This is a genomic window from Candidatus Synechococcus calcipolaris G9, from assembly GCF_029582805.1.
Classification (GTDB): Bacteria; Cyanobacteriota; Cyanobacteriia; order Thermosynechococcales; family Thermosynechococcaceae; genus Synechococcus_F; species Synechococcus_F calcipolaris.
Genome location: NZ_JAKKUT010000002.1, coordinates 748050 through 803713 on the forward strand (window position 1 = coordinate 748050; position 55664 = coordinate 803713).

General features: G+C 49.1%; 62 protein-coding genes, 1 tRNA gene and 2 pseudogenes (2 of these 65 cut by a window edge). 30 read left to right on the forward strand and 35 right to left on the reverse strand.

The features are described 5' to 3' along the window. The 3 genes from L3556_RS06335 to L3556_RS06345 all read right to left on the reverse strand — a co-directional run. A protein-coding gene (locus L3556_RS06335) for a virulence-associated E family protein (RefSeq protein WP_277866460.1) crosses the window boundary here: on the reverse strand, nt 1-28 show its 5' portion. The gene continues 2774 nt to the left of window position 1, outside the view; 28 of the gene's 2802 nt are visible here — the first part of the coding sequence; it begins with the start codon at nt 26-28; its stop codon lies off the left edge, out of view. Between the two features lie 151 nt (nt 29-179). Further along, a complete protein-coding gene (locus L3556_RS06340) occupies nt 180-386 on the reverse strand; it encodes a hypothetical protein (protein ID WP_277866461.1) in 207 nt (68 codons plus the stop codon). Further along, nucleotides 373-591 carry a hypothetical protein gene (locus tag L3556_RS06345; protein ID WP_277866462.1) on the reverse strand — a complete coding sequence of 73 codons (219 nt, stop codon included), beginning with the start codon at nt 589-591 and terminating at the stop codon, nt 373-375. Before L3556_RS06345 ends, L3556_RS06340 begins: the two co-directional genes overlap by 14 nt. A 373-nt stretch (nt 592-964) precedes the next feature. Here L3556_RS06345 and L3556_RS06350 point away from each other — a divergent pair, with 373 nt between their 5' ends. Together L3556_RS06350 and L3556_RS06355 are read left to right on the forward strand one after the other, a co-directional pair. Beyond that, on the forward strand, nt 965-1306 hold the full coding sequence (locus tag L3556_RS06350) for a helix-turn-helix transcriptional regulator (RefSeq protein ID WP_277866463.1): 342 nt from the start codon (nt 965-967) through the stop codon (nt 1304-1306). Between the two features lie 2 nt (nt 1307-1308). Continuing rightward, a complete protein-coding gene (locus tag L3556_RS06355) occupies nt 1309-1557 on the forward strand; it encodes a KGK domain-containing protein (protein WP_277866464.1) in 249 nt (82 codons plus the stop codon). Nucleotides 1558-1564: 7 nt separating this feature from the next. Here L3556_RS06355 and L3556_RS06360 read toward each other — a convergent pair whose 3' ends face one another. The 6 genes from L3556_RS06360 to L3556_RS06385 all read right to left on the reverse strand — a co-directional run bounded on the left by L3556_RS06360 (nt 1565) and on the right by L3556_RS06385 (nt 6499). Continuing rightward, nucleotides 1565-2491, reverse strand: a complete 927-nt coding sequence (locus tag L3556_RS06360; protein ID WP_277866465.1) for a glycoside hydrolase family protein — start codon at nt 2489-2491, stop codon at nt 1565-1567. Between the two features lie 236 nt (nt 2492-2727). Continuing rightward, nucleotides 2728-3048, reverse strand: a complete 321-nt coding sequence (locus L3556_RS06365) for a hypothetical protein (protein ID WP_277866466.1) — start codon at nt 3046-3048, stop codon at nt 2728-2730. 306 nt (nt 3049-3354) lie between these two features. Then, nucleotides 3355-3972 (reverse strand): hypothetical protein, encoded by a 618-nt coding sequence (locus tag L3556_RS06370; protein ID WP_277866467.1) that lies wholly within the window; start codon nt 3970-3972, stop codon nt 3355-3357. Between the two features lie 32 nt (nt 3973-4004). Next, entirely contained in the window at nt 4005-4235 is a 231-nt protein-coding gene (locus L3556_RS06375) for a hypothetical protein (RefSeq protein ID WP_277866468.1), read from the reverse strand. Between the two features lie 342 nt (nt 4236-4577). Beyond that, complete coding sequence (locus tag L3556_RS06380) at nt 4578-5225, reverse strand: hypothetical protein (RefSeq protein ID WP_277866469.1); 648 nt, start codon at nt 5223-5225, stop codon at nt 4578-4580. A 2-nt stretch (nt 5226-5227) separates the two neighbouring features. Further along, entirely contained in the window at nt 5228-6499 is a 1272-nt protein-coding gene (locus L3556_RS06385) for a hypothetical protein (protein ID WP_277866470.1), read from the reverse strand. Nucleotides 6500-6641: 142 nt separating this feature from the next. On the opposite strand from L3556_RS06385, the gene L3556_RS06390 reads away from it, so the two are divergent. Further along, entirely contained in the window at nt 6642-6794 is a 153-nt protein-coding gene (locus L3556_RS06390; RefSeq protein WP_277866471.1) for a hypothetical protein, read from the forward strand. 195 nt (nt 6795-6989) lie between these two features. On the opposite strand, the gene L3556_RS06395 is transcribed toward L3556_RS06390, so the two are convergent. Together L3556_RS06395 and L3556_RS06400 are read right to left on the reverse strand one after the other, a co-directional pair. Further along, nucleotides 6990-7898: a hypothetical protein gene (locus L3556_RS06395; protein WP_277866472.1), complete on the reverse strand. Its 909-nt coding sequence runs from the start codon at nt 7896-7898 to the stop codon at nt 6990-6992. Between the two features lie 10 nt (nt 7899-7908). Continuing rightward, entirely contained in the window at nt 7909-8217 is a 309-nt protein-coding gene (locus L3556_RS06400) for a hypothetical protein (RefSeq protein ID WP_277866473.1), read from the reverse strand. Nucleotides 8218-8480: 263 nt separating this feature from the next. Here L3556_RS06400 and L3556_RS06405 point away from each other — a divergent pair, with 263 nt between their 5' ends. Further along, the gene (locus L3556_RS06405) at nt 8481-10130 is read left to right on the forward strand and encodes a peptide chain release factor 3 (RefSeq protein WP_422110774.1); all 1650 of its coding nucleotides are present in this window, start codon (nt 8481-8483) and stop codon (nt 10128-10130) included. Here the strand turns inward: L3556_RS06405 and L3556_RS16295 are convergent. The 4 genes and pseudogenes from L3556_RS16295 to L3556_RS06425 all read right to left on the reverse strand — a co-directional run bounded on the left by L3556_RS16295 (nt 10123) and on the right by L3556_RS06425 (nt 12598). Next, nucleotides 10123-10798, reverse strand: a pseudogene (locus L3556_RS16295) (carbonic anhydrase). The gene L3556_RS06405 and the pseudogene L3556_RS16295 overlap by 8 nt on opposite strands. Before the next feature lie 119 nt (nt 10799-10917). Next, nucleotides 10918-10991, reverse strand: a tRNA-Met gene (locus L3556_RS06415). A 190-nt stretch (nt 10992-11181) separates the two neighbouring features. Continuing rightward, nucleotides 11182-11319, reverse strand: coding sequence for a photosystem II reaction center protein K (locus tag L3556_RS06420; RefSeq protein WP_277866476.1), 138 nt, complete (start codon nt 11317-11319; stop codon nt 11182-11184). Nucleotides 11320-11410: 91 nt separating this feature from the next. Beyond that, the gene (locus L3556_RS06425) at nt 11411-12598 is read right to left on the reverse strand and encodes an aldo/keto reductase (protein WP_277866477.1); all 1188 of its coding nucleotides are present in this window, start codon (nt 12596-12598) and stop codon (nt 11411-11413) included. Nucleotides 12599-12742: 144 nt separating this feature from the next. Between L3556_RS06425 and L3556_RS06430 the strand changes: the two genes are divergently transcribed. The 7 genes from L3556_RS06430 to L3556_RS06460 all read left to right on the forward strand — a co-directional run bounded on the left by L3556_RS06430 (nt 12743) and on the right by L3556_RS06460 (nt 18865). After that, nucleotides 12743-13675 (forward strand): polysaccharide deacetylase family protein, encoded by a 933-nt coding sequence (locus L3556_RS06430; RefSeq protein WP_277866478.1) that lies wholly within the window; start codon nt 12743-12745, stop codon nt 13673-13675. Nucleotides 13676-13727: 52 nt separating this feature from the next. Next, complete coding sequence (gene pyrE / locus L3556_RS06435) at nt 13728-14315, forward strand: orotate phosphoribosyltransferase (RefSeq protein WP_277866479.1); 588 nt, start codon at nt 13728-13730, stop codon at nt 14313-14315. Nucleotides 14316-14503: 188 nt separating this feature from the next. Further along, nucleotides 14504-15184 carry an FHA domain-containing protein gene (locus tag L3556_RS06440; protein WP_277866480.1) on the forward strand — a complete coding sequence of 227 codons (681 nt, stop codon included), beginning with the start codon at nt 14504-14506 and terminating at the stop codon, nt 15182-15184. A gap of 242 nt (nt 15185-15426) precedes the next feature. Beyond that, complete coding sequence (locus L3556_RS06445) at nt 15427-16173, forward strand: FHA domain-containing protein (protein ID WP_277866481.1); 747 nt, start codon at nt 15427-15429, stop codon at nt 16171-16173. Between the two features lie 169 nt (nt 16174-16342). Then, nucleotides 16343-17212 carry a serine/threonine protein kinase gene (locus tag L3556_RS06450; protein WP_277866482.1) on the forward strand — a complete coding sequence of 290 codons (870 nt, stop codon included), beginning with the start codon at nt 16343-16345 and terminating at the stop codon, nt 17210-17212. A 98-nt stretch (nt 17213-17310) separates the two neighbouring features. After that, entirely contained in the window at nt 17311-18186 is an 876-nt protein-coding gene (fabD, locus tag L3556_RS06455) for an ACP S-malonyltransferase (RefSeq protein WP_277866483.1), read from the forward strand. A gap of 43 nt (nt 18187-18229) precedes the next feature. Continuing rightward, nucleotides 18230-18865 (forward strand): lysophospholipid acyltransferase family protein, encoded by a 636-nt coding sequence (locus tag L3556_RS06460; protein WP_277866484.1) that lies wholly within the window; start codon nt 18230-18232, stop codon nt 18863-18865. Between the two features lie 9 nt (nt 18866-18874). Here L3556_RS06460 and gap read toward each other — a convergent pair whose 3' ends face one another. From gap to L3556_RS06485, 5 genes are all read right to left on the reverse strand, one after another. Beyond that, nucleotides 18875-19900: a type I glyceraldehyde-3-phosphate dehydrogenase gene (gap, locus tag L3556_RS06465; protein ID WP_277866485.1), complete on the reverse strand. Its 1026-nt coding sequence runs from the start codon at nt 19898-19900 to the stop codon at nt 18875-18877. Nucleotides 19901-19980: 80 nt separating this feature from the next. Beyond that, the gene (locus L3556_RS06470) at nt 19981-22503 is read right to left on the reverse strand and encodes a glycogen/starch/alpha-glucan phosphorylase (RefSeq protein ID WP_277866486.1); all 2523 of its coding nucleotides are present in this window, start codon (nt 22501-22503) and stop codon (nt 19981-19983) included. Between the two features lie 189 nt (nt 22504-22692). Further along, nucleotides 22693-22995 (reverse strand): hypothetical protein, encoded by a 303-nt coding sequence (locus L3556_RS06475; protein ID WP_277866487.1) that lies wholly within the window; start codon nt 22993-22995, stop codon nt 22693-22695. A gap of 75 nt (nt 22996-23070) precedes the next feature. Beyond that, a complete protein-coding gene (locus tag L3556_RS06480; RefSeq protein WP_277866488.1) occupies nt 23071-23853 on the reverse strand; it encodes a fimbria/pilus periplasmic chaperone in 783 nt (260 codons plus the stop codon). 135 nt (nt 23854-23988) lie between these two features. Continuing rightward, nucleotides 23989-24534 (reverse strand): hypothetical protein, encoded by a 546-nt coding sequence (locus tag L3556_RS06485; protein WP_277866489.1) that lies wholly within the window; start codon nt 24532-24534, stop codon nt 23989-23991. A gap of 350 nt (nt 24535-24884) precedes the next feature. Here L3556_RS06485 and L3556_RS06490 point away from each other — a divergent pair, with 350 nt between their 5' ends. Then, a complete protein-coding gene (locus L3556_RS06490; protein WP_277866490.1) occupies nt 24885-26246 on the forward strand; it encodes a TrkH family potassium uptake protein in 1362 nt (453 codons plus the stop codon). A gap of 68 nt (nt 26247-26314) precedes the next feature. Here L3556_RS06490 and L3556_RS06495 read toward each other — a convergent pair whose 3' ends face one another. Genes L3556_RS06495 through L3556_RS06510 form a run of 4 tightly spaced genes read right to left on the reverse strand, consistent with a single transcriptional unit; the run spans nt 26315 to nt 29163 of the window. Then, nucleotides 26315-26542: a hypothetical protein gene (locus L3556_RS06495; RefSeq protein ID WP_277866491.1), complete on the reverse strand. Its 228-nt coding sequence runs from the start codon at nt 26540-26542 to the stop codon at nt 26315-26317. Between the two features lie 3 nt (nt 26543-26545). Further along, on the reverse strand, nt 26546-27019 hold the full coding sequence (locus L3556_RS06500; protein WP_277866492.1) for a type II toxin-antitoxin system VapC family toxin: 474 nt from the start codon (nt 27017-27019) through the stop codon (nt 26546-26548). Nucleotides 27020-27049: 30 nt separating this feature from the next. Beyond that, nucleotides 27050-28336 carry an adenosylmethionine--8-amino-7-oxononanoate transaminase gene (bioA, locus tag L3556_RS06505; RefSeq protein WP_277866493.1) on the reverse strand — a complete coding sequence of 429 codons (1287 nt, stop codon included), beginning with the start codon at nt 28334-28336 and terminating at the stop codon, nt 27050-27052. A 14-nt stretch (nt 28337-28350) separates the two neighbouring features. Then, nucleotides 28351-29163 (reverse strand): fumarylacetoacetate hydrolase family protein, encoded by an 813-nt coding sequence (locus L3556_RS06510; protein WP_277866494.1) that lies wholly within the window; start codon nt 29161-29163, stop codon nt 28351-28353. Nucleotides 29164-29265: 102 nt separating this feature from the next. Between L3556_RS06510 and rpsF the strand changes: the two genes are divergently transcribed. The 3 genes from rpsF to L3556_RS06525 are packed head-to-tail and all read left to right on the forward strand — an operon-like array spanning nt 29266 to nt 32036. Further along, entirely contained in the window at nt 29266-29598 is a 333-nt protein-coding gene (gene rpsF, locus L3556_RS06515) for a 30S ribosomal protein S6 (protein ID WP_277866495.1), read from the forward strand. Between the two features lie 35 nt (nt 29599-29633). Further along, on the forward strand, nt 29634-31262 hold the full coding sequence (locus L3556_RS06520) for an ABC transporter substrate-binding protein (protein WP_277866496.1): 1629 nt from the start codon (nt 29634-29636) through the stop codon (nt 31260-31262). A 39-nt stretch (nt 31263-31301) separates the two neighbouring features. After that, nucleotides 31302-32036 (forward strand): HAD-IA family hydrolase, encoded by a 735-nt coding sequence (locus L3556_RS06525; protein WP_277866497.1) that lies wholly within the window; start codon nt 31302-31304, stop codon nt 32034-32036. Nucleotides 32037-32396: 360 nt separating this feature from the next. On the opposite strand, the gene L3556_RS06530 is transcribed toward L3556_RS06525, so the two are convergent. After that, the gene (locus L3556_RS06530) at nt 32397-34373 is read right to left on the reverse strand and encodes a protein kinase domain-containing protein (RefSeq protein ID WP_338405714.1); all 1977 of its coding nucleotides are present in this window, start codon (nt 34371-34373) and stop codon (nt 32397-32399) included. Nucleotides 34374-34539: 166 nt separating this feature from the next. Then, complete coding sequence (locus L3556_RS06535) at nt 34540-35625, reverse strand: hemolysin family protein (protein WP_277866499.1); 1086 nt, start codon at nt 35623-35625, stop codon at nt 34540-34542. A 116-nt stretch (nt 35626-35741) separates the two neighbouring features. Between L3556_RS06535 and L3556_RS06540 the strand changes: the two genes are divergently transcribed. From L3556_RS06540 to rpiA, 4 genes are all read left to right on the forward strand, one after another. Beyond that, nucleotides 35742-35996 (forward strand): hypothetical protein, encoded by a 255-nt coding sequence (locus L3556_RS06540; RefSeq protein ID WP_277866500.1) that lies wholly within the window; start codon nt 35742-35744, stop codon nt 35994-35996. 29 nt (nt 35997-36025) lie between these two features. Beyond that, nucleotides 36026-37204, forward strand: a complete 1179-nt coding sequence (gene mltA / locus L3556_RS06545) for a murein transglycosylase A (protein ID WP_277866501.1) — start codon at nt 36026-36028, stop codon at nt 37202-37204. Nucleotides 37205-37216: 12 nt separating this feature from the next. Next, complete coding sequence (scpB, locus tag L3556_RS06550; RefSeq protein WP_277866502.1) at nt 37217-37753, forward strand: SMC-Scp complex subunit ScpB; 537 nt, start codon at nt 37217-37219, stop codon at nt 37751-37753. 175 nt (nt 37754-37928) lie between these two features. Beyond that, entirely contained in the window at nt 37929-38639 is a 711-nt protein-coding gene (gene rpiA, locus L3556_RS06555) for a ribose-5-phosphate isomerase RpiA (RefSeq protein ID WP_277867606.1), read from the forward strand. Between the two features lie 21 nt (nt 38640-38660). Here the strand turns inward: rpiA and L3556_RS06560 are convergent, their stop codons facing one another. Together L3556_RS06560 and L3556_RS06565 are read right to left on the reverse strand one after the other, a co-directional pair. Then, complete coding sequence (locus L3556_RS06560; protein WP_277866503.1) at nt 38661-38990, reverse strand: STAS domain-containing protein; 330 nt, start codon at nt 38988-38990, stop codon at nt 38661-38663. A gap of 158 nt (nt 38991-39148) precedes the next feature. Continuing rightward, a pseudogene (locus L3556_RS06565) lies at nt 39149-39327 on the reverse strand (transposase family protein); the annotation flags it as partial. A 227-nt stretch (nt 39328-39554) separates the two neighbouring features. Here L3556_RS06565 and L3556_RS06570 point away from each other — a divergent pair. The 3 genes from L3556_RS06570 to L3556_RS06580 are packed head-to-tail and all read left to right on the forward strand — an operon-like array spanning nt 39555 to nt 43614. Continuing rightward, nucleotides 39555-41552, forward strand: coding sequence for a type I restriction-modification system subunit M (locus L3556_RS06570; protein ID WP_277866504.1), 1998 nt, complete (start codon nt 39555-39557; stop codon nt 41550-41552). After that, entirely contained in the window at nt 41546-43192 is a 1647-nt protein-coding gene (locus tag L3556_RS06575; RefSeq protein ID WP_277866505.1) for a restriction endonuclease subunit S, read from the forward strand. Before L3556_RS06570 ends, L3556_RS06575 begins: the two co-directional genes overlap by 7 nt. Then, the gene (locus L3556_RS06580; RefSeq protein WP_277866506.1) at nt 43192-43614 is read left to right on the forward strand and encodes a type II toxin-antitoxin system VapC family toxin; all 423 of its coding nucleotides are present in this window, start codon (nt 43192-43194) and stop codon (nt 43612-43614) included. Before L3556_RS06575 ends, L3556_RS06580 begins: the two co-directional genes overlap by 1 nt. Nucleotides 43615-43869: 255 nt before the next feature. Here the strand turns inward: L3556_RS06580 and L3556_RS06585 are convergent, their stop codons facing one another. The 5 genes from L3556_RS06585 to psb32 form a co-directional block, all read right to left on the reverse strand. Then, the gene (locus tag L3556_RS06585) at nt 43870-44307 is read right to left on the reverse strand and encodes a peroxiredoxin (protein ID WP_277866507.1); all 438 of its coding nucleotides are present in this window, start codon (nt 44305-44307) and stop codon (nt 43870-43872) included. 45 nt (nt 44308-44352) lie between these two features. Beyond that, the gene (locus tag L3556_RS06590; protein WP_277866508.1) at nt 44353-45348 is read right to left on the reverse strand and encodes a glycosyltransferase family 4 protein; all 996 of its coding nucleotides are present in this window, start codon (nt 45346-45348) and stop codon (nt 44353-44355) included. Nucleotides 45349-45441: 93 nt separating this feature from the next. Next, nucleotides 45442-46389, reverse strand: coding sequence for a F0F1 ATP synthase subunit gamma (locus L3556_RS06595; protein ID WP_277866509.1), 948 nt, complete (start codon nt 46387-46389; stop codon nt 45442-45444). A gap of 114 nt (nt 46390-46503) precedes the next feature. Next, a complete protein-coding gene (locus L3556_RS06600) occupies nt 46504-47247 on the reverse strand; it encodes a 2-phosphosulfolactate phosphatase family protein (protein WP_277866510.1) in 744 nt (247 codons plus the stop codon). Between the two features lie 32 nt (nt 47248-47279). Then, nucleotides 47280-47915, reverse strand: coding sequence for a photosystem II repair protein Psb32 (psb32, locus tag L3556_RS06605; protein ID WP_277866511.1), 636 nt, complete (start codon nt 47913-47915; stop codon nt 47280-47282). Nucleotides 47916-48283: 368 nt separating this feature from the next. Between psb32 and L3556_RS06610 the strand changes: the two genes are divergently transcribed. After that, nucleotides 48284-48778 carry a hypothetical protein gene (locus L3556_RS06610; RefSeq protein WP_277866512.1) on the forward strand — a complete coding sequence of 165 codons (495 nt, stop codon included), beginning with the start codon at nt 48284-48286 and terminating at the stop codon, nt 48776-48778. A 43-nt stretch (nt 48779-48821) separates the two neighbouring features. Here the strand turns inward: L3556_RS06610 and L3556_RS06615 are convergent, their stop codons facing one another. After that, entirely contained in the window at nt 48822-49640 is an 819-nt protein-coding gene (locus tag L3556_RS06615; protein ID WP_277866513.1) for a DNA-methyltransferase, read from the reverse strand. A 43-nt stretch (nt 49641-49683) separates the two neighbouring features. Then, nucleotides 49684-51246, reverse strand: a complete 1563-nt coding sequence (locus tag L3556_RS06620; protein ID WP_277866514.1) for an ATP-dependent DNA helicase — start codon at nt 51244-51246, stop codon at nt 49684-49686. Between the two features lie 178 nt (nt 51247-51424). On the opposite strand from L3556_RS06620, the gene L3556_RS06625 reads away from it, so the two are divergent. The 7 genes from L3556_RS06625 to L3556_RS06655 form a co-directional block, all read left to right on the forward strand. Further along, a complete protein-coding gene (locus L3556_RS06625; protein WP_277866515.1) occupies nt 51425-51835 on the forward strand; it encodes a DUF3119 family protein in 411 nt (136 codons plus the stop codon). Further along, the gene (locus L3556_RS06630; RefSeq protein WP_277866516.1) at nt 51828-52865 is read left to right on the forward strand and encodes a DUF3086 domain-containing protein; all 1038 of its coding nucleotides are present in this window, start codon (nt 51828-51830) and stop codon (nt 52863-52865) included. Before L3556_RS06625 ends, L3556_RS06630 begins: the two co-directional genes overlap by 8 nt. A 22-nt stretch (nt 52866-52887) precedes the next feature. Continuing rightward, a complete protein-coding gene (plsY, locus tag L3556_RS06635; RefSeq protein WP_277866517.1) occupies nt 52888-53520 on the forward strand; it encodes a glycerol-3-phosphate 1-O-acyltransferase PlsY in 633 nt (210 codons plus the stop codon). Next, the gene (locus L3556_RS06640) at nt 53517-53774 is read left to right on the forward strand and encodes a hypothetical protein (RefSeq protein ID WP_277866518.1); all 258 of its coding nucleotides are present in this window, start codon (nt 53517-53519) and stop codon (nt 53772-53774) included. Before plsY ends, L3556_RS06640 begins: the two co-directional genes overlap by 4 nt. A 63-nt stretch (nt 53775-53837) precedes the next feature. Next, nucleotides 53838-54644 carry a PspA/IM30 family protein gene (locus L3556_RS06645; protein ID WP_277866519.1) on the forward strand — a complete coding sequence of 269 codons (807 nt, stop codon included), beginning with the start codon at nt 53838-53840 and terminating at the stop codon, nt 54642-54644. Nucleotides 54645-54660: 16 nt separating this feature from the next. Then, entirely contained in the window at nt 54661-55116 is a 456-nt protein-coding gene (locus L3556_RS06650) for an NUDIX hydrolase (protein ID WP_277866520.1), read from the forward strand. A 52-nt stretch (nt 55117-55168) separates the two neighbouring features. Then, nucleotides 55169-55664, forward strand: the beginning of a protein-coding gene (locus tag L3556_RS06655) for a serine protease (protein ID WP_277866521.1). It continues 1127 nt past the right edge of the window; the window shows 496 of its 1623 coding nt (coding positions 1-496); it begins with the start codon at nt 55169-55171; its stop codon lies off the right edge, out of view.

Below are 55664 nucleotides of genomic sequence, written 5' to 3' on the forward strand. Positions count from 1 at the left end.
GTAAGGCTTTTGATACTTGAGTCCCCATTTGTTAACTCCAATAAACCATTCTTTAACTCCAATAAATAAAAGGGGGATTCGCACCCCCCAAGTTCCCTAGAGCGCAGCGCAATAGGCGCAATTGTCTAGGGGATATGCCTAGAGCCTTAGCAGTGTCTCTAGTCTGTTTCCACATTGCTCTAAAAATCTTGCTCTAGAAAGTCAAACAAATCATCAACTTGTCTGGCAATTGCCTTTAATGCTTCTAAGCGGAATCGGCCCACTTTAGTTTCTCTGATTAGATAAGCCGCTAAAAATAGAATTAAGGCAAATTCACGCTTGCTTAACCCTTCATAACGATCTTCAAGCCTTGCTTCACATGGAAAAGCTGGTTCATGTCTGGTCATTTTTGATAACCTCCAGGGCTTGGGGGAGCATCATGGCAATTTCGGGGCGGCGGCGGCGTGAATATCGCTGTAGAAAGGCGTTACGGTATGTTTGACTATCCCGCAGTCGTTTACAAAATCGGGGATAATCAATGCCATCGGTATCAGCTACTTTCTTGATGTTTCTGACAAGAAGTAAAACCTCTTTGTCTAGTATTTCTTCCATTGGGTACTCCAAATTTAGGTACAAAAAAACAAGCCCCTCAAGGGAGAAGCCTGCTTGATCACGTCATGCAGGCTTGCCACTAGCGAGGGTCTCAGACTCCTTTAGATAAGCTTCTAGTGCTTCTGTAAATATTTGCCAGTTCGGTTTTCCGGTTTCAATGCTGAGAATCCGCACCCTATTGGCCAGGCCGCGATCCAGGTTTACAACCATTCGGGAAGTGTTTTGCATGTTGGACATATGTAATAAACGCTGAACATCACTTTAATGCAAGCCGTACAAAAGTGCAAGCAGTACAACAGTGCAAGCCATACAACAGTACAGCCTATACAGGTGTACTTGCCGTACATTGGTATATATGTGTTGGGATATTTCTATGAACCTCGAAGCTAAGCAGCGGCTTGGGATTTTAGTTAGAAAAACACGATCTGACAGGAGTTTGCGGGAATTCGCCCGCTTGGTTGGAGTTGCTCCTACCACTATCCAAGGCTGGGAAAATGGGGACTATATTCCTGAGATTGATAATCTGGCCAAGATTGCTGCGTTGGCTGGGTTAACCCTAGAAGAATTGATCGCTTACGTGGAAAACAGGGAAGTTATAGAGCCAAAAGCAGTAGATCGTATTGTTCATCAGATTCGCAAGTTACCCATCTCTGAAGTGGCAATTATTGTTAAAGTTGGTGCTGACCGTTTAGCTTCTGTGGCATTAGGGAGTTAATTATGGAACCTGAAAAAATAGCTGATGATGCCGTTCTGAAATTTGATTACAACAGCGATTGGATCCCCTCCTCTCTGTTTACCTTTAAGGATTGGGAAGATTTCTTATCTGAAGAAAAAGGTGCAAGACATTTTTATGATCAGGGTGGAGCAAGATGCCAGATACTCACCCCAGGAAATAAGTGGCGACGTGGCCGAGTCAAACTGACATTTGAATTTATCCCAGATGAACCGGACGATGGGCTAAATTAGCTTCTTTTTAACGGGCCAGGTTAGACATTAGCCGATCTCTGACTTGTTTTAACGACTTAATCGGCTGCCCATATCGCCCCCTACCACTGGCCGCCGGTAATGATGCCCATTCATAGGAAAGCCGATCTAATGCCGGCCCTATCATTAATTGATCGCAAAATTCCAGGGCTTTACGTTTCTTGTCAATGAGCCATAGGGCCGCTTGTGTTTGACTTGCCGGGGAAAAATCGGGGAGATTAAGGGCGTGTTTGCATTCATCCCATGTAGTGCTAAGAAATTGGTAACGCCCGGCCGCATCGCTGGCTAGATCGCCCGATCGTTGGATCTGCCGGGGATGATCTGAGAAATCAGAAAACAGCCTATAAGTGAACATCGTTCTATAGCCGTCTGGCCCGTCTGTGCCTTCACACCATGCAATTAGATCCAACCAGGCCCGGCGGTTGCAAGTAATGGTGTAGGTAGCCTGACCCTTGGGGATAGGCTGATCATGGGAACACAGCAAAAATTCAGGCCGGGCCTGGGCCCGTAGCCAACCTAAGACGCGCTCTAAGTCCTTGGAAACCGGGGTAACAATGCAACCGGCCGAACCCCTACCCCTTGGGGCGTGATAGTTGGCATCAAGATGTATTCCAAAGGCTGATCGCCCGTGGGTTTGCGTGCCCGGCATGGGCAGTAAGTCTATCCAGTACCGCCCGATCGCCGGCCCCCAACTGCTACCAGCATCTTCAATCGGGCCAATTTTCCACTTACCCGGCGGTAGGGGCCGCAAGCTACCAGGAAAATCTCCAGCCCCTGTATTTAGTGCCTGTGCCCCAACCGCTCCACTATATGCATTGATTTGATCCACTGGGCGATCGCCGTTCATCAGGGATAGATGCCAGCGGATCAGGCCGTTGTCAGTGATCGCTGTGGGTTGAAAACGTAGGCTAATCATAGTTCTCGTTTCTGACGTGGCAAGCGGTAGATGTTGAATTAGTAGGCTCTAGGTGTGACTGAACCAGAGACTTAGTTAGGGGATTGTTGATCCCTAGGGAAACAGCCATTAGGAGCATGATTAGGTGGTAATGCTGCCTATCGGTATGTTCAAGATGGGTTATTTTGCTTTGTAGTGAGAGGATCAAGGAATTTAGCTCATTAATTTTCACCGTGAGCATTTCACAAAATCCGGGTTTACTCTCCATAATCGGCTATCTCCAATTCGCTATCCCTTAGAATTTCCTCATAAAGCTCTTTATCTTCATCCGGTGTATCAGGATCATCAATCAGGGAACTGGCTAAAACTAGCTCATTGTCAAAGTAGAGAATCTCGCCTTGGTTATTCCTATCTTTGATTAGGTCATCATCAGTATTTTCTACAAAATCGAATAAATAGGCATTGTGATCTATTTCTTGGGCCTCTACCACAATGTCAGCAAACTTGGTTTGGCGATTCAGGATTTTAGACGGATCACCCTTTGCCAACCAATCAAACAATCTACTGGTAAATTCCATTGCTGATCCTAAGTAGTGATTAAATCCAGCCTTACGTTAGCCGTTTGGGTAGCCAGCTTAAAGGCACTCCGAGCATAGATACTGAGTCGCAGCTTTAGTATGCCGGGTGACTCAGGCCGTTTAATGAGGATCGGGTTAGCGGTAAACCAGAAACGCCTAAATAGAACTGCATCAAGAGATAGATACTCAATCGACATTAATAAATGCCTTGGAGTGGCTGAGAACTTGATAAAGCTAGAAGGGCCCGGATCAACTATTACGGGTGAACCGGGCGATCTAACTGTCCTAAATAGGACGGCCATCCATCTAAATCTCGTTAACTGGCTTGGCCGTATCGGCGTTATCGTTGACGGGTGCGGCCGCGCCGATTTTAACCGATTGAGCCTTGCTTGCAAACGCTGTTCTAGTGGCCCGGGCCAGAATGAATGTTTTGCCAAACGCTCTAAAGGCTCCAGTTTCAGAGAATCGGCATAGATTCATCACATGACGGGCGACCGATAGCTGACGGGGCACTCCAATCCTTGACCATCGGGCATCGCGGGGCGATAGCTTGGCCTCTAGCAGGTTGGCATAATCCCGCGTACCCACTGTCCGAACCCACTTACTAAAATGGGTTTGCGGCTTTGGAACCCAGAGATAGGGATAGGGATCGGGAAGTTTGCGGCCGGTGTTGGGGTTGATCAGTGGTTCTGCTGATCGCTTGCCTCTGGTAGTCTTCCGGGATGCCAGCGATCGCATGATGATCGCCCGGGCCGGCCGCAGTTGTTGTTTCCGCAGCTTGATCCGATCAGCGGTTCCCTTGAGCATCTGCCCATATACCCCAACAGTGGTTAACTGCCGGGATGTTCCAGAGCGGGCCCGGGGCTTCATTAATCGGTAGGCTCCCCATTGAACCGTTAACCGTGTGAATTGTGGCTTAGCCATGGTTACTTACCTCCTATAGGTTGATTAAAACCCTAAGAGAGATAGGGGGAAGCGGTGATACTGATAGCGGCCCCAGCACCATTAAGGGTTACTGGCAGGGTAACGGATAGGGTAGCGGTTAGAGCTTCAAAGTCTACAGCGATCGTCGCATTGTTGGGCCGGTCAGCTTCAGGGATCGCCAGTTCAAGGCTTTGTAGTTCCCGGATGCACTCTAGAGCTTGACCTTCAAGGCTGGTTGCTGAAGTGGTAATAGCAGCGGCCATAGTTAAATCCTATTAACTAGATGTTGCCGCAACAATACATTAGCATTGCCTACGTCTCGTTCTGCCGTAATTAACTCACCGGAACCTATACGTTCCTGTGGGTTTCTCACGGGACTTTCACCCTAAAATTTTGATCAGAATGTTTTAAGGATCATCCTCGCTATCCCTATATTTTAGGTAGGACGTTCTTACCCCTTCCAGTTTCCCTTCGCGGCTTAAAAAGAATAGGGTTAACTCTTGGATCGTTGAGGATTTATTTCTCAGGCTTTGCTCCATTAAAAGATGGATGTCTCTATTTTCTTTTAAGACATTTATTATAGTTGTGGACTTCATATCAACCTACTAGACCGTTACCCGGTCAAAGTAGAATTTAGCCTCAATGCTGCCCTTCTTATCATTTATCTGACCCTTGTAAGGGACTACCCTAACTGTGGTTTTGCCTTCTACTTTGTAATAGGTCATTATTGCAGTTTTTAATATATTTTTGTTGATGTGATTCTTTACAAAGTTCCATACTTTATCGGCTTCCGCGTTAGAGAAAGCATTAATTATGCACTTGCTGTTATCCGCAAACTTGACCATAAGGGTATAGTTACCCTTGGTAAATGATGGGAAGGATAGCCGCCTAGTATCAAAGGCTTTCTTTTCCCAATGGGGAATGGTCAGGCTGTAGTAACCCTTGGGTGATTTATAGATAACTTGAAGTTGTTTAACGGTCTTGAATGTGTGTTGCCAGCGGTCAGGGATAACTAGCGGGTCATTCAAGTTACCACTGGCTTTAATCAAGACATAGAACAGCCAAAACCTAAGGACTAGCTTTATAGCTGAATCCGTACTATCTACCATTAACGCTATTTTCAAAAATTTGTATTTTCTTGATGGGTTTCTATTTTGCTTAAAATACTTAATCACAGCTATATTGTGGAGTAATTTTAGAATCCTCCTAAGATACCGCCATGATTTAGTTTTGCTTACCGCTTCATTAGCCATAGTTAGCCATTCTCTAGATCGTCAGTCTCATTAATTATTTCTAGCCGTTCATTTTCTTGGATCACTTTATCGTATGTTTCCTTAGCAGCTTTATTTAAGCCGTCTACTTCTTTAATAAACTCTTTTCTATAGTCATTTAACCTACCTACTTCATCCTTGACCGTGTTAATATCTGCCAGAATCGCATTTAATGAATTGAGATGATAATAGGCATTGTTTAATTTCATCTCTATTTGTTCATAGAACTTAGTTTCCTTGGGCCTTGGATCATAGGCATCTTCAGGTAATACCCCATGCTCAATCAGGGCGTTAGCCACTTCATTGTTACTATCTGCCATGTAGGTTAAAAGATTGCTGATTGAGTAGTAAATAGAGATCACGCTGTTTCTAACGTTTCTGGCAACCATGATCACCCTGTTTAGTTGATGCCACGTTTCTAACGTACCCTCCCAGACTTCTTCCCCTAGAATCGTTTTCATCATTGCCGTTGTGGTTTGGCTCAATATTTGTCCAACTGATACGGTATTTCCATTCTCATCCTGTGGTTGCCAGCCTGGGATTCTTAGGGCGTTGTCTACGATCATCGTTAGGCTATAGCCGATATTTTTAGAGAGCATTGCAGCATTGTGCAAACTTGTGGCGAAGGTCATCCAGTTAATCACGCGATCAAAACGTAGGGTAACGCTAATTTTTTTGATAAATTCCGAGGCCTTCTTTAATCCCGTCATGATCGCGCTACCTTGACGGTTGCTTGTCATGGTCACGTCTACGGCATTATGAGCCATCCGGGTAAATTCTTGGCCGCCGGGGCTAACATCTGTGACCGCTTGGGGGAATTTATGGAGGCCCGATCTAAAAGCTGCCCATCCTCCGATCGCGGTGATCATGCCTACGATCCCTATTACTTGGATCTGATTAACATTTTGATCATCTGGGGCCATCTGTTCGATAGCTGCCTTTGTCTGATTTTCAGGATGAACGACAGCTATATGATCCTCATTGAAAATCGTGCCGCCGCCTAGTAATTCGTAGGTTTTCCGGGAATAATCGCCCGGTTCAATTAATGCCCATTGTGCCGTTTGGTTGAATTGCTGAATTGTGCCTTGGGGAACTGACCCGGCGGCCACTTGAAATTGATGGCTTTGTAGCTGCCGATTACCGCTAGAGCCTGTAACGTAGGGTAACTGAACATTTTCTAAAATTTGTTGGGGTTGCTGTTGGGTTTCAGGGTCTTCTTTATTCAAGGCCTCCAGAATTTTGTTTAGGAGGGTCATTATTAAACCGTAGGGGCCTAGCTCAAACCTACACGCGCTTGCTGAGTTTGTTGGATTTTCCGGGCCGGGGGTGAATTGATAATTTGGGTTGGGGCTAGGGTTGGGGTTATCTTGGCCTTGCGGGTTGGGGTCAGTGGTAGACGTGACCCCTTCGCCCGGTACGGGGCTAGTTATTGGTAATGGTTGGGGTTGGGGGGATGGTTGCCGGGATGTGCCAGAATTTTCAGCGGCCGCCGGGATGGGGTCAGGATTGCTAGGGGTGACAGTTTCAACCGGCGGATCACCTAATGGCTGATCGGGATTAAACGGATTGGGGCTGGCCGGGCTATGGGGTGAATGGGTCGTGTTGGGGTTGTATTCCGGTGGATTGTTGGGGTACGCCGGATCATGGGGCCTTTCTGGGTTAGGGGAGGATGGCCAGGCCGGCGGGTTTGCATCGCCTGGAATTGGTACGGGCCGATTATTGGGGCCGGCCGGCGGTACGGGATTATTAGGGTTGGCCGCCGGTGCTTCTGGCCGGCGGCCGGGTTTGGGGACTGGCCGGGGTAGCTCCAGGAGATGGCCTAGGGGTTGGGGGTTTGGGGCGTGTTGGGATGGGTGTACCATCGCTAACCCGCTGTAAAGAGAAGTTGTAATTACTAAATCTGACATTAGACGTATATCCGCTGGATGGAAAAACTTCCGATCCATTACCAGATGCTCCAACGGGTTTGATAAACAATCGTTGTCGCTCACTATCACCGCTTTGGCCATTGCTGTAGATGGCAATGGTGAACGGGCCGGTTACTGTGCCTAATTCATAATCAGTAAAAGATTGATTGCTATAGCTACACCAATAGGGACAAGTGGCCCGCCTAAGACTTCCCGTAAACCTGATCCTAACCACAGTGCCAGGGCTAACTGGATAGTCCCACACCGGCCCCTTCCATGCTGGATTGCTAGGCATGGGGGAATCATAGGGAGTTTCATACCCGGCCGGTGTGCCACCGCCTGGAGGGGGTAGCCATGGGTACGGGTAGAAGGTAGGCAATCCAAATGGTTCCCTGATCTTGGCCGCGATCGCTTCTTGGGCCCCCAAAGCGGCGGCCACCCCATCCCTTGCTTGACCTGGAACCTTGGGTAATCTATCGGCAAGATCAACCGCCGTTAAGCCGGCCCCTAGTATGGGAACGGCTTTACCTCCTAATCCGCTTGGAACTCTAGGCCTAGGAATTTTAGGGAATTTTGGCTTAGGTACTAGCGGCCGGGTTTGGGGCGTAGGGTTGGGATGGGGGGCCGGTGGCTGGCCCGGGCCATTACCCAAGTCAACTAGGGGGCGTGTTGCGGCCTCTTGGATCTGTTGCTGCCTTAGGGCCTCTTTGTACGCTTCGGCCGCTGGAACTAGATGGGGGGGAATCAATTACCCTTACCTAGTTTGATGTGTAGGTAGTAGGTAATGCTGTGGCTGACAGTTCCCCTACCCCATTACTCCAGATTTTTCCCTGACCGCGCCAACCAGCAACCAAGGGGAGATATAGGACGATCGCTAAACGTTCTGGGTTGGTTGATTGATTTTCAAAAAACACGCTTTGCACGTTTGCCGCCCGCGCCGCTTGACCTGGGGCCACTACGATTGTGGCCGATGGGTTGACCTCAGCTAGGGCCGATGCTGCCCAAGCGGCAAGTTCTTCCAGGGTATTTACATTTGATGGAATATTTGCGGTGGTAAAAGCGGTCATGAAAAAACCTCAGAAATATAATGGGATGGGGTTTGAATTTAGGCTGTAATTTAGGCTAAATTGGACTGACAAGCCCTAGATAAGCCTGTAGGTAGGTTTGACACGGATTGGGCATGGGGATGATGTAGCCCTCGTCCTTTAACCACTTCTGTACTTTAGGCTTGGCTACCGTTACCCAGAAAATGTCTACAATTCAGACAGGTTAGACAGGGGTAATGATGGGTCAAGCCTATTTTATTTATTTCTGGTAGCTTTACGACTTTCTGGCTAGGGGTAGTATTTTGGCAGACACGATTCAACAGGGCGACATTCAACAGGAAGTAGAACGGCGGCGTAATTTTGCCATTATTTCCCACCCCGATGCGGGGAAAACAACCCTAACGGAAAAACTCCTCCTCTACGGTGGGGCTATCCACGAAGCAGGGGCCGTTAAGGCGCGCCGAGCCCAACGCCATGCCACCTCTGACTGGATGGAGATGGAACAGCAACGGGGGATTTCCATTACCTCGACGGTGTTGCAATTTAATTATTTGGGGTATCAGATTAATCTCCTGGATACCCCTGGCCACCAAGATTTTAGTGAAGATACCTATCGCACCCTAGCGGCAGCGGATAATGCGGTGATGCTGGTGGATGCGGCCAAGGGCCTAGAACCCCAAACTCGCAAGCTCTTTGAAGTATGTAAGTTGCGGGGATTGCCCATTTTCACGTTTATTAACAAGTTGGATCGCCCAGGACGCGACCCCCTAGAATTGATTGACGAAATTGAACAGGAACTCGGACTACAAACCTATCCAGTGAATTGGCCCCTGGGTATGGGCGATCGCTTTCGCGGGATTTACGATCGCCTGCGCCAAGAATTTCACCTATTTGAACGGACTGCCCATGGTAAACGGGAAGTGGAGGAAACCATTATTCCCCTGGGGGATGGGCAACTGGATGCCTACCTTGAGACCCATCAGTTTGAGTACCATCAACTCAAGGATGAAATTGAACTCCTTGATGGAGTGGGTGAGTCCCTAGATTTAGAGCAAATCCACCAAGGCAAGATGACCCCAGTCTTTTTCGGGAGTGCCATGACCAATTTTGGCGTGAAGATTTTCTTAGAGCATTTCCTTACCTATGCCCTAAAACCCATTGCCTACCAAAGTAATCGCGGCAAAGTCTCCCCCACAGAAGAAAACTTCAGCGGCTTTGTTTTCAAACTACAAGCAAATATGGATCCCAAACACCGCGATCGCGTTGCCTTTGTCCGGGTTTGTACGGGCAAGTTTGAAAAAGATATGACCGTATCCCATGCCCGCACCGGCAAAACCCTGCGACTCTCCCACCCCCAAAAGCTCTTTGCCCAGGGCCGTGAATCCCTGGAAACCGCCTATGCCGGGGATGTGATTGGCTTAAATAATCCGGGAATGTTTGCCATTGGGGATACCCTCTACGTTGGTTCAAAACTTGAGTACGAAGGGATTCCCTGCTTCTCGCCGGAACTGTTTGCCCACCTACGAAACCCTAACCCCTCCAAGTTTAAGCAATTCCAAAAAGGAGTCTCAGAACTACGGGAGGAAGGAGCAGTACAAATTATGTATTCCGTGGATGAAGCGAAACGGGATCCGATTTTAGCCGCTGTTGGACAACTCCAATTTGAGGTGGTGCAATTTAGGCTTTTAAGTGAATACGGGGTAGAGACTCGTTTAGATACCTTACCCTATACCGTTGCTCGTTGGGTACTGGATGGCTGGCCGGCCCTAGAGGCGGCGGGGCGGATATTTAATGCCATTACGGTCAAAGACAGTTGGGATCGACCGGTGTTGCTCTTTAAGAATGATTGGAATGTGCAGCAGGCGATCGCCGATCATCCCAAACTACGCTTGAGTACCATTGCTCCCCTAACCCAGGCAGTTTCAACTAAATGAAATCAACCACCCCAGTATGTAGGTCATAGTAGGCACCAACAACTTTGATCCGGTTATCTTGGGCCATGGAATTGATGATTGAAGATGACTTTAATTGCTCCATTTGATAGCGAATATTTGCCTTGATTGCCTTCTCTAAAGAATCCTCAGTTTGAAGATGGATATCTTGAATACCAGGACGAATAACATCCAGTAAACTACCGATCGTGCCTGGAACTGGAGCATCTCGCAGGGCTGCATAGACTGCCCCACAACTCCCATGCCCCAAAACCAAAATGACTTTCGTCCTGAGGACAGCCGTACTGAATTCCAGACTGGCGATTTCTATTACCCGCCACCCGACAGACAAAGAGATCTCCTAGGCCTTGATCAAAAATAATTTCTGAGGGAACCCGTGAATCAGCACAACCCAAAATTGCCGCAAAGGGTTCTTGTCCTTGGGCCACTTCAACTAGTCGAGTCGTGGTTTGATTCGGATTTTGGCTTCGATTGTTAACAAATCGTTTGTTACCCTCTACCAATCGATCTAGGGCCTGATCTGGAGTTAAATTGCTGGTCTCTATTCCTGATCCTGACTCTGCCCTGAGGCCCTTAGAAATGGATTGGTGCAGGCCAATGGATAATGCTCCCGCAGTCAAAGCTAGGACATTACGCCGTGAGATAACCATTGATTTGCTCTCTGTTGAGGTAAGTGGAAAATCATGTCTGATCTTACCATTACTTACCTTTTGGGGTGCTTACCCTTTGGAGTAGAAAGGAAGGTTAAAACACGAATTGAAAATAATAATGGCGGGGCATGGATTTGAACCATGGACCTTCGGGTTATGAGCCCGACGAGCTACCAGACTGCTCTACCCCGCGTTACCTCGTAGATTTACTACTATACATCACAATCTGGATGTTCTGCAAATTGTAAAAATATTTTCTTGGCATATTTTTAGAATATCTAAAGAAAAAACCAGAGGAAAACCCCTAAAAGCTTCTCTGGGATAGCATTCTAGGGGCGACTCTTCGGGTTAAAAATGGAGTTTGAAGACGTTATTGCAAGACCTTAGCGGAAACCAACGGCGGCCTGCCACACAAAGGCGAGGGCCAGGAATAATAGGGGAATGACGGGTAAAACATCCACCAGGGGATCAAAGATCGAATAGGCTTCGGGTAGCTTTGCTAAAAGAACTATTGCTTCCATAAAATTTTATTTCCTTCAATCAGCGATCGCAACATAACTGAGAAAAATATTAACATGGCCTTGAATCAAAAGGTTCAATGGGATATTCAACTTACGACTGAGACAGACGTTTTTGAGGGCTACTACCTAACAATTCATGGGCCTGATCCAAAATATCAAGAATGCGATCGCCCTGGGGATTTCCCTGCAAGCAGGTTTTTAACTCAAGTTCTACCTCTTTAACTTGAGCCGCATTTTGCCCCGGAAACCAATGTCCCCCATTCCCCAGGAGGTTGTAGCGCATCCGGGCATAGTCCACTAGATCGTAGGCTTGGACTAGGTTCCACAACCAGAGAATCGTCGGGATATTGATGTGGCTTGGGGTCTCCTCGTGGCGGGGTAAGCCCAGGTTCCATGTGTGGTACCAGTCCGCTCCCAAGGCAGCAATGGCAGCCCCTTCCAAGCGATCTAAAATTGGCGGCAAAAGGCTTGGGGCCTGCTCCAGCAAAGCTAAGGTTTTCAGGTGTTCCTCAAAATCATCGGGCCGGGCCGCCCCTAAGCTCAGGGTATGAACCTGGGGGTGGGACAGGCAAAATAAATCATTGAAGATCATGGGACTAAGGGGGGCGCAGAGCTTGATTAACTTCTCAGGGGGTTGGTAGAGCATACCCCCCTTATCCGAGGGGCTAATAATAAAGACCCCCATATCGTGCTTCCGGGCCGCTTCAATGGCGGGCCAGTTGTTTTGGTTAATGTAGTACCAGTGCAAATTAATGTAATCAAATTCATCCGTGGCGATCGCCGCCAAGAGAACCTCTAGGGGGCCGTGGGTGGAAAATCCAATGTGGCGCACCTTGCCATCTTTTTGCCATTGGCGGGCCAGGGCCATACAACCGCCCGGCCGTAGGGTTTGGTCAAGGTGATCAAGGGTATTAATCCCATGGATGCCCAACAGATCAATATAATCTAGACCCAAATAACCAAAAGACCGATCAAAATTCTCCCGAAACTCTTGGGCCGTCGGTCGCGGGCCAACCTTTGTTTGAATAATGAGCTTTTCTCGCGGAAGTTGAGGTAAAATCTGCCCCAATTGCAGTTCGGAGGTGCCATAACCTCGGGCCGTTTCAATGTGATTAATGCCCAGATCAAGGGCACGGCGAATCGTCGCTTCTAGGTTAGCCTGGTTATCCCTAGGAATCTGTGACCAAGGAGTATCTTGCCATTGATATTGATAACGCATTCCCCCACAGGAAAATACGGGCATGGCCAGGTTGGTGCGTCCAAATCGTCGGTATTGCATCCTGCACCCGTTAGTTTTTCTCTTTAATACTTATATGCTATCGCCAAGGCAACTGCGGGAACAAGGATGATGGGTGTCCTGTCTACAGCAATGATCATTCAAGATAAACTTAAACCAAACTTGGCGGTTGATGGGGTGTGAGCCATGGGAAAACGGCGGGTATTTTTCGCGTTTGTTTTATTTTTTCTAACCCTAATGTTAGTAGCATGGTGGGGATTAGCCCAAACTCCCTCCTTTGCCGAATCCGCCACAGCAGAGCAGCGGGATATTCGCTTTCTCAGTCCCCGTAAATACCATGGGGAAGTGGTGCGATCGGTATCATTGCCCAATGGTGAAAAGGTCATTGCCCTCACCTTTGATGATGGGCCCTGGGGAAAATCGACAGAAGAGGTGCTAAAAATCCTGGAAACCCACGGGGTGAAGGCAACCTTCTTTGTGGTGGGTCGCCATATGCAGCTTTACCCCACACTCACCCAGAAAATTGTGGATGCCGGCCATGGGGTTGCCAACCACACTTGGAATCATGATTATCACAAGGTTGATCCAGGCACCGCCGCCAAGGAAGTGGAAAATACCTCTGCCCTGATTGCTAAACAAGCCACGGTGCAAACCCGCCTTTTTCGTCCCCCCGGGGGCATTTTAGATAATGGCTTGGTGGATTACGCCGCCATGAAACGCTACGCTATTCTGCTTTGGTCGGTAGATCCTGCTGATACGGCTCCAGACATTACTTCAGAGAAAATTGTCGCCCGTGTAATGAAAGATACTCGACCGGGGGGCATTATTTTGCTCCATGACGGCGGGGGCGATCGCCGGGCCACCATTAAAGCCCTACCCACGATCATTAGCCGCCTTAAAAAACAAGGCTATACCTTTGTGACGATTTCCGAACTCCTGGAACTGAGCGTCGCACCCCCGCCCCTGCCAGAACCACCACCAGAGCCAACCCCCGAACCGTTGCTGCCTATTCCCGATTTTGAATTGAGTCCCACGCCCCTGGAACCCTTCAATCCCGATCGCCTAGAGAAGATTTTTCCCCTTCCCCCCCTCGAACCCTTGTCAACCGTTGAGGGATAATTTTGAGGGATGATAAAGAACGTGCCCAAATAGATAAATAGATCGGAATACCATGGCCCCTGCCCTTACCTCCCTGCGTCAAGACCTCCTCCATCTCCTCTGCCAAGATGCCTATCAAGAAGGAGATTTTACCCTAGCCTCTGGTCAAAAAAGTAACTACTACATCAACTGCAAACCCGTTACCCTGTCTCCCCGAGGGGCCTATTTGGTGGGCCGCTTATTTTTAGCCCATCTTCCCGAGCAAACTAGGGCCGTGGCCGGTCTAACCCTGGGGGCCGATCCTTTAGTGGTGGCCGTCACCGTTCTCTCTGGGGCCATGATGGATCAAGACCATCCCCAACACCGTTCCTATCCAGGATTAATTATCCGCAAAGAAGCAAAGGGCCATGGCACTAGAGCCTATATTGAGGGGCCCACCCTCCCGCCCCAAACCCCAATCGCTATTTTGGAAGATGTGGTGACAACGGGGCATTCTGCCTTGCAGGCGGTGGAGCGATTACGGGCCGCAGACTATCGTGTTGAATCTGTACTTGCCATTGTCGATCGCCAGTGTGGTGGCCAGGAAACTTTTCAAAAAGCGGGCCTAGATTTTCAGTCTTTATTTACCATCCAGGATCTTCAGAAGTATTTCAACAAATAATTATGTAGCAATAGATGCAAAAGGAACGGCTGCTGGTCTCTAACTTGTTTTGTTGCCTTTACAGGGTTGGAGTACTCTTGATATACTTTACTTAATTTCAAGCCTTAGGGTTTAATTTTGGATCAATTAAAGACAGTTTTTGCCATTAATTAAATTTAATTTTAGTTAGGTATCCAATGATACCGTACTTGTTAGTTCGGCCTACCTCCGGTGAAGAGTTTTGTCTTCCCTTAACTCAATCCCAGTATATGATTGGTCGTTTGCCGGACAATGATATTGTCTTGGCAGATCCCTTCGTAAGCCGCCAACATTGCAAACTTGAGCAGATTGGACCTCGCTGGCACATTATCGATCTTCACAGTCAAAATCACACCTATCTAGAGCGGAGTTCAGGAATCATTAAAATCAAGCCAAAGAATCCAGACAAGGTATTTCTTGACAATAAAGATGTCATCTGTATTTTGGATTGGAAACTGGAATTTCATGACGAAAATATTACTAAACCTATCTTCGAGGATGTTTTACCTATTAAGGATATTTTCTTTGTCTACAATGTTTCCCAAAAAGCACTCTACCTCCAGAAGGGAGATGACCTGACAAAGCTGAAACTCCGTCCCCAGCTTAATAAAATGGTCGCCTACATGAGCGATCGCAATCTAGAGCAGGGTGAGGCTGTTTGTTGTACCTTTGAAGAACTCAAAAAAGCCATTTGGGGCATAGAGGAAGCTGATTTACGGCCGGATAGTGATATTCGTGGTTTAGCACGGGAGCTACGTAAACTATTTGAGGCCTGTGCTCCAAACGCAAACGTAGATTTTCTGGAGACCCAATTTGGGGTAGGATATATTCTTAATATAAAATGGAAGTGACGGGCTTTTTTGTTTTCCCAGGGATTCTGAATCTGACTCCATAAAATTTCTATCTCATTTCCATGGGAAGTTAAGGGAACGGTTTCTAGTCTTTAAGGTGTTTCGTTCCTTTACAGGGTTGCAGTACTCTTGATATACTTCCCTAAGTTCAACTCCTAGAGTTTAAGTTAGCATTAATCAAAAATAATTTTTGCTGTTAATCAAATTCAATTTTGGTTAGGTATCCAATGATACCGTACTTGTTGATTAGACCTCCCTCCGGTGAAGAGTTTTGTCTTCCCTTAGCCCAATCCCAGTATACGATTGGTCGTTTGCCGGACAATGATATTGTCATACCAGACCGCCTTGTAAGTCGCCAACATTGCAAACTTAATCAGATTGTGAGTCGCTGGCACATTATTGACCTTCACAGTCAAAATTATACCTATCTACGGAGAAGCTCTCCAAAGCAACATTCAGTAATCATTAAAATCAAGCCAAAAGATCCAGATGATCCAGATAAGGTATTTCTTAATCATGAAGATGTCATCTGTATCTTGGATTGGGAACTGGAATTTCATGATCTTGGCCGTACTGGCATTCGTGATGGTGATGACGATGAGGATGACAGTGATGGTTTCCCCAAGCCCCCTGAGTCTAAAAATAATGGCCCCTTTGTTTATAATGTTGCCCAAAAAGCACTCTATTACCAGCAGGGAGAGGGACTGAGAAAACTGCCCAAACAACCCCGTCCCCAACTCAATAAAATGGTGGCCTACATGAGCGATCGCAATTTAGAGCAGGGCCAGGCCGTTTGTTGCACCTTTGAGGAACTCAAAAAAGCCATTTGGGGCATAGAGGAAGCTGATTTGCGACCGGATAGTGATATTCATGGTTTGGCACGAGAGCTACGCAGGCTATTTGCCACCCATGCCCCAGGCGCAAACGTAAATGTTCTCCTAGAGACCCAATCTGGACTGGGATACGTTCTCAATATAGATTCAGTGTAGGGTGAAAATAATACACTTAATTTTGTCGTTCATGAATTCAGAGAATTCAGATCAAAATCCATAAAATTTCCATAAAATTTCCATCTCCTTTCCATTTACCCTGCCTGATAGAACAGTTAAGGTGCTTATATCGAGACAAATCGATGAAGCAAAAACTGGAGGAACGAGGATGAATAGCTATTGCGATGCAGTGTCTGCCGGTACCCTACTCTACGATTTTCTAATTGGTGAAACCATCGAGAACAAGTACTTTTTAGAAGAGCTAATTGCCGAGGATCATTCCAGTGCATTGTACTCTGCCACAGTATTTCTCCAGAGTCAACCCATTGCGACACGAGCGATTAAGCTCATGCCTGTCCACACCTATCCTGGTCAGGAACGCATTCAACTGAAGGAATTACAGATGGGTTTGTCCTTACAGCATCCCAATTTGATTAGTTATAATACCATTGGCAAATATTCCCTTTCCCTCCATAACTACTGCTGTGATTTCTACTATGCAGATATACCCTTCACGGACTATGATCTCCAAGATCATTTTGAATATAACCACACCCTGGATCGGCAAGATATTCTAACCATTATCACCGATGTGGCTAAGGCTCTAGAATTTCTCCACAAGAAATCTTTGACCCATGGAAATCTACAACCGGAAAACATTCGCTGGTGTGAACAGGAACAAATCTGGAAAGTGGCCCATGTGGGTCTAGATGATGACCCCTCAGGTATGTTGGTCTATCTTGCCCCCGAAGCCTTTACCCGTTGCCAAAAACTTGGCCCGAAGGCGGATATTTGGGCGTTGGGTATCCTCACCTACCTGCTTTTGACGGGGGAAGTTCCCTATGGGGCAACGACGGAAGTGGGAGTGATTGATGATATTAGCCATTGCCGGTTGACTCTTCCCGAAATCTTGCCGGCCCCCTTTGATGCCTTGATTCGCGGATGTTTAGCGGAGAATATTCAAGATCGTTGGACAGCCCAGGAGGTGTTAGCCGCGGTGGAGCATCAGGCTGGTTCTGCCTATCCCATCAGTGCCTAGGGGGACTAATCTCCGTCAATATTGGGGTAATCTAGAGAGCGGTAACATACGCAACCTTTTTTAGGGGCGCAACCTTTTCTAGGGGCACGAGGCGGTTTATGGGCAAAACGGCATGGTTGTTTCCAGGGCAGGGTTCCCAACAGGTGGGAATGGGGGTAGATTTGGCCCAGTCTCCCCTAGCTCAAGAACGCTTTGCCCAAGCCGAGGCCCTTCTAGGTTGGTCAGTTTTAGATTGCTGTCGGGGAGAGTTAGGCGATCTTGGGCATACCCTCTATACCCAACCTTGCCTGTATACGGTGGAAGCCATTCTCGTAGAGGATTGGAAACAAAGCAGAACACTCGCCGATTACGTCGCCGGTCATAGCCTAGGGGAGTATGTTGCCCTCTACGCGGCCGGCGTTTTTGATTTTGAAACGGGCCTAGATCTAGTGCGGCGGCGATCGCAGCTGATGGATCAGGCGGCCAATGGCACAATGGTGGCCCTGATTGGTTTTGATCGGGATGCTTTAGTTACTCAAGTTGCTGCCCTAGAGGATGTGGTTCTCGCCAATGATAACCATCCGGATCAGGTGGTCATTTCCGGTACACCCGCGGCGGTGGATCAACTTTTAGGAGACATCAAGGTCAAGCGGGCCGTTCCCTTGAATGTGAGTGGGGCATTCCATTCCCCTTTGATGGCAACCGCAGCGGCGGAGTTTAACCAGGTGCTAGACACCGTGGTGTTTTCTGAGGCAACGATACCAGTTCTCTCCAATGTGGAGCCTAGTCCCACCACAGATCCGCTTCTGTTGAAACAACGGTTACAGGCACAAATGACGGGTTCTGTGCGTTGGCGGGAAACCTGTTTGGCCTTGGCGGAGTTAGGTGTAACCACGGGCTATGAAATTGGCCCGGGAAATGTTTTAGCCGGATTAATGAAGCGAACCACGAAGGCGATCGCCATGGAAGGGGTTCAGCATCTAGGGCCAAGCTAACTTATCCCTAGAACATTATTAAGCCATTCACCTAGGACGGATCATGGAGCGACAGCGGGAAACGTGGCCCAGTTTGGCCCTCTACCATCTTTTCAAGTGGTCGATTGTCAGTCCCATGCTCCATAGCTATTTTCGTGGTCGCATCTATGGGGCAGAGCGAGTACCGCAGCGGGGCCCGTTAGTCGTAGTCAGCAACCATGGGAGCTATTTTGATCCTCCCCTGTTATCCAATTGTGTCCGCCGGCCCGTAGCCTATATGGCCAAGGCTGAGTTATTTGAGATTCCTGTTTTTAATCGCTTAATTCGGCTCTATGGGGCCTATCCCGTTAAGCGGGGCAGTAGCGATCGCCGGGCCATGGAAGCGGCCCTAAAGGCTCTGCAAGGAGGGTGGGCTGTGGGGGTTTTTCTGGAGGGTTCCCGCACCACCAATGGTCGGATTACTGACCCGAAGTTGGGAGCGGCCCTGATTGCCGCCAAAGCAAAGGCTCCCCTCCTGCCCGTCTGTCTATGGGGAACGGAGCAGATCCTTGATCAGTCCAAATGGCCCCGACCGGTTCCGATTACGGTGCGGATTGGTGAACTCGTGCCGGCCCCGAAAACCAGCGATCGCCCCACCCTGAATGCGGTGACCCAAACCTGTTGCGATCGCATCAACGCCCTTCACGATTTGGGCCGTTAGGGAAAGCCCCTAAGCGAGACCATCCCGGGTGGCCATCTTCAGAATCAAATCAATCACCCGATTGGAATAGCCCCACTCATTGTCATACCAGGAAATCACCTTAAAAAAGGTTGAGTTCAGTTCCATTCCGACGGTGGCGTCAAAAATACTGGAACGGGAATCGGTCATGAAATCACTGGAAACCAACGCTTCATCGGTATAGCCCAAAATTCCCTTTAGGGGGCCATCGGCTGCTGCCTTCATTGCCTCACAAATCTCTTGATAGCTAGTCTCTTTTTCCGTTTTGAATGTGAGATCTACCATGGATACATTGGGGGTGGGAACACGAACGGCCATACCCGTGAGTTTACCCTTGAGTTCCGGTAAAACTAGGGTGACAGCCTTAGCGGCTCCGGTGGCAGCGGGAATGATATTTTGAGCCGCCCCCCGGCCTCCCCGCCAATCCTTTTTACTGGGGCCATCCACTGTGGGTTGGGTCGCCGTCATCGCATGAACCGTGGTCATCAACCCTTCGGCTAAGCCAAAATTATCGTGAATCACCTTGGCAATGGGGGCCAAGCAATTTGTCGTGCAACTGGCATTGGACACAATCACATCCGTGGCGGGATCAAACTGGTGATCATTCACGCCGATTAAAAGGGTTTTGACTCGATCTGGATCTTTGGTGGGGGCAGAAAGAATCACCCGTGTCGCCCCTGCTTTCAAGTGTTGGGATGCCCCATTAAAGTCCGTAAACAGGCCCGTAGACTCGACAATGTAATCCGTTCCATTTTCTTTCCAGGGCAATTCCGCCGGATTACGAATAGCGGTGCAGCGAATAAATGTGCCATCGACCACAATGCCATCGGCGGTGGCAGAGACCTCTCCCGGATAGATGCCATGGGTGGAATCGTACTTAAATAGGTAGGCTAAATTATCCGCAGGAACCAGATCATTGATGCCCACAAATTCAATATTGCTATGACTTAGGCCCGCCCGCAGCACTAAACGACCAATGCGGCCAAAGCCGTTAATTCCCACTTTTACTGGGGCCATGGATATTCTCCTTTTAGAACATATAATAACAGGTCAAAAAGAGGGCAGAAAGGTTTAGGTTTCTACCCTCTTAGTGGAGATTAGCTCTCGTTGGAGAGATAGGATGTGGTGGGGAGATCAATACTGACGGGTTCGACGTGCCAAATATCACGGCAGTAGTCCCGAATGGAGCGATCGCTGGAGAATTTACCCATGCGGGCTACATTCAAAATGGACATTTTCAGCCATTGACGATGGTTTTGGTAGGCTTGACCCGCCTGATCTTGGCAGTCAATATAGCTTTGATAGTCCGCCATCAGGCAATAGCGATCGCTCTGCCAAAGATTATCCAGTAGGGGCTTAAAGAGTTGGCCATCGCCGTGGGAAAAATGCCCACAGCCGATCAAGTCTAGAACACCCTTAAGGGTTGGATTTCCATTGGCGTAGTCCCAGGGGCGATAGCCAGAGTGATAGAGATTTTGCACCTCCTCGGCATTGAGACCAAAGAGGAAAAAGTTTTCTGGGCGCACCTCCTCCCGGATTTCCACATTTGCCCCATCCAGGGTACCAATGGTTAGGGAGCCATTCAGGGAAAATTTCATATTCCCCGTTCCGGAGGCCTCGAATCCGGCGGTGGAAATTTGTTCTGACAGATCAGCGGCAGGATAGACCCGTTGGCCAAAGGTAACATTGTAATCCGGTAAGAAAATTACCTTGAGGCGATCGGCCATGGCTGGATCTCGATTCACCACATCAGCCACGGAATTAATCAGCTTAATGATCAGCTTGGCCATAAAGTAGCCCGGTGCCGCCTTGCCCCCAAAAATAAAGGTGCGGGGTTGAATATCCAAGTTGGGATTTTCTTTCAGCCGTTGATACAAAGTAATAATATGCAGCACATTGAGATGCTGCCGCTTATACTCATGGATCCGTTTTACCTGAATATCAAAGAGGGAATCGGGATTGACCGTTACCCCCATTTTTTGTTTGATATAGGCCGCCAAGGTCTGTTTCCGATCCAACTTCATGGCGTGCCAGGCATCTTGGAAGCCCGTATCCGTTGCCCCAGATTCCAGTTGATGGAGCTGATCGAGATCCTTAATCCAGCCTTCACCAATGCGATCGCTCAGGAGTTTCGTTAAGGGTGGATTGCTCAAGACCATCCAACGTCGGGGCGTAACCCCATTGGTCTTATTGGTAAATTTTTCCGGGTAGATTTGGTAAAAGTCCTTGAGAACCGTTTGCTTCAGCAGTTCTGTATGGAGGGCGGCAACCCCATTAATGGCATGGCTGCCCACACAGGCCAGGTTTGCCATGCGGACATAGCGTGCCCCGGACTCATCAATAATCGAGAGTCGGGCCAGGGGTTCAGAGTCGCCTGGGTAGCAAAGGCGCACCTGATCCAGGAACCGCTGATTAATTTCATAGATGATTTCTAAATGGCGCGGCAGCAGAGAGCCAAATAGCTCTAGGGGCCATTTTTCTAGAGCCTCCGGCAACAGGGTGTGGTTAGTGTAGGCAAAGGTTTTTTGGGTAATGTCCCAGGCCGTATCCCAATCGACGTAATGTTTGTCCACCAAGAGACGCATGAGTTCGGCCACGGCAATGGCGGGATGGGTATCGTTGAGTTGAACCACAAATTTCTCATGGAACTTGCGGAGGTCTGTTTCCTTTTGCAGGTACAGCCGGATCATGTCCTGGAGGGAACAGGAGCAGAAAAAGTATTGCTGGGAGAGGCGGAGTTCTTTCCCCTGACTTGGCTCATCGTTGGGATAGAGTACCTTGGTGATGTTTTCCGAGGACATCTTTTCGTGGACGGCACCGTAGTAGTTGCCCGTATTGAAGGCCTGAAAATCAAAGGACTCGATCGCCTCGGCCCGCCAGAGTCGCAGCATATTTGCCGTATTCACCTTGTAGCCCAAAATGGGGGTGTCATAGGCAATGCCCTGAACGACCCGATGGGGTTCCCACTGTACCCGCAGCCGCCCTTGGTCATCGGTGTAGGTGTAGGTATGACCGCCAAACTTCACGGGCATCGAGATTTCCGGCCGGACAATTTCCCAGGGGTTGCCGTAGCGAAGCCATTTATCGGTGATCTCCACCTGCCAGCCATCCCGGATTTCTTGATCAAAAATGCCAAACTCGTAGCGAATACCATAGCCGATCGCCGGGATTTCTAAACTCGCCAGGGAGTCCAGATAACAGGCGGCTAATCGTCCGAGGCCGCCATTGCCCAGACCCGGTTCTTCTTCTTTACCCAGTAATTCTTGCAGGTCTAACCCCAATTCAGAAATGGCCTGATTCACCTGTTCGTAAAGACCCAAATTAATCAGGTTATTGCCAAGATGGGGGCCCATTAAAAATTCGGCAGAGAGATAGCAAACGGTGCGGCTTTCCTGATCTCGATAGGTTTGGGCCGTATGCAGCCAACGGTGTAGCAGGCGATCGCGAATGGTAAACGATAATGCTAAATAATAATCATTGAGGGTTGCAACCTCTGGAAACCGTCCCTGAAGGTAGAACAGGTTATCCATGAAGGCGCGTTTGAGGGTTTCAACACTGACACCGGTACGATCATCTTCAACGGCAACCGTTGGGCAACCGGGCGGGATTAACGTGGCCATAACCATGATCCTCTAGTGATTCGCTGGATGCGTGGGCCACTGCAAAAACAGGGCCAACACTATCCCTGTTCTACCTTGATTTCGTCCTGAAACGCCTAGAACTATAGAAAGTTTTTAGCTTAGATCGTCACTTAGATCTTTACCTAGGGATTCAAGAGATATTCAAGGGTTGCGAATACAGGAAGGGGATTACGGATTAATGCCAGATACGGCTGCCTGGGTGTCCCGATGTTCACTGTCGGCTACGGGGCGATCGGATAATGTGTGCTTAAAACCTTCTTGGGCATTAGGTCGGAGCCGCAACCATTGGGCATAGGGTTCTGGCTTTACTAGGGTCACGGTAGTCGATGATGCTCCTACGGACTGAGATTCTGCCCGACCAACTTGACTGTAAACCCCTTCAAGGATTGTGAGACTGATGACTGTGCCTAGACACAAATAGACGAGAAAACCTGACTTAAAAAAACCTAACCCAAGGTGAGACAAGAGCATGGCTCCTCACCTCCTTCTTTGTTGCAATTTAATAGAATGTCAAACTGTTGCAATGTAGTAGAACGTCAAACAATTCTAGGGCTGAACCTGAAATTCCCCCGTCATGGGCCCCACTGGTGTGCCGTTGGGCAGGGGTAAGATAAACTCCCGTTTCATTCCTGCCAGCATATTTTCCCCGGCGATCGCCTGGAGTTGTTCCGGGCTAAATTGAAGGATTTCACCATTTTCACCCTGCACCGCCAAAGACACCCGCCCCATAATTTGATGACGGTTCCCACGATTGATCAATGTCACCTTGAGTTGGGTTCCACCCCTGGGATTTGCCACCGCAACGAGGGAATCAAGGCCCACATCCGCCTGGGCATTGCGAGGAGTGATGTAGACAGAACCCACATATTCAAACAGGGTTTTGATAATGACATTACGCCCCCCCTGTTGGGTTTCTATTTGCCCTAGGTTAATGGGTAATTGTTCGGCAACAATGCGATAGGTAAGTTCTTGGGGCGGATTGGGATCCCCTAACCAAGTGACCCGTACCCGTTGCCGCTCCCCAGGGTTCAAGAGAATTTGGGGTGGGTAAACAATAAATTCATCGTCGGCATTGGGATTGGTTTCTGTGCCATCTGGGGCAATGATTCGCTTCACCATGTGGATTTCTACTGCCACCGGTTGGGTTCCACTACTGACCACCTCAAAGGATTGGGTCGTGCCCCGGCCCACGGGTGCAAATGTTGTTTGCATCGGTGCTAAATGAAAGGCAGCCCCCGCTAAAACCCCCTCAATTCCCGTAAACATTAAGCCTGTAATCAAACCAGCGAGACTGCCAGCCCTTAACACAGCCCCTAAAACCGTTGTCATGATCCTATCCTCCAAGACGTTGAGATAGGCCCGGACAAAAGATCCCTCCTTATCAGAGTTTCCATTGCCCGGGGAGAGATGAAGTCAATCCCTATCTCACAAACTATCCATGCTCCTGATTCAACGGAAGAGCGACTATTTAGCCGTCAACCGGAAGGTCAGGGTATCGGTATAATCACCGGCAGGACGACCGGCAACCGCACTATCGGCAATGGTCACATCCACAGCCCGGTCAACCCCAGCACTGGTGGCAGCATCTGCATTGAAAGCACTGTCTTCCAACGGAGTGCTGACAAAGGTATCCGCCGTACCCCAACTGCCCGCATTGATGCTAGTCGTGCTGTTATAACGCAAGCCATAGGGCATGGTATGTTCTGTGGCACCCAGCTTAAAAACACCACCATTCAAGGACTTAACTTGAACTGTGAAACCATCCGCCGCATTAGACTTGACATTAACCGTACCAATGGCTTGGTTGGTAACACCGGTATACCCATTAGTCAATGAAATTGTCCCATTGGAAACAGAGAAAGAGATTTGGTTCAACAGTGGATTTTCAACAGTAATTTGATCTCCACCGGTGTCCGCAGGGCTGGTATCTGCCAACACTTTGGGCGTTAAGGATAACGCAGCTAGAATAGCAACTGGAACCAAAAATTTGCTTGTATGCCGTACTAACATTTGATTTTCCCCCTTGTGTGAGCTAAGGAATTGACAAGACCACCATTATTTTGCGTCGCGGGGTGGTACCGTGCCTCTCACAGGAGGTAGGGAATTAAGTCAAGAACCAGAAGTCACGTTGTTTATCTAACCTTTATCTAACGGTGATTTGCTGTTTGGCTCTTCTCTACCTACATTTCTATCATCCCTCTAGAAACTGGGAGTGACTAGCGTATTTCTACCCAAAAATAATTGTTGCGTTTTGTAACACCCCCGTAGAAATCCCGATCCCTATTTCCCTAACGCGGTTCCCTGAATTCTGGCAAAATGGGGTCAAGTCTCGACCATAGTGAAAACTAAGGACTTTTTGCATGACCGTTCCCCGCACAATCTGCCTAGGCTTTCTCACCGTGATTGCGATCGGGACAGTGCTGTTGATGTTGCCCTTCGCCACCAGTAGTGGGGAGTGGAACCAATTCATTGTCGCCCTATTCACTGCCACGTCGGCGGTCTGTGTTACGGGCCATATTGTGGTGGATACGGCCACCTATTTTTCACCCCTAGGGCAAGTCATTATCTTGCTCCTGATTCAAGTGGGGGGACTGGGCTATATGACCGCCAACACCTTTCTCATTATCTTGCTAGGGAGAAAATTTAATCTACGGGAAAAAATTGCCATTCAACAGGCCCTCGATCGCCAGGGCATCCAAGGGGCAAGGCAATTAGTACGCTCCATTTTCGGCTTAACCCTACTCTTTGAAATCACTGGCATTATTGTGCTTTGGTTTGTTTTCCAGGGACAGTTCAGCCCCCAACAGAGCCTCTGGTTTGCCCTTTTTCATAGTATTAGTGCCTGGAATAATGCCGGATTTAGTTTATTTAGTGACAACCTAATCGGGTTTCAAATGTCTGTCCCATTAAACTTCATGATCTCTGCCCTAATTATTTTTGGTGGCATTGGCTATGAGGTAATCTTTGAATTTTATACCTGGATGAGGGAATGCCTGAAACTATGGGCGAATCCTGGTCGTCTAGCTCGAAAGGCCGCTTTAATGAACTTTAGCCTGAACTTTAAGATTGTGACGAGTACCACCGCCGTCCTTTTGATTTTAGGAACCGTTGCCTTCTTTTTTACGGAAACGCGATCGCCCCAGGAATTTGATATTTTTTCAACCAGTCAACAAATCCTTTTAGCTTGGTTTCAGTCCGTAACCGCTCGTACCGCCGGGTTCAATACCATTGATATTGGCTCAATGGCCAATGGAGCATTAGTGATTACCATTGCCCTGATGTTCATTGGTGGGAGTCCAGGGGGAACTGCCGGTGGCATTAAAACAACAACCCTGCGGATTTTAACGGGAATTACCAAATCGACCCTCCGCGGCAAAGAGAATGTCCTTCTCTACGAGCGTCAAGTTCCAACCTCCCTGATTCTCAAGGCGGTGGCTGTTACCGTAGGCTCCTTTTTTATGGTGATTTTATCGACGACATTTATCGCCATTTCAGAGCCAGATATTGATTTTATTAAGATTTTATTTGAGGTGGTTTCCGCCTTTGCTACGGTCGGTCTTTCCACAGGAATTACGGCAAGTTTAAGCATCATTTCTAAGGTGTTGCTAATTATTACCATGTTTGTCGGCCGGGTAGGGGTACTGCTATTGATGGGGGCAGTTATTGGCGATCCGCGGCCCACCTCTGTCCATTACCCAGAAGAAAATCTGTTGGTGGGCTAATTGATCCCTTGCTCCTATTGTCCCGCCCTCGAAGGTTGCCAAACCCAGGGTGATTCTTTAATTGACGGCTAAATTGAGCGGCGACTAGTATCCTCAGCATCCCCACTAATATCTCTCGTCCGTTCGCTCCAACGTGTTATTAAAGTGCGTTTTGGCGGCAAACTGACGACTTTTCTTCCATCTTCTGACTGCCTTTTTTGCCAGTCTGCAAACATGGCATCTAAGTCGTAATTAAAAGACTTGGCATGTTCTTCACGAATCTTATGAATTTCATCTAGGATCTCGTCTTGCCCCATCGCTCAATCTCCTAATAATTCGTAGGGAGTGCAAATTACAGGTAGTTGGTATCCAAGATCAAAACTGATTTCTTCAAGTTTCCTTTGAATCTGGGCGTTTGCAATATGCTTACAATTCCAGGTTAGCAGGTAATCCAAGCCGTGGACGGTGGCAGCAGCAATGTGAACCGCATCGTCAGAAGCCTTAGGCGGAAGGTTGCTACGGGAAAGAAAATGGGCTGCTAAACTTTGCACAGCTTGATTGAGTTCAACTAAGGGGACTTCACTGAGAATTTCCAGCCGATTAGCCGCAATCTCAGGATCTCCCCGTGCCACCTCATCCAGGACAATTTTTGAGATATAAAGTGTGAAAACACTCCGACGAGACTGCCACCACTCCTTTGTAATTTCTATATTTGCTGCCAGAATCAGGTTTTTGGTTGATCTAGCTGTGAGATAGCCCAGAATACTGGTTTCGATATAAACAGTTTCATTCATATGCGGAGTATTATTTTTTGCCCTTGAAATTTAGCTAACTGAATCAATTACCTGACGAATGATTTCATAGGCTGATTCCAGTTGTGCTGGGGTTATACAGTAGGGAGGCATTAGATAAATGGTGTTTCCGAGGGGGCGAATCAAAAAACCGGCCTCTAAAAAACATTGCCGTAGGCGTGGCCCCAGGGCATCAAAATAATCTCCCCCTCCCTGGGTTTGAATCTCCATGGCAGCGATCGTGCCACAGGTGCGTTGTTGGTGAACCAGGGGATGATCTCCGAGCCATTTCCCCATGAATTGCCAATGGAGGGTTTCTAGTCGTTGATAAACCTGGGGTTCTTGCTCCAATAACTCTAGGGATGTGACCCCCACAGCACAGGCCAGGGGATTGCCGGTATAGGAATGGCTATGGAAAAAGGCCTGACTGAGATCATCTTTATAAAAGGCTTGATAAATGTCTTCTGTTGCTAAGGTGACGGCTAAGGGTAAACATCCCCCCGATAGTCCTTTGGAGAGACAGAGTAAATCGGGGGTGGTTCCTGATTTTAAGCAGGCGAAGAGTTCCCCAGTGCGGCCAAAGCCGGTCATCACTTCGTCATAGATGAGTAATAGGCCCGCTTGCCGCGATCGCCCCTCTAGGGCCTGTAAAAATTCCGGGCGACAGATCCGCATTCCCGCCGCTCCCTGGACAAGGGGTTCAATAAAAATGCCAGCATATTCCTGGCCCTGTTCGCTGAGGAAGCGATCCAAAACAGCCAATGCCTGGGCCTCTTTTTCATCTACGTGGCGATCGCCAGGATAGGTTGCCGGAAAGGGCACCATATCGAAGGGATAGAGCAAGGGTTGGAAGGACTTCCACCAGGGAGAGCTCTGGCCCACTGCCATTGCCCCCAATGTGTCGCCATGGTAGCCCCCCTCAAAACCCAAAAACCGCGATCGCTGGGGCTGGCCACACCGTTGCCAATATTGGTAAGCCATTTTCAGGGCCACTTCTACGGCCGTTGAACCATTATCCGAAAAAAAGACCCGTGTTAAGGACTGGGGGACATGATCCAGAAGTTTCCGGGCAAGCTGCTCCGCTGGCTCATGGCTAAACCCTGTAAAAATCACATGTTCTAGCTCTTGGGCCTGCTGGTAAAGCCGCTCGGCTAAGACCGGATGACCATGGCCATGGATCGTCACCCACCAACTGGAAATACAGTCTAATATTTTGCGTCCGTCCTCCAGTTCTAAGGTAGCTCCCCTGCCCCGTCGCACCATCAAGGGTGGATCGGCGGTTTTCATTTGGGTAAAGGGCTGCCAAATCGGAGAATCCATGGTTTTCCTAAGGACTAGGGATTTTCCACGGAACTAAAGGAAGCGTTTTGATCCTGATCGGGATGACCCATGATTGAAATCAGACTGCCAATGCCTTCAATTTCAACCCGGACGAGATCGCCAGGATGTAACGGGCCAATGCCATCCGGTGTGCCGGTTAAAATCACATCCCCCGGAAATAAGGTCATCACTTGACTAATAAATGACACCAAAACGGCGGGCTTAAACACCATCTGATCCAGGGTGGCAGCTTGTCGGGGCTGGGGATCGTCATTGACAAAGGTTTGCAGGCGGGCTGCGGCATCTACATTGCGGACAACCCAAGGCCCGAGGGGACAAAAAGTATCAAATCCCTTGGAACGAGTCCACTGTTGCTCAGACTTCTGTAAATCCCGGGCAGTCACATCATTGGCAATGGTGTAACCCCATATTTTCTCGATGGCTTCCGTTTCTGAGCATTCCCGGCAGCGATCGCCGATGATCAATGCTAATTCCCCTTCGTAGTCCACCTGCTGAGTTTGGGAAGGATACCAAATTGGACGCTCTGGTGCTTGAATCGTCGTCGGTGGCTTCAGAAAAATTAAGGGATGATCCGGAACCGCACTCCCCATCTCCGCCGCATGTTTCGGGTAATTGCGGCCAACCGCCACAATCTTGGAAGGGAGACAGGGGGCAAGGAGTTGGTAGGCATCTGTCCCTAGAACCGTACCCGTAGGCTGGCCCTGTAGCCACGGTGCCGCATCCCACACCTCCACCTCACGGTTGACTTGAAGCGAACCGTAATAGACCATTCCTTCTGGGGTTTGAACCCGGACGTAACGCTGCAACTTGCCCCCTCAAACAAATGATAATCCCGGTGTTAGAATTGTAAAGCCTTGCTTCTGGATACCATTACCAGAGGCCGTTTGTCCATAAGGAGTTATGACACGATGGCTCAAGCCTACGAAACAATGTACATTATCCGCCCTGATCTGGGAGAAGAGCAAATTGAACAGGTCATTGGTCAGTATCAAGCCATTTTAGAAAATAATGGGGCGACAAAGCTGCAAATTCAACATCGGGGTAAGCGGCGGTTTGCCTATCCGATTCACAAACTACGGGAAGGCATTTACATTCAAATGAATTACTATGGCAACGGTAGCTGTATTGCTGCCATGGAAAAGGCGATGCGCTTGAGTGATCAGGTGATTCGATTTATGACCATCACCGTTGAGGTTGAGGAAGCTGAACTAGAAGTAGAAGCGGAACCAGTCGCAGTCTAGGGAACCAGCAACGGATTATCGGGGAGATTAAGACCATGGCTCAAGTGTCGGGGGCGCAAGCGTCGGGTAGCTGGATTTGTGATGGGGTTCCCAAAAATGGTCAAACCTATGCCAATGCCTCAGGCCCCCACCAGCCCTATGAGAACTATGGACCAGACTGTGCCCTTTGTGGTCTCCCCCGCGAAGCCATGGGGTCATCTCCATCTCCGGCGGGGAAGGCTCCCATTGCTGCCATTATTGCCGCCCTAGTGGTCTTAGCTCTTTTAGGGGGGGGAGGATTTTTAGCCTATCGACTCATTACCGAGCGATCGCCGGAGTCCTTGCCCACCACGACCAGTCCGGCCCCCTCACCCACCATGATCACGGGATTAATTAGTCAAACCAGTGCGGCCAATAGTGCCTACATCAGTCAAGGGGAGAAAATCCTCATTAATGAACCCAATCCCCAGCGGGCGGAATTAAAGCAAAAAGCAGCCCAGGCCTTTGCCCAGGAAGATTGGCCCACAGCCATTGAGGCCTACCAGCAGCTAGCGGATCAAGACCCCAATGATCCCGAGGCGCGCATTTATTTGAATAATGCCCGGGCCCGCCAAAACGGTCAGCCCTTGACCCTGGCTACAGTGGTTCCCATTAGTCAAAGCCCTGATACGGCCAAGGAAATTTTACGGGGGGTGGCCCAATACCAAGATCAATTTAATCGCCAGTCTTCCCCCCGTCTCCTGGAAGTGGCGATCGCCAATGAAAATACCCCCAACGGTGCCGCCAGTTTAGCCAATGATTTAATTGGCATCCAGAATATCCAAGGGGTGCTGGGTCATGGGGTGGATGGTCGTAGTCGGGAAGCCCTAGAACAGTATGAACAGGCGCAGATGGCGGCCCTTTCTCCCCTCACAACCAGCGTAAATAATGCTGGCGGTGGTCGCATCAATCTGCAAACCCTCTCCTTATCCCAAAAGGGCAGTGAGTTACTCACGTCCTATCTGGATAATTCGGCCAAAACCCTGGCGGAGTACGCTGCAAACAACGCACCCAATCCAAGGATTGCCCTAATCTATAACTCCGATAGTCCCTACAGTGATGAGTTAAAGACCAAGTTGGCGGCCGCTATTCCCCAGTTTCGCGGCCAGGTAGTGATAGAAATTGATACTGCCGCGGCCAATTTTAATCCCAGTCAAGCGGTGAGTGCGGCCCGGCAGGCGGGTGCAACTACCATGATTTTGGCCCTCAGCCGGGCTAAGGTGGATGATGCCATTTCCCTGGCGATCGCCAACCAAGCCAATGGTACTCCCCTGCCAATATTGGGAAGCGATCAACTCTATACACCGGATTTACTCCTCAAGGGCGATCGGGCGATCGCGGACATTGTTTTAGCCGTTCCCTGGAGTACCAGTCCCGGTGATCCGTTTGCCCAGGAAGCTGCCGAAGCCTGGAAAGGACGGGTGAGTTGGCGTACCACCACCGCCTATGATGCCACCCAAGCCCTCGTCCAAGCCATGGAGCAGGGGGGCGATCGCTCAGGGGTAAATCAAATTCTCAGTCAAGGGGTACAAATTTCCGGAACCACCACCCAAGGCAGTGATTTTGATCAAGTGCCCCTGGTGAAAGCTGTACCGGGAACCAGCGGCCCCCGTGGCTCCAACTATCAATTTGATCCCATTCTTTAGGAGCAAGAGACTGATCTGGTCAGTCAACCTAGAGAAGGTATGTCACAGAGTTTGCCATTGATGGCTCCCCAGGTTATTTTCCTCGATGCCGTTGGCACATTGTTTGGCCTACGGCAATCCGTTGGCAATGTCTACAGCCAATTTGCCGCTAATGCCGGAGTTAATGTAGACGCAACCCAACTGAATCAGGCCTTCATTGCCTCCTTTCGCGCCGCACCCCGGTGTGCCTTTCCAGGGGTGTCCCCCCCAGCATTACCCCAACTGGAATACCACTGGTGGAAAGATGTGGCCGCAAACAGTTTTGCCGCAGTGGATGCCCTAGGTCTATTCCCAGATTTTGATCAGTTTTTTCAACCCCTCTTTGCCTATTACGAAACCGCGGCTCCCTGGTATCTCTACCCTGATGTTCTGCCAGCATTGAACTACTGGCAAAGTCATGGTACTGCCTTGGCGGTGATCTCAAATTTTGATAGCCGCTTGCATCAGGTGCTCCAGGTATTGGGCCTAGGGGAGTTTTTTAGTTCCCTTACCCTATCAAGTCAGGTGGGAGCCGCCAAACCCGATATTGAGATTTTCCACAGGGCCTTGGAGGCGTACTCCATTTCCCCAGAGCAGGCCTGGCATATTGGTGATAGCTGGAGTGAAGATGTCCAAGGGGCGATCGCCAGTGGGATTAACCCCATTTGGCTGAATCGAGAGAATGCCCTCTTTCAGGATCAGCCGGTCGATGATACCCATTCTGTCCTAACTATTTCTTCCTTAACAGACCTATAGCCAACTTGGTTGCCACCGCCATCCCCGATCCTAGGGAATAAAACATTAAATATACTTATCTATCCTGAGAATATCTTTAGCAAACTATTATGTATGAACTTTTGTGATCCTTGTTCCCTTACTCTATTAGGTAATCAGCTTACTTTTCTGCACAAGCCCATACTTCGGTAGCACGTTTGTGCGGGGGTGTACCTCTGATTGAGACAAGATATAATCGGGCTGAATGACCAGTAATTATTGCTGGTCTTTTTTTTGAGCAGGGAAGAAAAGATCAAAGTCCCTCTCTCTCACTGATCTTGTGTAGGTTTTTTGTTCAAGGGTTGATGCCATAGGAGCAGGGTGGCTTGTATTAAATTAATTCTAGAAGAAAAAAGGAAGTCCAGTAAATAGTGACACTAGTACGCCCGTTGCAGCTAGAGCTTTAAGGCCCACACGAACATTTTTGTCAAATTTATCTCGATCTTCTCGTTCTTGTATAGCTTGAAGCAGAAGAAATTGATCTTCGTCACTCAGGGTAACAATATATTCTTCTGTTAATGTATTGGCTGGAATTCTCTTAAAGTGATTAATAGACTCACGCATTTTTTGTTTGAATTGATCTTGTTTTTTCTCAAATTCTTTTTTTGTATTCTTTTTATGCTCTTCTGCGTCGTTTTTTATTTTCCATATTTTTGAATATGTTTTTTCACTAACAGTTGGAAGAGATATCATCATAAGTGTTACTAGTCCCCAAAAAGTAATCCATAAACAAGCAAAAACAACCATTAATCCACCAAGTTGAATTGCATAATATCCTAGTAAACATTGCATTGAGCCACTAATAAATACGATAAACTTTGCTCCAATAGTTGAACCTTCTATCTGTTTTTTGGAAAAATTACTAAGCTTTGCTTTTTTTTCTTTTTCAATATTTTTTATTGCTTCCTTATATTCTCGTTCAAAATCGTCCTGCTGTTGTTTTAATTTCTCAGAAACAGATCTCATTCGTCCTGGATGAAAAGGTTTGGAAGGAACAGGTGCTAGTTCCTGATGCTCTGATTCAGGAAACTGAGGATTATCGTAAGCTGCCTTAACTACATCTAATTGTTTATCTTTTGCTAAGTTAATGAGAACAGCAATAGGAGTATTTAGATTCTTGGCAACCGCTCGACGCACACTGAAGGATTCTTGGTCCTGGGCAAGGTATTCCAAAATTGATGAAGAAGTATTTGGATTTTCTGCAACTTTTCGCCGTACTATTCTATGGGTATCATTTGCTAATTGCTCCAAAACAAAAATAGGAGTGTTTGGATCACTGGCTAATTTTTCACGTTCTTCAAGACTCGCACGTTCTTCAAGACGTAAAACAACTTGATTTGTAGATGCTTTAGACTTGTTCTCAGAAAAACTTAAGGCAGCTAACACCTCATTGGCAGACCCATAGCGATCTCCGGGCAAAGGTTTTAACATTTTTTCTAAAACATTTTGTAAATTTGAACTCACCGTTGCAGACCAATTCCAACGGCCACGATAAGCATCAAATAATGTCTCAGGCCCTTTCCCGGTCAATAGCACCAAACACGTTACTGCCAAGGCATACAAATCTGAACTGGGCGATACCCGATCACCCCGTATCTGTTCCGGTGGTGCAAAGTACGGTGTATAAATGCTGGTATGGTGTCCTTTTTGGGTGAGTTGAGTGCCTGAAAACTGTTTTACTGCCCCAAAATCAATTAAATACAGTCGCGACTGTCCCGGAACATTAGCCACCTTCTGCCGCATAATATTGGACGGCTTAATATCCCGATGAATTGACCTGCGATCGTGGATAAACTGCAACACTGGTAAAAGTTCCTGCAAAAGCTGTAAAACTTGAGCCTCACTCAAGGGGCCCTGCCGGATCAACTCATCTTCAAGGCTGTCTCCCTCAACCAACTCTTGGACTAAGTAAAAAAAGCGATCGGGATGCTGCCCCAGATTCGTTTTAATCTCTAAATCAAAAAACGCAAACAAATAGGGAATCTGGGGATGTTCGCCCAATTTCTCTAAAACGGTTCCCTCTCGCTCGAACAGTTCATGGGCCTTCTGAATATCCCCTGGATCCGTAAAATTTGGTCGTAATTGCTTGATCACACATTGGCGCAAACTAGGCGTATTCAAATCCCGCGCTAAATAAGCAGCCCCAAACCCCCCGGCTCCCAATACCTTTTCCGCGACATAGTGACCCTGAAGAATTAGGGGCATTCTACAGGTCGTACAAAAACGTTGCGGAATTGCCCGCCGCTGGCGTGGATCATCTAACTCCGGCAACTGATTCTGGGGTTGACGACAACTAGGGTGAGTGCAATGTACCAACATCAGGGCACAGGTAAATTGGAACTATCGTTAGCTTACACAATTTTCCTTGATTTTTCTCCCAACCCCTAACGCGAGCCATAGCAACAATCACTTTTGCTGCTCCAACCTGTTGTTAGACTCCCAAAAATTGCTCTACCTTGTTATCTCAAGGGCATTTGAAACTTTTTTAATTAAACCAACGCCGTTGCCGTCGTGCTGCCACCGCTGCCATACTGGGGAAATCACTTTCATCGTAAATTTCACCCACCAGTTCTTCTAAAATATCCTCCAGAGTAATGAGTCCCACTGTGCCACCGTACTCATCCACCACAATCACCAAGTGCAGTTGTTGGCGCAGCATTTCCTTGAGTAAGTCTGCAAGACGTTTAGTTTCTGGGACATAGACTGGAGAATCCATTACCGCTGTTACCGGATCATTGCCTATGGTTTTCAAGTGTTGGAGAGCCTGCTTAAGATTCACCACCCCAATAATTTCGTCCTTCGTTTCTTCTTGAACCGGAATGCGGGAATAGCCCGTTTCCAAGCAAAGACTCACCAAATCCTGGAGGGTCTCATCCTTCGGAATTGTTTGCATCTGAATCCGTGGCCGCACTACGGCGCGGACATTTAAGCTATCTAGGGCTAGAGCTTTATTCAAAAGTTGCCGCTTTTGTAGATCGAGTTGGCCGCGCCCACCCAAAATTTCAATCATTAATTGTAAATCTTCTAGGGACTCTCCCTCCGAACCCGTGGGAGCACGAAACAACCGCAGAATCTGCTGGACAACCTTTTCCAAGGTATAGACAAAGGGCCAGAAGATCACGGACATCCAGTAGATGGGCCGCACCACCAGCTTAAAAATAGCCATTGAATGGATAATTGCTAGGGACTTCGGCGTAATCTCCCCAAAGATTAAAATCAATAGGGTGGCAACCCCCGTAGCAATTCCCAGGGCCGCATTACCAAACCAGCCCGTAAATAAATTACCAATGAGAATGGCAGAGATATTGTTGGCCAGGGTATTGCCAATCAGCAGGGTTGTGACAAAACGGGTGCGCTTCTCCAATACCAGCCGAAATAAGCCCGTGGGATCCCCCTGCTCTTTAATCAGGGCCCGCAGTTTGAAGTTATCTAGGGCGGTGATTGCCGTCTCTGAACCGGAAAAGAGGGCAGAAACCACTAGCGTCAGGATCAGGATGATAATATCAAGCCGCGTATCCCCAAGGAAGGATTGAGTGGCCAAGGATAGGGGAGCAAGAAAAGAAACAAGCACCGATGGGTAACAATCCTGTGAAATGCCTATAGAGCATTATGGCATCCTCCTTAAGAAGAACCTGTCGAATTGTTCCATTAGGGTTGATAATGGGGGTGCTGTGAACGATCGCCCCTATGCCGAGAACGCCATCCGAATTTGCAGTTCACCTTCTCATTGAGGGAGGCCACCGGGAAGAAGTTCGCTTCCCCTCCATTCAAGAATTTCAGAAATGGTACAGCAGTGAGCTAGTGGCCAAGGCCGATTCCAATGACTTCATCTCCGTACCCATTAAAAATATCCAGGGGGAGTACATGGTGATTCGTCCGTCCCGGGTGATTGCCATTCGGGTTGAGCCGGTCTTTAGCTCTAGTGTCGATCGCTTTAGTTAGTACCAATTAATTCGTAACGTAAAATTGCCATGAGTTGGTTGCCCACGATTGCCTACCAAACCGTGATGATTGCTGGAGTCACCCTTTTAGGCTTGACTAGTTCTCCGGCTCCATTGCAAATGCGTCCCCTTCCTGAGGTTCCAGCCGATGTGGGGTTAGATACAGGCCTGTGGGGGCCGGGGGGCGATCGCCAGCGATTATTGCGATCCATTGATGAAAGTTTGCGCTATTTGCGTACCCCTAAAGCCAAAGCTGACTATGCCGCCTATACCGCTGAGGGCCAAGCGGGGGCCCAATTTGGCCCTGACTTGCATCAACGCATGATCCGCAGCCTCCAGCGATTTCGCCATTTAGTCCGCCATAGCCACTCCCCTCAGGAATTGCAGGCCGCCGTCCGCCGCGAATTTAATTTTTACCAGTCCGTGGGCCATGATGGTATGGGAACGGTTTCCTTTACGGGCTACTACGAACCCACCTATCAAGCCAGCGCGGTTCCCACCGCAGACTATCGCTATCCCCTCTTTCGCCGCCCTCCTGACTTTGGGCAATGGCCCGAACCCCATCCCACCCGTGCCGACCTCGAAGGGGCTGATGGTCAACAGTGGCAGCAGGGAAAACTACAAGGACTAGAACTGGTGTGGCTGCGCGATCGCATGGAAGCCTTTTTAATTCAGGTGCAGGGTTCCGCCCAGTTGCGGTTGACCAATGGGCAAATCATGACCGTGGGCTATGCAGGGAAAACCAATCATCCCTACACCAGTATTGGCCAAGAACTGATTAAAGACGGTAAAATTGCCCGGGAAGAACTGACCCTACCCCGACTCATCGCCTATTTTGAAGCCAATCCGGAGGAACTGGACAACTATATTCCCCGAAATAAAAGTTTTGTTTTTTTTGCTAATACGGCGGGTTCCCCTGCCAGTGGCAGTATTTCCGTTCCTGTCACCCCAGAGCGATCCATTGCCACCGATAAGAGCTTAATGCCCCCGGGAGGATTAGCCATTATTGAGACGGCCTTGCCCTTTGCCGTGAATCATGACTGGGAACAACGCCCCGTTAGTCGCTTTGTCTTGGACCAGGATACGGGCAGTGCCATTCGCGGCCCCGGCCGGGTGGATATTTTTATGGGTACGGGAGATACCGCCAAGGCGCGGGCCGGCTTAATTAATACCCCAGGGCAGCTTTATTACCTATTACTGAAACCCTAGGATTGGTGTCAGTTGGAACCGGATGCAAACCTATCCCTCGCCGTCCGTTTAGAGGCAATTCTGTACCTCAAGGCCCAGCCCCTTACCCTGGCCCAATTGGCAGATTATGCCGGTAGCGATCGCCAGGATGTGGAACTCGGCCTAGTGGAATTATTCAATGACTATGCCCATCGCCACACCGCCCTAGAAATTGTCGAAACCGATGCGGGCTATTGCCTACAGTTAAAAGAGGCCTATCGGGATTTGGTTCAGACCCTAGTGCCCGTGGATTTAGGCATTGCCGCCCAACGCACCTTGGCCATGATTGCCTTTCGCGGCCCCATTGCCCAGTCCGAACTGGTGGAATTGCGAGGATCGAGTGCCTACCAGCATGTTCAGGAATTACTCACCCTTGGGTTCGTGAGTCGCCGTCGCCAAAACACGGGTCGTTCCTACTGGGTGCAGGTGACAGAACGCTTTCATCAATATTTTCAGGTGGACAACCTACCCAAGCTTGAGCAATTAAATGAGACCGAAGATGGGACTGCTCCCCTAGAACCGGAGGGCTAAAATTTACGTTGGCCGCTGCCATCCATGCCGGATCAGTACCCTGATCATCATAAAATGAACACGTATAAAAAATAAACCCTATTTGGAGGTGGGCAGATTGTCCCTGGGTGTTGATCCATCAACCTGATCAAGAAACCCAAATCACTAAACATAGTGGGACAGTTGTAGCTCAAGGATTTCTATGAGTGATGCCGTTAAATTAATGAAGCAAGCCGTAGCCAAAGCTGCCGCCGAGCGGGTGAAATCAGGTATGGTGGTGGGTCTGGGCACGGGATCAACTACGGCCTTTGTGATCCAATTCCTAGGCGATCGCCTCCGTTCAAGAGAATTAACCGATATTCGCGGCATTCCCACCTCGTTTCAGGCCTCTGTCCTCGCTAAAAAGTATGGCATCCCCCTCGTCACCCTAGATGATGTTGAGCACCTAGACCTGGCGATCGATGGTGCAGACGAAGTAGACCCGGACAAAAATCTGATTAAGGGGGGCGGAGCCGCCCATACCCGCGAAAAAATTGTCGATTCCCTTGCCGACGAATTTATAGTCGTCGTGGATAGCAGCAAGCTTGTGGATCGTCTGGGTTCCACCTTCCCTGTGCCCATTGAACTCTTACCCCTTGCCCTGAGTCCAGTCACCCGGGCTGTGGAAAAAATGGGGGGGCAACCCAATCTCCGCATGGGCGTAAAAAAAGATGGCCCCGTCATTACCGATCAAGGCAACTTGGTTTTAGATGTCACCTTTGATGAAATTAAGGATCCAGCTTCCCTTGAGGCCTCCCTGAATAATATTCCTGGGGTTCTTGAGAATGGCCTATTTGTGGGTGTGGCTGATATTATTTTGGTCGGGGAATTAGACGGTGAGACCCCCAAGGTTCGAGAAATCAACTGAGCCAACACACTTGCTAAGCTGTTAAGTCAACGTCGGCCGGATGGTTGTATCAAATTCCTGCTGATCCTTAAGGATACGAAAAACCTTATCCATACTGGTGAGATCAAGGAGCATTTTGACCTGATCTGGAATCGAACAGAGGAAAAGTTGCCCATTCTTGGCCCGGACATTTTTTAATGCCACCACTAGGGCCCCTAGGCCCGAGCTATCCATAAAGGAAATACCACCGCAGTCGATTAGGATTACTTCTGTTCCCGTATCCATACGCCGGGCAATGTCTTGCCGAAATTCTAGGGCTTGGGAACCACCAAAAATGCCGGTCAATTCCAAAACATCAACTTTACTGCCCATGGTTTATTAAAACTAACGAAACTCACGCCCGCTAGTATACCCTGTCCTGGGATGGGTGACAGCAGAGGATTGGTATAGTCACAGGGCAAACGCATACTTAATTGGCAAGGATACGAGCAAGATAATTATTGCCTCATCCAGCTTTAAGTCGTTTAGCCTTGAGTCCAACCCAAAAAACACGCCTGTAACGCTTCTAGGTTTAGGGTGGCAAACAACCCTGAGAGATGGTGTCATGGGACAGGATGCCATTGGCTAATTCTAAAAATCCCTTTAACCAGCTTTCTTTTGCTTTGCTATACGCCTCAATATCGACCCAAGTATCCGCACCACAAATGACTTAAACCAATGATGTCTAGAAGCTTATGTTATGGCTGACGCTACCTGACAGATACGCTCACGGCTGCAAATAGAGAGAGGTTGCCCTAACCTAATCTCAATAGCCTCTTTGCCCTGCTATCAGTACTTTCAGCTTGTAAATTTAAAGTAAGAGACTGATCGTAACAGATCATTTACTGGTAAAACATTAAAGAGGGTAAATTTTCTTGAGGCTGTGGTGTAAGGGCAATGTCCAAGCTTTTGGCGACACTTCCAGACGGCAAGGTCTGTGACTTCATAGACCAGAAAATCCGCAATGATACGCCCGAAGAATATGTTCGGCAGAACATCGAGCGTCGGTTGGTGCTGGAATTGGGCTATTTGCCGGAACAGATCGAAGTTGAGTATCCCATTAAACAGGGTAGTAAGACGGTTCGCGTCGATCTAGCTATCTTCCGCGAAGGAGATCAGCACAATCAGGAAAATATTTGGATCATCATCGAGTGTAAAAAAGACTCAGTGCCCCCCTCCGCTAGTAAAGATGGAGTTGAGCAGCTTAGATCTTATATGGCTGCCTGTGACAACTCAGAGTGGGGAATGTGGACAAATGGTAAGAAAAAGACTGTTTTACGTCGAATTAGGACGGAAGAAGGAATTGAGTATGAAGAGCCTAATGATATTCCTTCTAAAGATGGAAACATTGAAGAGGTCGATCGCCCCACTCGTGACGCTCTAAAAAATGCAGTTGGAGACAATTTACTATTTTCCTTCAAAATCTGCCACGACCATATTTATGTCACAGATGGATTGCAGAAGCAACCTGCATTTTTTGAGCTTTTGAAGGTTATTTTCTGCAAGATTTATGATGAACGCAATGTTAGAAGTCCATTGGAATTTTATGCAACAGCTCTTGAAAAAAAAAGTAATGATGGTCGGCTAACTGTCTTCAATAGAATTAGTAAAATCTTTGATGCTGTTAAGAAGCAGTATCCCGCTATTTTTGATGCCAATGATGAAATCAAGCTCCAGCCCCGATCGCTAGCTTATATCGTAGGTGAGCTTCAACGGTATAGCTTTCTGAGTACGAATATTGATGTGAAGGGTAAAGCGTATGAAGAGCTTGTTGGAGCAAACCTAAGAGGCGATCGCGGTGAATTTTTCACGCCGAGAAATGTTCAAAAAATGACGATTCGGATGCTTGATCCAAAGGTGACCGATAAAGTCCTCGATCAGTCTTGTGGAACAGGTGGGTTTCTGGTCATTGCGATGAATGAAGTGATCGAGAAGCTTAAAACACAAATCAAGAAACAGTCTGGCAAGGTTGCTGAACAGGCTGGGGTATGGAGTGAGGCGCTCAATGAAAGCATCAAGGAAACTGCTCGATCCAATTTCTTCGGGATTGATATTAATCCAGACCTGGTTAAAGCAACCAAAATGAATATGGTGATGAATAACGATGGGTCTGGAAATATTTTCAGGCAGGATTCATTGTTGCATCCCCATCAGTGGGAAGGTAGTTTTCGCAAACAGTTTGCTAAGGCACTGAATATTGATCCAAAAAGCTTACGCGGTGAAAAAGATTTGGCGCATTTCGATCTAATTGCTACTAATCCGCCTTTTGGATCAAAACTGCCGATTAAAGATCAAGAAACTTTAAAGCAATACCAACTGGGTCATGTTTGGCGAGAAACGGAAACAGGTTGGGAACCCACGGATCAGCTTCAAACCTCTGCTCCTCCAGAAATTTTGTTTATTGAGCGATGCTGGCAATTCCTCAAGCCCAGTGGACGAATGGGAATTGTGTTGCCAGATGCAATTCTGGGCGCACCGGGCTTGCTCTATGTCCGATATTGGATGATTAAGCATTGCCGCATTGTGGCATCCATTGACCTGCATCCTGATACCTTCCAGCCTCGCAATGGCACCCAAACCTCAGTTCTGATTCTTCAGAAGAAAACTGAGGAGGAAATTAATCGGGGAACGATGCCCGACTATGAAATTTTTATGGCACAGGTGAAAGCGATCGGGCATGATAAGCGAGGTAAGACCGTCTACAGACGCAATGAAGAAGGGGAAGAGATACTGTATCCACCTAAAGATCAAGAGACAATTCCTTTACTTGAGCGCACGGCAACTGGAGAAGGCACAGTTAGACCTTTAGCTCGCCAGAAGCAGGAAGATGATGATACCGAGCAGGTAGCCAACGAGTTTATCGACTGGAAAAAGCAGGTGGTACTGGGATGGTAAACTACGCCTTTCAACTGGAATATACACTGATCTCGCCTGCCGATGAGTCTGAAAAACTCTCAACGACGATCAAACTCAGCGAAGTCTTGAATGCTGGCGTTCGCCTGGAAGCCTCTGCGTTTAGCATCGAAGCCCATAATGCGGTGACTGCTTTGGAAAACAGTGGTTTACAACTGATTTCGCTTTATGGCGAGGGGGGGCTTTGTCAGGAAGCTCATAATGCTTTTCGATTCAAACGAATCTATGTAAAGTCTGAGCAAGGGATACCATTCCTTTCTAGTTCAGACATCATTAGCTTGCGTCCCGAAACTGATCGTTATCTAAGCCGTAAATACACCCGAAAATTGGACATTCTTGCAGTTCAGAAATGGGATGTATTAATTTCGCGCTCTGGGACAATAGGAAACATCGCCTTAGCAAACGATGCTTTCACAGGAAAAGCAGTTTCAGAAGATGTGATTCGATTGAGTGCAAATGATCCTGATGTGGCAGGTTTTGTCGCTGCTTTCTTACGAAGCCGGTATGGCCGCCCTCAACTGACTCAAGCCACCTATGGTTCAGTAATCGTTCACATTGAGCTAGAGCATCTTAAGCGAGTACAGATTCCTGATTTGCCGCCGATTCGTCGGATTGAGATCGGTCGATTAATGTGCAAGGCGAGTGAAGTGCGTGATGAGGCAAATCGACTGTTGGATGAGGCGGATCGGTTACTGCATGAGCGGTTGAGCTTACCTTATTTGAAAGACATTGCTCCAACTGGGAGTGCGTCTGCGATCTCCAAAATCAAAGCCTCTCAATTAATGGGACGGTTAGAAGGCAGCTTTCATGATCCAGTGGCGATCGCGGCTGAAAAACAGTTGAGCGAACTATCCGTTGGAGTTACTACGGTAGGCGATTCACGAGTTACTAAAGAAATTAGAGCAGTTACGAAATTTCGCAAGCGAACCTACGTTGAAAAGGGTGGGATTCCCTTGTTGAGTAGTAAGCAACTCTTTCAAATCGACCCAATAGATGTTAAGGGATTGGCTAAAGGCGCTCACACAAAGGATCTGCCTGAGATTCAGCTAAAAGAAAATATGATTGCGGTGACTTGCTCCGGCACCATTGGGCGAGTACAAATTATTCCTGCCTACATGGCAAAATGGACCGCAAATCAACATGCAACCCGATTTCTTGCAGCGGAAGACATGAATGCAGGTTATCTCTATGCCTGGTTGGCTTCTGATTATGGATATTGTTTAATTACTCGTAACTCTTATGGCTCAGTGATTCTTGAGGTTGACAAAGAGATGTTTTCCTCTGTTCTGATTCCACTCCCTGAACCAAAGATTAGAGATGAAATTGGCAATCTGGTTCTCAAAGCCAATCAGCTACGGGATGAGGCTTGGCGAAATGAACAAGATGCAATTACCAGACTCGAAAGCTGGATTGCCAACAAACCAACTGTCTCAGCACAAGATGAAACTAATCCAAATAAAATTGACTTAACCAAGATTACGTATGACCCAAATGCAATTCCAATTTGGGAACTGGTTGCTCAAATCTCTGCTCAAGTCCCCGATGAAGAATGGAAAAAGCTCCCGACTGACTTAGCGAGAAGATTTGATGATTACCAGAAACAGAGGCAAGGACAAGATTAATGCGGGTCGTGTTTGCGGATACGGGCTACTGGATCGCTTTTTTGAATCCCCACGACGATTTACATGATAAAGCTCTAAATCTCTCAAAAGCAGTGCAGCCTGCTCACATTGTCACGACTGAAATGGTTTTGGTTGAGGTGCTGAATGATTTTAGCGATCGCGGTGAGTATTTTCGACAAAGTGCTGTGAACCTCATCCGAATGCTCTACCAGCACCCAAATACCACTGTCATTCCTCAGACCAGTGTGCAATTTCAGTCGGCACTGACGCTCTACGAGCAACGTCCTGATAAAGAATGGAGCCAAACGGATTGCGTGTCGTTCAAGATTATGGAAGATCAGAGCATTGTTGACGCACTTGCCTACGATAAGCACTTTGCCCAAGCAGGCTTTACTGCTCTAATGCGAAACTGTCGGATGTGAGTGGAGGGGCGATCGTTTCCTACAGATAGCCTTGCGACTGCACCCCCACAAATAACCTGAAGCCGCATAACCATGTATTAGACTGCAAGCGTAGGATAACTCCCTCTGAGGGGGTGTTGTCAAGCAATGGCGGTCTAGTCTAACTCCGATATTATGTTATGGGGTTATCCTACAACTGTCTGATAACGACCGAATTGAGAGACTTTTACCGCAGCCAGGATCATGGAAGAGCCACAGCAACCTAAAATCCTGGTTCTAAAGTCCCAGGTCTGCCAAAATATCCGTGGCATGGGTATCGGTCTTGACACTGGTATAGACATGGCTAATCGTGCCAGAGCCATCAATGACATAGGTGACTCGTTTGGCATAGCCGCCACCATCAACGTCATAGGCCGTCATGATCGATTTATCCACATCGGCCAGAAGGGGAAAGGGAAGACTAAACTTCTCGGTAAAAGCTTGATGGGAGGACTCGTCATCACCACTCACCCCCAGAACCACAATATCCTTGCCCTGGTAAGCGGCATAGTTATCCCGAAAACTACAGGCTTCCTTTGTGCAGCCAGGGGTATCGTCCTTGGGGTAAAAGTATAAAATCACCGTCTTGCCCGCAAAATCAGCTAGGGAGACCGTCTGACCTTGGGTATCTTTGGTCGTAAAACTGGGGGCGGGAGTACCAACAGTTAATGCCATTAGGAGTTATCCTCTAGGTGTGATTTAATCGAATGTTTCTAATTGTTAAGATACCATTCCCTTGCGGTGAAGTATATCTAAGAGCCAGGTTTCGACCCGCTGCCCATAGACCTCTAGGCTGTATTCCGCTTCCGCTTGCTGACGACAGGCCCGGCGATCGATGGCATCGATGTTACCAATGGCTTGAATCAGTCCGGGGATAGAGTCCGGTTCTACCAGCCAGCCCGTTTTCCCATGGCGGACAATTTCCCTGGGGCCGCCCCGATGGTAGGCAATGACTGGGACACCACAGGCCAAGCTTTCAATTAATACATTCCCAAAGGCTTCGACCCAGCGGGAGGTGACCAGGAGGGCGCGGCACGTCCGCAGAATGGCCTGCATCTCTTGGGTGGGCAAAAATCCCAGGTATTCAATCGGTGCATCGGGAAAGTCCGCTTGGATTTGCTGCCAGTAGGCGACATCCTGCATTTGTCCCAAAATTTTCAGAGGGGTACGGGTTTGATTCACCGCTGCCACGGCATCCTCTAGGGCTTTTTCCGGGGCAATGCGACCCAGCCAACAGAGAGATTCTCCTGGTTCGAGACAAACCTCATAAAGAGATAAATCTAAGCCACTGCCTAAACAAACACAGCGATCGCCAAAGGGAAAGGTTTCCGCTTGGGTGCGGGTATAAACGCTAATGGTGCCAGGGAATTGGTCAATCACCGCTGAGATCGCCTGATCCATCACCTCAGACACCGATGCCATACTGACTAAATGGGCCACGGGGCGATCTAAAAACGGCGTGAGGTAAAAGGGCAACCAGTCATAGGCCACATTCACCACCAGGTCGAACCGATCCTGCATCTGCTGGGCTAACTGCCACATCCGCGCCAACACACTGCCCGCTGGCATAACAATGTCTTGATTCCGGCCTTGATGTTGGGCTGGAACCTGGACGGCCCCCTCAACTTGATGCAGGGGATAACCTAGGGGCAAGCTAGAGCCATGGGGCGCAATCACTTCAATGATATGCCCGCGATCGCCCAGGGTTTGGGCCATATTCAGTAGGGTTAGCTCGACACCACCCCCCTCCCCGGTGCCTAGGGGACCAACGGATGTGGAAACAAATAGAAGTTTCAGAGGGTCAACTCCCTACTCAAGGGCCTGGGCCCCGGCCACCACTTCCAGAATTTCCTGGGTAATTGCCGCTTGGCGGGCTTTATTATAGGACAGGGTCAGGGTTCCAATCAGCGTCACCGCATTATCACTGGCATTGTTCATGGCCGTCATCCGTGCCGCCAACTCAGAGGCTGCGGACTCTTGCAGGGCCCGTAACAGTTGATTATTCAAGTACAGGGGCAATAGGGCATCCAAAATCTGTACTGGATCCTGTTCAAAGATCATGTCCGTGGGCACAGGTTTAAGGGGCGCAGCGGATTTCTCCCGACTGACATCGAAGGTTCCACCACGGCTGGTGAGGCGGAAAATTTCATCATCAGGACTTTCTAAGCCTTGGGGATCCAAGGGTAATAGGGTTTGGACGACGGGGCGAGAGCTGATTAAGGAAACAAACTTGGTATAAACTAGCTCAACCCGATCCACCGTTTCCGAGAGAAAGAGGGACAGTAACTCATTGGCAATTTGTCCCGCTTCGCTGGCGGAGGGAATTTGATCCAGTCCAGTAAAAACGGCATCAATGGGCCGTTCCCGCCGTTGGAAATATTGAGCTGCCTTACGACCTACAATCACCAGGGTGTAATCAATGCCCTCTTTTTGTAATTCCTTGATCCGATCTTCCGAGCGGCGAATCACCGTGGAATTGTAGGCTCCACAGAGACCGCGATCGCCCGTGATAACTAATAGGGCAACTTTCTTAATGGGGCGTTTGGCCAAGAGAGGAAGATTGGCATCCTCAAACCGGAGGCGAGCTTGCAGACTGTATAGAACCTGGGCAAGGCGATCTGCAAAGGGACGGGTGGCAGTAACCTGTTCTTGGGCCCGACGCACCTTCGCAGCCGCCACTAGGCGCATGGCTTCCGTGATTTTGCGGGTATTTTTAACTGATTTAATGCGATCGCGAATGGCTTTTAAGTTGGCCACAGTGTTTACATCTCCTTAGCATATGCGTCCCATCCCAAATTTTAGCCCAGAGGGGATCATCTCAGTTAAAACGATTCAGTCAAACCGATCCTGAACGATCCTCCTGAACGACCCTTAATCCATGGCTGTTTTAACTAAAACTTTCGGCTCGGCCTGGATGGGTAAAACCGACAGAGTATCTATTTGGGCACAATACTTGAGGTCTGCATGATTACCCAAGTTCAACAGCCGTTGGCCATGGCTACATTGATGGAAAAGGGTTAACAAGTCGTCTTGGTAGTGATCATACAGGGCGATCGCGGCAATGGTTTCATCATTCCCTGCCAGAGTTTCGAGGGGCAATCCTAGGGATTGACTGAGGTAATGGGCGATCGCTCCGGCACAAACCGTATCTTCAAGGGAATAACTGCCTTGCCACCCCGACCCGACAATCCACACCGTTTCCAGTTGATGTTTCTGCAAATAGTCCCCCACCGTCGCCCGATTAATTAAGGCCGCAGCGAGTACCGTGGGGGCCCCTTGAATCCGTTCTAAGGCCCGGGTGCCATTGGTGGTACTCATAAATAGGCGGCAACCCTGAACCCTCTCAGGGTGACATTCCAAGGGAGAATTACCCAGATCAAAGCCCGCCACCGTTTGACCGCCCCGCTCTCCCACCCGAATCCGTTGATCGGCGGGCCAGTCATCACTCTCCTGGATGAGTTGCTCTAGGTCACTAAACACCTGCACCGCTTCTGCGCCAGCAGCCAAGGCTGCGGCAATTGTCGTCGTTGCCCGCAGGACATCAACGGCGATCGCACAATCAGGCAACCCATCGGAGGGGACTCGTTCTGGGGTGTGATAGGTGAAAACCTTCATTAATTTCCTTAAATTTGAGTAAATACCGTAATCTAGGATGAACCTTGGTAAAAATAGTACGTGATCATCGGAATCACCGTAGCCGCAATTAAGAGTACCACCACAATGATCGTGGCGGAGCGATCGTCGGTTTCATCCACACTTTTATAGGTCTTTTCAACGACCACATCCCGAATCAGCGGAGGCCCCGGATCTGGCTCTCCCCGTAGGACGGTTTCTAGGCGGGCACTGCCATCTAAGACCGCTTGATTATAGTTGCCATCCTTCAAGGGAATTCGCATGGTCTCTTGACTAATGCTAGTGGCGATCGCCTCAGGCAACCGCGCTTGTACCTGATCTCCCGCCACCAAGGCCGTTCCATTGGTGACCGTATCTAGCACCACCACCACTTGGTTGGTTTGATCCACCAGTTCCGGAAACCAGTGGGCAAATAGATCCGCCGCAAAACTCTCCGTTGTTTCACCGTAATCCAAGCGATGAATCGTTACAAAATGAACATTAACTCCGGTCTCTTGGGCTAAATCATCGAGGGATCGCCCCAATTTACCTTCATTTAAGGGACTAATCACATCCCCTTGATCCACAACCCAGAGCGGTTCCGCCGCAGATACCAGCGGAAGTTCATTCACCCCCGTGGCCAGGGCCGGAGAACTGAACAATAGTCCCAAAAGTAGAACTACAGCCCATAGATGCCCTAGCTTGCACCCATATTTCTTAAGCCCATATCTCTTAAATTGCCCCATCATTCGGTTGTTATCCGTTCCTCTCTAGGGCTATTTTCCCAGATTCTCCGTAAAATCCCTATATCTTTTTAAGCATAAAAATAATTCACCCTCAAGATTCAGTAATTTGGGGGATGTATCAATGATTACATTTAGGGAAAATATAACTATCAGTCATCTCTGGCATCGAGTCTGGGACAGTTTTCCATTCATTTTGGCTTAAAACGTTGGGTTCAATATTTCAAGTCAAATGTTTTTAAGTCAGATGTTATAGATGCGATTTTTGTGGGAATCCTAAGGGTAGTGACCAGCCAATGATAGACTTCCTCGAACAACTTAAATCCTATGCATTGCCCACACCAACGGCCCGAACCCCTGCGACTCAATCCAATTCCCCATTCACCCGATTGGAAGCAGGTGGACGGATCATCTGTGAGTATGGCGGTCTTCTCGCCGCCAACGGCACCCCGGGGCGTTATCTACTCCGCTGTGAACATCTGCGTTCCCTTCCCGGTGAGAAATTTCCGCCCTACCGCGTCGAACCCGACTTCACCCATCAGTTATGGATCTTTTCCCGCTCCCCAAAAAACGAGGCCCATCTGGACATTATTTTTCGGGCCCAATTCAATCTGGACTTACCTGGCCAAGATGGGGATCAGGTGGCCCTAGAGGTAACGGAGTTTTTAGCGTACTTGATGCAGCACGCCAGTGAGCCGGATGCCTTTGTGCCAGGAGAGGCGGCGGAGCAATTTTGGATTGAAGCGGTGGAAACCCATCTGGAAATGTCTGCCAGTCATTCAGGTATTTAGGCTACTTATTTAGTTTAGTCAAGTTTAATTTAGCCAAAGAACACTACCGCCGTGCCTGATTTAGGCGTTGGATGGACAGTTCCACGAAATTGGCATCCGCCTCACAGCCAATAAATCGCCGACCTAAGGATAATGAGGCAACACCGGTAGTCGCAGAACCCGCGAAGGGATCCAAGACGATATCTCCAGGGTGGGTACTCGCTCGCAGGCATCGATCAACTAGCTCTAGGGGCTTTTGGGTCGGGTGTTTGCCATGGGCCTTTTCCTTCTGTCTAGGGGTAGACATACGCCAGACATTTTTCATCTGTTTATCCCCGTTTTCAGCCTTCATATCCTGGTAATTAAAGGTATAGGATTCCTTTCCCTTGCGGGCCTTTGTTGCCCATAGGATTAACTCGGTGGCGTGGGTAAAGCAGCGACATCCTAGGTTGGGGGGCGGAGCGGTTTTTTCCCAGATAATGTCATTCAGGATCCGAAAACCAAGCTGTTGCATAGCAAAGCCAACGGAGGGATACACATGAAGGGTTCCCGTCACCCATATCGTTCCCGTGGGTTTGAGGAGACGATAGCAGGCGGCCAACCAGGCTTTATTAAAGGCATGATCCATCTCTACCCCTTGACTGCGATCCCATTCCCCTTTGTTGACCTTGACCATTCGGCCAGCAACACAGGTGAAGCCATCATTGGAGAGGTTATAGGGGGGATCGGTCCAAATGCAATCAATGGTAGCGGCGGGGAGAGCGGCCATCAATTCTAGGCTATTACCGTGGTAGAGTCGGGATTCCCCATCCGCCGATGTCCATACAAGTTCTGGGCTGGTTTGGTTAAGGTTTAGCTCTGAGGTCATCGGAAGGGCTGTCAAAAATGGTATCGAGGATGGTATTAAAAAAATCACCAGAAAGAGACTAACAGAAGGAGAGGTGAAGATGCTCTTTCAGATATTGCTCACTAATGCGTTCATAGGGACTAAATATCGTTAGAATATCTTTCCCATAACTCCGACGAGTGACGCGGCTATCAAATAAGGCCACCAGGGTTCCCCCTTGTCGAACTGGGGCGATCGCCCGTTCTAGGCGATTGAGGCACTCAGGCAAAAGATATTGGCGGAACCAGTCTTGTTTTTGTTGTTTATGAAATTCAATTTGGGCCGCCACTAGGGGGTCTTCCGGGGAGGGAATGGGGAGGGTTGCCAAGGCCAACAGGGCCGGACAGGGGATCTGACGGGCATGGCGAATCCAAAAGGATGTGCGACAAATCAAGATGGTCGGGGTCAAAATAGTCGGGGAACTTGCCTGAATATGACTGGCGGGGGCGATCGCTAGACGCTCAATCTGGACACGGGAACCAAATTCGGCGGCAAGCACCGTTCCCAGCTGATCCCGGAGGGGCATATCTTCGACAAGAATGACGGCCGGCCCCTCCAGGTGAGAAACATGGCTGAGGAGTTCGGAGAGGGCCCGTTGCAACGCGGGTTGAAATTCCGGCGTATTGGGCAAGGGAAGATGCTCGGCTAAGTAAAATTGGATGGCTTCGGTATGGCGATCGGGGGCAAATTTAACCGTCGTCATCGTGGGGAGGCCCAACCGCTGATGGAATAGGGGAGCCTGGGCCGTTGCTTCAATGGTTCCGCCAATAAAGACGGTGGGCTGGCGTTGCCAGAGGGGTTCTAAGGTGGGGGCGAGGGGAATGGGGGCGGCGTGGAGGCTGATATGCCCCTGCTGGGGATCCACTTGGCCCCAGGTCACGCTCTCGTCATGGTCTAAAAGATGAAAAAAGCTGTCCCAGGGGCTAGGAAGAGGGTGGCGGGTGGACTGGAGCTGGCCCCCAAGGTGTTGCAGGAGCGATCGCTCGTCGTCTGTCAAAAGGTACCGCTGATCCGGGTTTATGGGTCGCTGAAATAGACGATGGGCCAAGCGGGCGCGAAAATCGCGAATCAAGTCTAGGGCCATGGGATAGGCTAATTTCAAAGATTCCCAGGCTTGGGTATCAATGGTTTGGGTTAACTGTTGCCGACTTTCTGGCTCTAAATGTTCTAGTCCATCCACAAGGGTGACGATTCCCGCCGGAAATCCTTGGCGTTGGTTGATGTAATCCTGGAGCCAGTGGTCTTGGCTCACTAAAAATAAACCCTTGAAGGAGTCTTGGGGCCAGCGATCGCCCGTTTGTACTGGTTTGGTGCCGTCTAGAAACGTCAAGAGTCGGGGAATATCATGGTGGAGTAATTGGGGATGCACTTCCTCAGGGGCCACTAAAATCACCGGTTCCGGGAAAAGGAGGAGGGGCAGTAAATAACTTAGCTGATAGCGTCGCTGAAAAACCGCACTGCCACTGATCTGGAGAAAACAACCGCGATGCAGACGCAATGCCCGGGCCACCAAACGGGCCAGGGTTAAATGATGGGGCCAGGTTATCTCCGCACTCGATCGCAGGAATAACCGTAGCTGGGCGTGGACATCGGCTTCGATCACAGGTTTCAGGGGAGTGAATTTGACCTTTATTCTGACACGTTGCTTCCAACCTAGGGTAAGGGCAGCGACGGTGACAATCCGGTTAACAAGTTCAAAACAGGTTCAAAAGTTGAAGCAGGCAGCCTAGAATAGACCTAACCTAACCTCACTAACATTCCCATTTCTAGGCATCCCCCCGATGACGACTAACCTGACCCCACCCCTTGAAACCGTTCGTTTAGCTCCTAGTTTTCGCATCCCCCTGGGGTTGGCGATCGCCAGTGTGCCTCTGGTCTGGTTCAATGTTTGGTTAGGGCTACCGATTTTTTTGTTTAGTGTGTTTTTAGGCATCCAAGCGGCTACCCTTCGCCTAGAATTTACGGCCACTGATCTAGATGTCTATCGGGGTTCAACCCAAATTCGCCAATTTCCCTACCGGCAATGGCAGCATTGGCAGATTTTTTGGACAGCCGTGCCCATCTTGTTCTATTTTCGGGAAGTGAACAGTATCCATTTCCTGCCGATCCTCTTTGATCCGGTTCAGTTATTGAGCTGTTTGCAGGAACGCTGCCCCCGCACTCTTTTTGTATCGAATCCTAACAATGACTGAAGACAACGCTGCGATTGAACCATCCCAACCCGCCACCGATCTGGAATCTCCATCGGAGACGGTACTGGAGACATTACCGGAGACATCGCCAACGGAGAACCTACAGGGGGCGATCGCCCAGCTTGAAGCCACTAAGGCTCAGCTTGAGCAGGAAATTAGCCATCTCAATCATCACATTAAGAACCTGTGCCTAGACAGCCTAAAAGACCTAGAAGACCGTCGCCAAAATCTGCAACTGAGTATTGAGCAGCTAGAGCGTCGCCAAGAACGGATTAAGGCAGAGCTGCGGCAAAATTTTGTCGGGGCCTCCCAAGAATTGGCCATCCGGGTGCAGGGATTCAAGGAGTTTTTAGTCAACAGTATGCAAGACCTCGTTGTCACCGTTGAAGAACTCGACCTGCTGCCCGCCGCCCCACCCACCCCCGAACCGGCCCCCGCCGCCGCCACAACGACTACCACACCCAAGTTAAATTTATCCGAAGATAGCTTTCAGGAAGAGGCTAAACGGATCAAGCGGCTACTGGAGCAATACCGAGCAACACCCAACTACTACGGCCCGCCCTGGCAACTGCGGCGCACCTTTGAACCCATCCACAGTGAACGGGTGGAAACCTGGTTTTTTGATCTGGGGGGGCGGGGTGCCCTGAGATCCCTCAATAGTCGGCTGCAAAATATTCTTGTGTCTTCTGCCATTATTTCAATTTTGCGGGACTTTTATGGGGATATGCTGCGGGTACTCATCCTCGCAGATTCCCCGGAACGCTTAGGGGACTGGCGGCGCGGACTCCAAGACTGTCTGGGGATTGCCCGTGCCGATTTTGGCCCCGATCGCGGCATTGCCCTCTTTGAATCCGCCGATGCCCTCACCTTCCGCGCCGATCGCCTTGAACAGGAAGACTACCTACCCTTAATTTTGATTGATGACTCCCAGGAAAGCGTCAGTCTGTCCATGCTCCAGTATCCCCTCCTCCTGGGATTTGCCCCAGACCCCCAATTGCGTCAAGCCAAAAGTAATGATTTCTTTGAGTAGCATCTTGGTGAAATAAGCGGCCATGGCTCCCCCCCTTTTGATTGGTATTGCCCTTCTCCTAAGTTATCTATTGGGTTCTCTGCCCACCGGCTATCTCCTGGGTCGCTGGTTGCGAGGCATTGATATTCGTGACCATGGCTCCGGCTCCACTGGGGCCACCAATGTCCTGCGGGTGATTGGCAAGGGGCCGGGACTGATCACGTTTGTTGTGGATGTGGCCAAGGGAACTGCCGCCGTTCTTTTAGTCGCCCTAGGGTTCGGCCAACCTTGGGGAGCCACCATTCCCCCATCCTGGCAGGCCTGGATCTTGCTAGGGGCGGCCCTGATGGCAATTTTGGGTCATAGTAAACCGGTGTGGCTCCGTTTTCGCGGCGGAAAGTCCGTGGCAACGGGGTTAGGAGTCTTGCTGGCCCTCCACTGGCCCACGGCCCTGGCAACCTTTGGGGTTTTTCTGGTGGTGTTAGCCCTGACCCGCATTGTTTCCCTTGGCTCTATTTTGGCGGCCATTTCCCTGCCCCTCTGGTTTTGGCTCTTTGACCAAGCCTGGCCCTACATTGGTTTTGGCATCGTCGCCGCCGTTATGATTGTCTGGCGGCATCAATCCAATATTCAGCGACTCATGGCAGGAACCGAACCTCGCCTTGGCAGTACATGAATCCCTTTTCCGCCGTTCCCCCCGATTGGACAAACCGATCTCGCCATGCCAAGGGCTTTGCCTGCCCCAGTTGTGGTGGCTCAAGTCACATTGCCACGGATGTTTGGATTAATCGGCGATCGCCGGTCTATACGGAACTCCATCAGCGCAAATGGCAGGAGTTTTATGCCTGTGAATGTGGCTGTGCCTGGTGGGCCTGGAGTAGCGATCGCCCCCGCCAGTTTCCTGCGGATCCGCCAAATATCACCTCCTAGTCCGATCAGGAGAATTTGGGATACAGTAGAGGCAGTGCTTATTAACCAAGAGGTGACTGCTCTATGGGGTTATTTGATCGAGTCAGCCGTGTTGTACGTGCCAATCTCAATGCCGTCGTCAGTTCGGCAGAAGACCCAGAAAAAATTCTTGAGCAAACCGTCATCGATATGCAGGAAGACCTGGTACAGATGCGGCAAGCGGTAGCCCAGGCGATCGCCTCTCAAAAACGTCTAGAACAACAATATCGCCAAAATCAACAGCAGGCAACGGAATGGGAACGGCGGGCTAAGTTGGCCCTGACCAAAGGGGACGAATCCCTGGCCATGGAAGCCCTGAATCGGAAAAAGACCGCCGCCGAGACCGCCATGGCTCTCAAGACTCAACTTGATCAAACGGACGGCCAAGTCAAGGCCCTCAAAAGTAACATGACCGCCCTAGAGAGCAAAATTGCTGAAGCCAAGACCAAGAAGGAAATGTTAACGGCCCGGGCCCGCGCCGCCAAAGCCAGTGAGCAGATCCACCAGGCCGTCAGTAAAGTGGGTACTTCCAGTTCTATGGCTGCCTTTGATCGCATGGAAGATAAGGTAATGCAATTAGAGGCTCGCTCCGAGGCGATCGCAGAATTGAGTACCGATTCCCTAGAGTCCCAATTTGCCCAACTGGAAGCAGGGAGTGATGTTGCCTTTCAGCTAGAAGCACTCAAAGACGAGATAGAGCGTGAAAAGATAGGGCAAGCCAGTGGCCCTGCCGGAGCCTTGCCGCCCAGTAGCTCTACCTCCGATGATAGTGTCATGGATGCCCAGGTGGTGGATTCTTCGCCCATTGATCCTGAATTACAACGACTAAGAGAGCAGTTAGAAAATAGTTAATATTAACTAGCCACCAGTGGGTCAACTCCTCCGCCTTGGCAAATTCCTGTTGGGATTTATACTGCGTCATCCCATTACCGCCGTTTCGGTCATTGCCCGCCAAACCGATGGCACCATTGTCCTTGTCCAACGCCAAGATAATCATCAGTGGTCCCTGCCCGGTGGCGTGATTGATTGGGGCGAAACCGTCGAAGCGGCCGCCCGGCGAGAATTACGGGAGGAAACAGGCCTGGAATGGCAAAAGTTGGATCGCCTAGTGGGCATTTATTCCCAGATGAATCGAGACCCCCGCGCCCACTCCATTTGCATTGCCCTGGCTATCCAGGTAACCGGAACAGTGGCGATCGCCGATCCCCAGGAAATCCGTGATATTCGGGCCTACCCCCCAGAGCAGATTCCCCTGGGAGATCTCGCCCACGATCATCGTCAACAGTTGGAAGATTATTTTTCGGGAAGATTGATATTAAACTAGGGGTATTCCCCTAGCAACATTGAGCTAGGCTTGAATCAGGTTTGGTTGACCTATGGCACCACGTTTTTGGCAATCGATTTATTCCCTTCCCCTCCTCTGCTCCATAATCCTGGGGGGAAGTACGGTGATCCTGCGGGAGCCAATTCCCGTCCAGGCCGCCTCCGTGACCGAGATCGCCCGCACCGCCAAGACGATTACGGTTCTCATTGAGGGGGGCAGCGGCCATGGCTCCGGCATTTTACTGCAACGGAATAGCACCACCTACACCATTTTGACCGCCCGCCATGTGGTTGAAAAGCCCGGCCAGTACCATGTTTCCACCGCCGATGGCCAACGCTACAGTTTGATTACCGCCTCTATTAAGCCCTTGCCGGGGGTAGACTTAGCCACCGTAGAATTCCAAAGTAACCGCGACTATCCCCTTGCCCAGTTGGGAAACTCCAATGATGTGGTAGAAGGAATGCCCGTCTATGTGGCCGGCTTTCCTGCCCAAGGTTCCTCGGTTCTAGGAGGCATCTATCAGTTCACGGAAGGACGCTTAACCGCCA

Excerpts from the sequence above, each read along its gene's own strand:
- L3556_RS06340 (WP_277866461.1), bottom strand. The coding sequence starts at position 386 with ATGACCAGACATGAACCAGCTTTTCCATGTGAAGCAAGGCTTGAAGAT.
- L3556_RS06345 (WP_277866462.1), bottom strand. The coding sequence starts at position 591 with ATGGAAGAAATACTAGACAAAGAGGTTTTACTTCTTGTCAGAAACATC.
- L3556_RS06350 (WP_277866463.1), top strand. The coding sequence starts at position 965 with ATGAACCTCGAAGCTAAGCAGCGGCTTGGGATTTTAGTTAGAAAAACA.
- L3556_RS06355 (WP_277866464.1), top strand. The coding sequence starts at position 1,309 with ATGGAACCTGAAAAAATAGCTGATGATGCCGTTCTGAAATTTGATTAC.
- L3556_RS06360 (WP_277866465.1), bottom strand. The coding sequence starts at position 2,491 with ATGATTAGCCTACGTTTTCAACCCACAGCGATCACTGACAACGGCCTG.
- L3556_RS06365 (WP_277866466.1), bottom strand. The coding sequence starts at position 3,048 with ATGGAATTTACCAGTAGATTGTTTGATTGGTTGGCAAAGGGTGATCCG.
- L3556_RS06370 (WP_277866467.1), bottom strand. The coding sequence starts at position 3,972 with ATGGCTAAGCCACAATTCACACGGTTAACGGTTCAATGGGGAGCCTAC.
- L3556_RS06375 (WP_277866468.1), bottom strand. The coding sequence starts at position 4,235 with ATGGCCGCTGCTATTACCACTTCAGCAACCAGCCTTGAAGGTCAAGCT.
- L3556_RS06380 (WP_277866469.1), bottom strand. The coding sequence starts at position 5,225 with ATGGCTAATGAAGCGGTAAGCAAAACTAAATCATGGCGGTATCTTAGG.
- L3556_RS06385 (WP_277866470.1), bottom strand. The coding sequence starts at position 6,499 with ATGACCCTCCTAAACAAAATTCTGGAGGCCTTGAATAAAGAAGACCCT.
- L3556_RS06400 (WP_277866473.1), bottom strand. The coding sequence starts at position 8,217 with ATGACCGCTTTTACCACCGCAAATATTCCATCAAATGTAAATACCCTG.
- L3556_RS06420 (WP_277866476.1), bottom strand. The coding sequence starts at position 11,319 with ATGGAAGCAATAGTTCTTTTAGCAAAGCTACCCGAAGCCTATTCGATC.
- L3556_RS06425 (WP_277866477.1), bottom strand. The coding sequence starts at position 12,598 with ATGCAATACCGACGATTTGGACGCACCAACCTGGCCATGCCCGTATTT.
- L3556_RS06430 (WP_277866478.1), top strand. The coding sequence starts at position 12,743 with ATGGGAAAACGGCGGGTATTTTTCGCGTTTGTTTTATTTTTTCTAACC.
- pyrE (WP_277866479.1), top strand. The coding sequence starts at position 13,728 with ATGGCCCCTGCCCTTACCTCCCTGCGTCAAGACCTCCTCCATCTCCTC.
- L3556_RS06450 (WP_277866482.1), top strand. The coding sequence starts at position 16,343 with ATGAATAGCTATTGCGATGCAGTGTCTGCCGGTACCCTACTCTACGAT.
- fabD (WP_277866483.1), top strand. The coding sequence starts at position 17,311 with ATGGGCAAAACGGCATGGTTGTTTCCAGGGCAGGGTTCCCAACAGGTG.
- L3556_RS06460 (WP_277866484.1), top strand. The coding sequence starts at position 18,230 with ATGGAGCGACAGCGGGAAACGTGGCCCAGTTTGGCCCTCTACCATCTT.
- gap (WP_277866485.1), bottom strand. The coding sequence starts at position 19,900 with ATGGCCCCAGTAAAAGTGGGAATTAACGGCTTTGGCCGCATTGGTCGT.
- L3556_RS06470 (WP_277866486.1), bottom strand. The coding sequence starts at position 22,503 with ATGGCCACGTTAATCCCGCCCGGTTGCCCAACGGTTGCCGTTGAAGAT.
- L3556_RS06475 (WP_277866487.1), bottom strand. The coding sequence starts at position 22,995 with ATGCTCTTGTCTCACCTTGGGTTAGGTTTTTTTAAGTCAGGTTTTCTC.
- L3556_RS06480 (WP_277866488.1), bottom strand. The coding sequence starts at position 23,853 with ATGACAACGGTTTTAGGGGCTGTGTTAAGGGCTGGCAGTCTCGCTGGT.
- L3556_RS06485 (WP_277866489.1), bottom strand. The coding sequence starts at position 24,534 with ATGTTAGTACGGCATACAAGCAAATTTTTGGTTCCAGTTGCTATTCTA.
- L3556_RS06490 (WP_277866490.1), top strand. The coding sequence starts at position 24,885 with ATGACCGTTCCCCGCACAATCTGCCTAGGCTTTCTCACCGTGATTGCG.
- L3556_RS06495 (WP_277866491.1), bottom strand. The coding sequence starts at position 26,542 with ATGGGGCAAGACGAGATCCTAGATGAAATTCATAAGATTCGTGAAGAA.
- L3556_RS06500 (WP_277866492.1), bottom strand. The coding sequence starts at position 27,019 with ATGAATGAAACTGTTTATATCGAAACCAGTATTCTGGGCTATCTCACA.
- bioA (WP_277866493.1), bottom strand. The coding sequence starts at position 28,336 with ATGGATTCTCCGATTTGGCAGCCCTTTACCCAAATGAAAACCGCCGAT.
- rpsF (WP_277866495.1), top strand. The coding sequence starts at position 29,266 with ATGGCTCAAGCCTACGAAACAATGTACATTATCCGCCCTGATCTGGGA.
- L3556_RS06520 (WP_277866496.1), top strand. The coding sequence starts at position 29,634 with ATGGCTCAAGTGTCGGGGGCGCAAGCGTCGGGTAGCTGGATTTGTGAT.
- L3556_RS06525 (WP_277866497.1), top strand. The coding sequence starts at position 31,302 with ATGTCACAGAGTTTGCCATTGATGGCTCCCCAGGTTATTTTCCTCGAT.
- L3556_RS06530 (WP_338405714.1), bottom strand. The coding sequence starts at position 34,373 with ATGTTGGTACATTGCACTCACCCTAGTTGTCGTCAACCCCAGAATCAG.
- L3556_RS06540 (WP_277866500.1), top strand. The coding sequence starts at position 35,742 with ATGCCGAGAACGCCATCCGAATTTGCAGTTCACCTTCTCATTGAGGGA.
- mltA (WP_277866501.1), top strand. The coding sequence starts at position 36,026 with ATGAGTTGGTTGCCCACGATTGCCTACCAAACCGTGATGATTGCTGGA.
- L3556_RS06560 (WP_277866503.1), bottom strand. The coding sequence starts at position 38,990 with ATGGGCAGTAAAGTTGATGTTTTGGAATTGACCGGCATTTTTGGTGGT.
- L3556_RS06570 (WP_277866504.1), top strand. The coding sequence starts at position 39,555 with ATGTCCAAGCTTTTGGCGACACTTCCAGACGGCAAGGTCTGTGACTTC.
- L3556_RS06575 (WP_277866505.1), top strand. The coding sequence starts at position 41,546 with ATGGTAAACTACGCCTTTCAACTGGAATATACACTGATCTCGCCTGCC.
- L3556_RS06580 (WP_277866506.1), top strand. The coding sequence starts at position 43,192 with ATGCGGGTCGTGTTTGCGGATACGGGCTACTGGATCGCTTTTTTGAAT.
- L3556_RS06585 (WP_277866507.1), bottom strand. The coding sequence starts at position 44,307 with ATGGCATTAACTGTTGGTACTCCCGCCCCCAGTTTTACGACCAAAGAT.
- L3556_RS06590 (WP_277866508.1), bottom strand. The coding sequence starts at position 45,348 with ATGGCCCAAACCCTGGGCGATCGCGGGCATATCATTGAAGTGATTGCG.
- L3556_RS06600 (WP_277866510.1), bottom strand. The coding sequence starts at position 47,247 with ATGAAGGTTTTCACCTATCACACCCCAGAACGAGTCCCCTCCGATGGG.
- L3556_RS06610 (WP_277866512.1), top strand. The coding sequence starts at position 48,284 with ATGATAGACTTCCTCGAACAACTTAAATCCTATGCATTGCCCACACCA.
- L3556_RS06625 (WP_277866515.1), top strand. The coding sequence starts at position 51,425 with ATGACGACTAACCTGACCCCACCCCTTGAAACCGTTCGTTTAGCTCCT.
- L3556_RS06630 (WP_277866516.1), top strand. The coding sequence starts at position 51,828 with ATGACTGAAGACAACGCTGCGATTGAACCATCCCAACCCGCCACCGAT.
- plsY (WP_277866517.1), top strand. The coding sequence starts at position 52,888 with ATGGCTCCCCCCCTTTTGATTGGTATTGCCCTTCTCCTAAGTTATCTA.
- L3556_RS06640 (WP_277866518.1), top strand. The coding sequence starts at position 53,517 with ATGAATCCCTTTTCCGCCGTTCCCCCCGATTGGACAAACCGATCTCGC.
- L3556_RS06645 (WP_277866519.1), top strand. The coding sequence starts at position 53,838 with ATGGGGTTATTTGATCGAGTCAGCCGTGTTGTACGTGCCAATCTCAAT.